Source organism: Sphingomonas gilva, assembly GCF_003515075.1.
Taxonomy (GTDB): Bacteria; Pseudomonadota; Alphaproteobacteria; order Sphingomonadales; family Sphingomonadaceae; genus Sphingomonas; species Sphingomonas gilva.
This window is the reverse complement of the sequence record NZ_QWLV01000002.1, coordinates 332495-390165: the sequence shown is the minus strand read 5'-3', so window position 1 is coordinate 390165 and position 57671 is coordinate 332495. Positions and strand designations below refer to the sequence as shown.

Annotated in this window: 48 protein-coding genes, 1 pseudogene and 1 CRISPR repeat array (2 of these 50 running past the window's edge); of the genes and pseudogenes, 22 read left to right on the top strand and 27 right to left on the bottom strand. The window is 65.1% G+C overall.

All coding sequences use genetic code 11. The features are described 5' to 3' along the window. Positions 1 to 182: the 3' portion of a hypothetical protein gene (locus D1610_RS17240; RefSeq protein ID WP_222926976.1), read on the top strand. Its footprint begins 82 nt before the window's first position; the window shows 182 of its 264 coding nt (coding positions 83-264); its start codon lies beyond the left edge, outside the window; the stop codon is at positions 180 to 182. Here the strand turns inward: D1610_RS17240 and D1610_RS16820 are convergent. The 5 genes from D1610_RS16820 to D1610_RS06475 form a co-directional block, all read right to left on the bottom strand. Next, on the bottom strand, positions 135 to 569 hold the full coding sequence (locus tag D1610_RS16820) for a hypothetical protein (protein WP_147414277.1): 435 nt from the start codon (positions 567 to 569) through the stop codon (positions 135 to 137). The two genes, D1610_RS17240 and D1610_RS16820, sit on opposite strands and share 48 nt — an antisense overlap. Positions 570 to 571: 2 nt before the next feature. Beyond that, positions 572 to 1687, bottom strand: a complete 1116-nt coding sequence (locus D1610_RS06490) for an RHS repeat-associated core domain-containing protein (RefSeq protein ID WP_245942017.1) — start codon at positions 1685 to 1687, stop codon at positions 572 to 574. A gap of 382 nt (positions 1688 to 2069) precedes the next feature. Then, positions 2070 to 3587, bottom strand: a complete 1518-nt coding sequence (locus tag D1610_RS06485) for an RHS repeat domain-containing protein (protein ID WP_118863737.1) — start codon at positions 3585 to 3587, stop codon at positions 2070 to 2072. After that, positions 3584 to 6118 carry an RHS repeat domain-containing protein gene (locus D1610_RS06480; protein WP_118863319.1) on the bottom strand — a complete coding sequence of 845 codons (2535 nt, stop codon included), beginning with the start codon at positions 6116 to 6118 and terminating at the stop codon, positions 3584 to 3586. The genes D1610_RS06485 and D1610_RS06480 overlap by 4 nt, the downstream gene beginning before the upstream one ends. Positions 6119 to 6171: 53 nt before the next feature. Further along, positions 6172 to 6393, bottom strand: coding sequence for a hypothetical protein (locus D1610_RS06475; RefSeq protein WP_118863318.1), 222 nt, complete (start codon positions 6391 to 6393; stop codon positions 6172 to 6174). 277 nt (positions 6394 to 6670) lie between these two features. On the opposite strand from D1610_RS06475, the gene D1610_RS06470 reads away from it, so the two are divergent. Both D1610_RS06470 and D1610_RS06465 read left to right on the top strand, forming a co-directional pair. Beyond that, positions 6671 to 9865 (top strand): autotransporter outer membrane beta-barrel domain-containing protein, encoded by a 3195-nt coding sequence (locus D1610_RS06470; protein ID WP_118863317.1) that lies wholly within the window; start codon positions 6671 to 6673, stop codon positions 9863 to 9865. 208 nt (positions 9866 to 10073) lie between these two features. Beyond that, positions 10074 to 11876, top strand: a complete 1803-nt coding sequence (locus D1610_RS06465) for a coiled-coil domain-containing protein (RefSeq protein WP_118863316.1) — start codon at positions 10074 to 10076, stop codon at positions 11874 to 11876. A gap of 112 nt (positions 11877 to 11988) precedes the next feature. On the opposite strand, the gene D1610_RS06460 is transcribed toward D1610_RS06465, so the two are convergent. Continuing rightward, entirely contained in the window at positions 11989 to 12204 is a 216-nt protein-coding gene (locus D1610_RS06460) for a hypothetical protein (RefSeq protein ID WP_147414276.1), read from the bottom strand. A 177-nt stretch (positions 12205 to 12381) separates the two neighbouring features. Here D1610_RS06460 and D1610_RS06455 point away from each other — a divergent pair, with 177 nt between their 5' ends. Next, a complete protein-coding gene (locus D1610_RS06455) occupies positions 12382 to 12732 on the top strand; it encodes a hypothetical protein (protein WP_118863314.1) in 351 nt (116 codons plus the stop codon). A gap of 76 nt (positions 12733 to 12808) precedes the next feature. On the opposite strand, the gene D1610_RS06450 is transcribed toward D1610_RS06455, so the two are convergent. The 5 genes from D1610_RS06450 to D1610_RS06430 form a co-directional block, all read right to left on the bottom strand. Further along, positions 12809 to 13822: a cell wall hydrolase gene (locus D1610_RS06450; protein WP_118863313.1), complete on the bottom strand. Its 1014-nt coding sequence runs from the start codon at positions 13820 to 13822 to the stop codon at positions 12809 to 12811. 80 nt (positions 13823 to 13902) lie between these two features. Further along, entirely contained in the window at positions 13903 to 14934 is a 1032-nt protein-coding gene (gene queA / locus D1610_RS06445) for a tRNA preQ1(34) S-adenosylmethionine ribosyltransferase-isomerase QueA (protein ID WP_118863312.1), read from the bottom strand. Positions 14935 to 15105: 171 nt separating this feature from the next. After that, on the bottom strand, positions 15106 to 15870 hold the full coding sequence (locus tag D1610_RS06440) for a peptidylprolyl isomerase (protein ID WP_118863311.1): 765 nt from the start codon (positions 15868 to 15870) through the stop codon (positions 15106 to 15108). A gap of 105 nt (positions 15871 to 15975) precedes the next feature. Then, positions 15976 to 16482: a pantetheine-phosphate adenylyltransferase gene (coaD, locus tag D1610_RS06435; protein ID WP_118863310.1), complete on the bottom strand. Its 507-nt coding sequence runs from the start codon at positions 16480 to 16482 to the stop codon at positions 15976 to 15978. Positions 16483 to 16549: 67 nt separating this feature from the next. Beyond that, positions 16550 to 17224: a TIGR02117 family protein gene (locus D1610_RS06430; RefSeq protein ID WP_118863309.1), complete on the bottom strand. Its 675-nt coding sequence runs from the start codon at positions 17222 to 17224 to the stop codon at positions 16550 to 16552. Between the two features lie 35 nt (positions 17225 to 17259). Between D1610_RS06430 and phhA the strand changes: the two genes are divergently transcribed. From phhA to katG, 6 genes are all read left to right on the top strand, one after another. Then, entirely contained in the window at positions 17260 to 18141 is an 882-nt protein-coding gene (phhA, locus tag D1610_RS06425) for a phenylalanine 4-monooxygenase (RefSeq protein ID WP_118863308.1), read from the top strand. Between the two features lie 165 nt (positions 18142 to 18306). Further along, entirely contained in the window at positions 18307 to 18675 is a 369-nt protein-coding gene (rpsM, locus tag D1610_RS06420; protein WP_118863307.1) for a 30S ribosomal protein S13, read from the top strand. A 105-nt stretch (positions 18676 to 18780) separates the two neighbouring features. Next, complete coding sequence (rpsK, locus tag D1610_RS06415; protein WP_007405180.1) at positions 18781 to 19170, top strand: 30S ribosomal protein S11; 390 nt, start codon at positions 18781 to 18783, stop codon at positions 19168 to 19170. 95 nt (positions 19171 to 19265) lie between these two features. Next, on the top strand, positions 19266 to 20333 hold the full coding sequence (locus tag D1610_RS06410) for a DNA-directed RNA polymerase subunit alpha (protein ID WP_118863306.1): 1068 nt from the start codon (positions 19266 to 19268) through the stop codon (positions 20331 to 20333). Between the two features lie 332 nt (positions 20334 to 20665). After that, positions 20666 to 22252, top strand: coding sequence for an MFS transporter (locus D1610_RS06405; RefSeq protein ID WP_245942016.1), 1587 nt, complete (start codon positions 20666 to 20668; stop codon positions 22250 to 22252). Between the two features lie 113 nt (positions 22253 to 22365). Further along, on the top strand, positions 22366 to 24594 hold the full coding sequence (gene katG / locus D1610_RS06400; RefSeq protein WP_118863305.1) for a catalase/peroxidase HPI: 2229 nt from the start codon (positions 22366 to 22368) through the stop codon (positions 24592 to 24594). Positions 24595 to 24808: 214 nt separating this feature from the next. Here the strand turns inward: katG and D1610_RS06395 are convergent, their stop codons facing one another. Further along, complete coding sequence (locus tag D1610_RS06395; protein WP_118863304.1) at positions 24809 to 25069, bottom strand: hypothetical protein; 261 nt, start codon at positions 25067 to 25069, stop codon at positions 24809 to 24811. Positions 25070 to 25288: 219 nt separating this feature from the next. Between D1610_RS06395 and rplQ the strand changes: the two genes are divergently transcribed. From rplQ to D1610_RS06380, 3 genes are all read left to right on the top strand, one after another. Then, positions 25289 to 25711: a 50S ribosomal protein L17 gene (gene rplQ, locus D1610_RS06390; RefSeq protein ID WP_118863303.1), complete on the top strand. Its 423-nt coding sequence runs from the start codon at positions 25289 to 25291 to the stop codon at positions 25709 to 25711. A 338-nt stretch (positions 25712 to 26049) separates the two neighbouring features. Then, positions 26050 to 28161: a prolyl oligopeptidase family serine peptidase gene (locus tag D1610_RS06385; protein WP_245942015.1), complete on the top strand. Its 2112-nt coding sequence runs from the start codon at positions 26050 to 26052 to the stop codon at positions 28159 to 28161. Positions 28162 to 28223: 62 nt separating this feature from the next. After that, positions 28224 to 28814: a hypothetical protein gene (locus tag D1610_RS06380; protein ID WP_147414275.1), complete on the top strand. Its 591-nt coding sequence runs from the start codon at positions 28224 to 28226 to the stop codon at positions 28812 to 28814. 114 nt (positions 28815 to 28928) lie between these two features. Here the strand turns inward: D1610_RS06380 and D1610_RS06375 are convergent, their stop codons facing one another. The 7 genes from D1610_RS06375 to D1610_RS06345 all read right to left on the bottom strand — a co-directional run bounded on the left by D1610_RS06375 (position 28929) and on the right by D1610_RS06345 (position 33680). Then, positions 28929 to 29198, bottom strand: a complete 270-nt coding sequence (locus D1610_RS06375) for a hypothetical protein (RefSeq protein ID WP_118863300.1) — start codon at positions 29196 to 29198, stop codon at positions 28929 to 28931. A 25-nt stretch (positions 29199 to 29223) separates the two neighbouring features. Further along, positions 29224 to 29934 (bottom strand): DUF899 domain-containing protein, encoded by a 711-nt coding sequence (locus D1610_RS06370; RefSeq protein ID WP_118863299.1) that lies wholly within the window; start codon positions 29932 to 29934, stop codon positions 29224 to 29226. Next, entirely contained in the window at positions 29931 to 30404 is a 474-nt protein-coding gene (locus D1610_RS06365) for an SRPBCC family protein (RefSeq protein WP_118863298.1), read from the bottom strand. The genes D1610_RS06370 and D1610_RS06365 overlap by 4 nt, the downstream gene beginning before the upstream one ends. Then, positions 30401 to 30730: an ArsR/SmtB family transcription factor gene (locus tag D1610_RS06360; RefSeq protein WP_118863735.1), complete on the bottom strand. Its 330-nt coding sequence runs from the start codon at positions 30728 to 30730 to the stop codon at positions 30401 to 30403. The genes D1610_RS06365 and D1610_RS06360 overlap by 4 nt, the downstream gene beginning before the upstream one ends. Before the next feature lie 230 nt (positions 30731 to 30960). Continuing rightward, positions 30961 to 31455: an SRPBCC family protein gene (locus D1610_RS06355; protein WP_118863297.1), complete on the bottom strand. Its 495-nt coding sequence runs from the start codon at positions 31453 to 31455 to the stop codon at positions 30961 to 30963. Beyond that, complete coding sequence (locus D1610_RS06350) at positions 31452 to 31793, bottom strand: ArsR/SmtB family transcription factor (RefSeq protein ID WP_118863296.1); 342 nt, start codon at positions 31791 to 31793, stop codon at positions 31452 to 31454. Before D1610_RS06350 ends, D1610_RS06355 begins: the two co-directional genes overlap by 4 nt. 75 nt (positions 31794 to 31868) lie before the next feature. Continuing rightward, the gene (locus D1610_RS06345; RefSeq protein WP_147414274.1) at positions 31869 to 33680 is read right to left on the bottom strand and encodes a hypothetical protein; all 1812 of its coding nucleotides are present in this window, start codon (positions 33678 to 33680) and stop codon (positions 31869 to 31871) included. 299 nt (positions 33681 to 33979) lie between these two features. On the opposite strand from D1610_RS06345, the gene D1610_RS06340 reads away from it, so the two are divergent. The 3 genes from D1610_RS06340 to D1610_RS17590 all read left to right on the top strand — a co-directional run bounded on the left by D1610_RS06340 (position 33980) and on the right by D1610_RS17590 (position 36936). Continuing rightward, positions 33980 to 34816 carry a response regulator gene (locus tag D1610_RS06340; protein ID WP_118863294.1) on the top strand — a complete coding sequence of 279 codons (837 nt, stop codon included), beginning with the start codon at positions 33980 to 33982 and terminating at the stop codon, positions 34814 to 34816. Between the two features lie 48 nt (positions 34817 to 34864). Continuing rightward, positions 34865 to 36424: a glutamine-hydrolyzing GMP synthase gene (gene guaA / locus D1610_RS06335; protein WP_118863293.1), complete on the top strand. Its 1560-nt coding sequence runs from the start codon at positions 34865 to 34867 to the stop codon at positions 36422 to 36424. A gap of 293 nt (positions 36425 to 36717) precedes the next feature. After that, positions 36718 to 36936, top strand: a complete 219-nt coding sequence (locus D1610_RS17590) for an Arm DNA-binding domain-containing protein (protein WP_425453203.1) — start codon at positions 36718 to 36720, stop codon at positions 36934 to 36936. A 147-nt stretch (positions 36937 to 37083) separates the two neighbouring features. Here the strand turns inward: D1610_RS17590 and D1610_RS17355 are convergent, their stop codons facing one another. Continuing rightward, entirely contained in the window at positions 37084 to 37182 is a 99-nt protein-coding gene (locus D1610_RS17355) for a hypothetical protein (RefSeq protein WP_245942053.1), read from the bottom strand. A gap of 285 nt (positions 37183 to 37467) precedes the next feature. Here D1610_RS17355 and D1610_RS06320 point away from each other — a divergent pair, with 285 nt between their 5' ends. The 3 genes from D1610_RS06320 to D1610_RS06310 are packed head-to-tail and all read left to right on the top strand — an operon-like array spanning position 37468 to position 43007. Next, on the top strand, positions 37468 to 38046 hold the full coding sequence (locus tag D1610_RS06320; protein ID WP_245942014.1) for a type IV toxin-antitoxin system AbiEi family antitoxin domain-containing protein: 579 nt from the start codon (positions 37468 to 37470) through the stop codon (positions 38044 to 38046). Next, a complete protein-coding gene (locus D1610_RS06315; RefSeq protein WP_118863291.1) occupies positions 38039 to 38923 on the top strand; it encodes a nucleotidyl transferase AbiEii/AbiGii toxin family protein in 885 nt (294 codons plus the stop codon). The genes D1610_RS06320 and D1610_RS06315 overlap by 8 nt, the downstream gene beginning before the upstream one ends. A 40-nt stretch (positions 38924 to 38963) precedes the next feature. After that, on the top strand, positions 38964 to 43007 hold the full coding sequence (locus D1610_RS06310; RefSeq protein ID WP_118863290.1) for a DEAD/DEAH box helicase: 4044 nt from the start codon (positions 38964 to 38966) through the stop codon (positions 43005 to 43007). Between the two features lie 453 nt (positions 43008 to 43460). Here D1610_RS06310 and D1610_RS06305 read toward each other — a convergent pair whose 3' ends face one another. After that, complete coding sequence (locus D1610_RS06305) at positions 43461 to 44441, bottom strand: type IIL restriction-modification enzyme MmeI (protein ID WP_342768306.1); 981 nt, start codon at positions 44439 to 44441, stop codon at positions 43461 to 43463. Between the two features lie 61 nt (positions 44442 to 44502). Next, on the bottom strand, positions 44503 to 47091 hold the full coding sequence (locus D1610_RS06295) for a class I SAM-dependent DNA methyltransferase (protein WP_182466721.1): 2589 nt from the start codon (positions 47089 to 47091) through the stop codon (positions 44503 to 44505). Positions 47092 to 47498: 407 nt separating this feature from the next. Here D1610_RS06295 and cas9 point away from each other — a divergent pair, with 407 nt between their 5' ends. From cas9 to cas2, 3 genes are read left to right on the top strand one after another with little or no spacing between them, the layout of a single operon-like run. Continuing rightward, the gene (gene cas9, locus D1610_RS06290) at positions 47499 to 50666 is read left to right on the top strand and encodes a type II CRISPR RNA-guided endonuclease Cas9 (RefSeq protein WP_118863288.1); all 3168 of its coding nucleotides are present in this window, start codon (positions 47499 to 47501) and stop codon (positions 50664 to 50666) included. A 19-nt stretch (positions 50667 to 50685) separates the two neighbouring features. Beyond that, positions 50686 to 51627: a type II CRISPR-associated endonuclease Cas1 gene (gene cas1 / locus D1610_RS06285; protein ID WP_118863287.1), complete on the top strand. Its 942-nt coding sequence runs from the start codon at positions 50686 to 50688 to the stop codon at positions 51625 to 51627. Further along, positions 51624 to 51965 (top strand): CRISPR-associated endonuclease Cas2, encoded by a 342-nt coding sequence (cas2, locus tag D1610_RS06280; protein ID WP_245942012.1) that lies wholly within the window; start codon positions 51624 to 51626, stop codon positions 51963 to 51965. Before cas1 ends, cas2 begins: the two co-directional genes overlap by 4 nt. A gap of 72 nt (positions 51966 to 52037) precedes the next feature. Beyond that, positions 52038 to 54446: direct repeats of the CRISPR family, unit length 36 nt; unit sequence GGTTTAGCCGCTCAGAGATCGGGGGCCAACCGCAAC. Positions 54447 to 54595: 149 nt separating this feature from the next. On the opposite strand, the pseudogene D1610_RS17350 reads toward cas2, so the two are convergent. From D1610_RS17350 to D1610_RS06255, 5 genes and pseudogenes are all read right to left on the bottom strand, one after another. After that, positions 54596 to 54709, bottom strand: a pseudogene (locus D1610_RS17350) (hypothetical protein); the annotation flags it as partial. Positions 54710 to 54769: 60 nt separating this feature from the next. Beyond that, entirely contained in the window at positions 54770 to 55213 is a 444-nt protein-coding gene (locus tag D1610_RS06270; RefSeq protein WP_118863286.1) for a hypothetical protein, read from the bottom strand. Between the two features lie 72 nt (positions 55214 to 55285). Beyond that, the gene (locus D1610_RS06265) at positions 55286 to 55636 is read right to left on the bottom strand and encodes an arsenate reductase (protein WP_118863285.1); all 351 of its coding nucleotides are present in this window, start codon (positions 55634 to 55636) and stop codon (positions 55286 to 55288) included. Further along, positions 55605 to 57014 carry a Coenzyme F420 hydrogenase/dehydrogenase, beta subunit C-terminal domain gene (locus D1610_RS06260; protein ID WP_222926943.1) on the bottom strand — a complete coding sequence of 470 codons (1410 nt, stop codon included), beginning with the start codon at positions 57012 to 57014 and terminating at the stop codon, positions 55605 to 55607. Before D1610_RS06260 ends, D1610_RS06265 begins: the two co-directional genes overlap by 32 nt. Then, on the bottom strand, positions 57007 to 57671 hold the 3' portion of the coding sequence (locus D1610_RS06255; RefSeq protein ID WP_245942011.1) for a polysaccharide pyruvyl transferase family protein. Its footprint extends 448 nt past the window's final position; only the last 665 of its 1113 coding nucleotides appear in the window; its start codon lies off the right edge, out of view — the gene reads right to left on this strand; the stop codon is at positions 57007 to 57009. Before D1610_RS06255 ends, D1610_RS06260 begins: the two co-directional genes overlap by 8 nt.

Here is a 57671-nt window from a genome sequence, read left to right as displayed (position 1 = left end):
TCCAGCCCGATCTTGCAAGCGCCGGGCTGGAAAACCAGCCCGGCGGCGCCCGCGCATCAATTAGGTATTGTGTCGCCGGAATTGCCGGAATTGAGTTCCCGGAATTCCAGCTCGTATTCTCAAGATTCGAAAACTCACAGGCACAAAGTTTTGCCCTCTCCGGCCACTTCAGACATGTCTAAAATATATAATCCGAACGAGATTCGATATATAGTACTAACTAAATTCCTTTTGCATTCATCAATATTGATACTAAATATATCTCTGTTTCCGGCATTATCAGCCCCAAAATCAAAAAGTAAATTTGATTTAAAATGTTTTACATCTGCAAAGGAATACCCATCTATTAAAAGCTGACTATCAGTGCCTAAATCTATTTCTTGAAGAAAGTTAGTATAGTCTAATAATATTCCTGAGATAGTTTGATGCCCATAAATTATCACTTCATTGCCAAAACGAAGGAAGCTTGAATACCGCTTTTGCCGCCTATAAATGTCAATGAATTTTTGAGAAAGCGTCTCAAGATCATGAGCGAATAGATCGTCGCCAAGTCCTTCAATGGAAAACATGATTAGCATCCCGGGTATGCGGTTTGGAAGGTTCGGATTGGAAGTCCGGTTTCGGGGTCTCGTCCAATCGGTGCTGTGAATATTACCGTGATGAAGGCGGTTGAAGCCATACCATTATGAGCATCATATCCAACACGCCTGCCAGTATCGAAAGTAACCCTTACTGCTCCACGGCTAGTCGGAGCAGCGCCATGAAAGCGGGCATTCGCGATAGCGATCTCCAGATCACCAAGGCCAAAATCTAACGCCCAGTGGCTTTGCGGGCGAGATGCGCCTTCGCGAAATAATGACTGGTGCTGAGCATATTTTGCCTTCACCGTGTCAAGAACGACCGTAGCTTTGTAAGCTTGCGCACCACCGAGCGGCGTAGTTCTTCCCAAGCATCGATCCGCAAGCGCATTCTGCGGCGTTCGTGTTCCTGGTGTAAGTTGATTTTGAGGTGAGGCTAAAACAAAACTTCCGCCGGGAGCAAGCGCTCCGCTTGATATTGGCGAGCCACCGCCTCCGAACAAACCGCCGAAGTTGAAGATTGGCCTAGGGCTTTTGCGCTTGCCGGTAACTAGGCAATCGCCATTTGGCGCGTACACCTCGCAGATGTTGCCCACCGGATCGGGTTCGGACTGCAGCCCCAGCGGATCGGTAAAGTTGATCGGATCGCCGGATACATAGGCGTAGAGGTTCATCCCCGCGCCGTAGCCGATGGGATCGGTCTGCATGAACCGGCCCAGCTTCGGATCGTAGATGCGAGCCTTGTAATGGTATTTGCCGAGCTCGGGTAGCCACGCCTGGCCGGTATACTGGAACCGGCCGGTGTTGGTGGCGGCGGGGATGCCATACTCGTCGTAGGCGTTGATCGCGGTCACCGCGCCGGTTCCGTCGCTGCGGGCGATGATCGAGCCGCGCTCGTCGGCGTGGAGCCAGGTGCGGCTGGCGGTGCCGCTGCCGGCATATTCGACCAGCGGCTCGTCCGTGCCGGGGCCGTGGACGTAGCGCTTCTGGAGTGTGCCGGCCACAACCTGCGGATCGATTGCGCACACGCCGCGCCAGGCTATCTCGCCAGCAACGCAAAGGTTCGTACTCTTGTCTGAAACATCCAGTCCGTCGTAAAACGGCGTCACGGGTCCATCCTCCTCCTCGAAGCGGCTAAACAGCCAACTTCGTATCAGCAGGAGGATGAACCTACCTCAATTACGCTATGTCCGCGGAATTTCCGGGCTCTTGGAATTCGTTGTGCCGGCATTCCTCGTTCTGGACATTATCTAGATTTTCGTATCCCCGGATTTATCGGAAATTGACTTCAAGCTCATCCTTGAACTACTGGGCAATGTTTTCAACTTTCCCATGCTGTATATCGCTAAGCAAGCAGTTAATATATGAAATGTATTATAGATAAAAGGAACTGAAGATTTTCCAGATAGGACACTGTAAATCGAAAAGCCGAGGGATAAAAAGGATATGGCATAAGCAAAAATGACAAAAATAACGTAGCTTCTCATAAAATCACCTCGTGCACTGACTGAAAAAACACTCTGTGACAGCTTCCCCTGTCGCACCCAACGCCCAGCCGGCTAACGCAATAGGGCCACTTGCGGCTGCAACTGATCCTGTTATCAAATAGGTCATTGCCGCAGCAAATCTATCGTAGTTATTGTCACGAATACGCTGAATTTCGGGACTCCGGGAAATCTGCTCATATTCATCCCACAAAGGCCTGCAGGCTGCGGATGCCGCAGCACCGGGACATCTCTGTATCTCTTTCTTCAATTGATTAAATCTTGTAATAAGTCGCTTCGTCCGATCTTCGGTTTCCGTAATGTCCACTGGCCGGTGAGCATTATTTTGCGGTAAGGTTTGCGTGGTGCCGGCGCTACCACACCATACGGGCGCTAAGGTGGCTTTCGGTGTCTTCCTGCAAACCTCCTGTACTGCGCTTGGAGCGACACCATTCTGTCGATGTCCGATAACCACGATGCCCGGTTCAACGGGCGGCGGATTGCTTGGAAGTGCTTGCAGCCCGAGCGGATCGGTGAAGTTGACCGGATCGCCTTTGACATAGGCGTAGAGGTTCATCCCCGCCGCGTAGCCGATCGGGTCGGTCTGCATGAACCGGCCGAGGGTGGGGGCGTACATGCGGGCCTTGTAGTGGTATTTGCCGAGCTCGGGTAGCCAGGCCTGGCCGGTATACTGGTGGCGGCCGGTGTTGGTGGCGGCGGGGATGCCATACTCGTCGTAGGCGTTGATCGCGGTGATTGCGCCGCTCGCATCGCTGCGGGCGATGATCGAGCCGCGCTCGTCGGCGTGGAGCCAGGTGCGGCTGGCGGTGCCGCTGCCGGCATATTCGACCAGCGGCTCGTCCGTGCCGGGGCCGTGGACGTAGCGCTTGGTCAGTGCGCCGGACGCGTCGTACTCGCCGATCATCGCCAGTCCGTCGTACTGGAACCGCACCGCCGCCGTCCCCAACATCTGGTAGAGCCGGAGCAGCGGGTCGTAGGTGAGGGTGGTTCCCGGCCCCGAGGTCAGCATGTTTTCGCTCGAGTAGCCGTAGCTCGCCGCGCCCATGCCGCTGATGTTGCCGCGCGCGTCGTGGGTGAGGCTGGTGCTCCCCGCCGCCGTCAGCTGGTTCAAGCCGTTGACGGTGTAACCCCGCGTGACGTTGCCGTGCCCGGTCCAGGCATAGAGGTCGTTGCCGCGCGTGCTGGTGACGATCTGCGAGGCCGGATTGTAGCTGAACGCGAGCGTCAGGTCATGTACCGTGCCCGACAGGTCCTGGGTTAGGCTGGAGAGCCGCGACGCATCGTCATGGGCGTAGCTCGTCACCGTCCCGTTGCCGCGGGTGAGGCTCACACGGCCGCCCCGGTCGTCATAGGCGTAGGTGGCGAGCACGCCGATCCCGCTCGCCGCGCCGTTCTCGCGGATGTGTGTCACCTCTCCGGTCACCAGATGATCATAGGTGACATGGAACGCATCGGGCCAGGTCAGCCGCGTCCGCCGGCCGGCGAGGTCGTACTGGTAGCTCATCGTCCCCAGCGGGCCCGCCTGGGTGAGGGGGCGGCCGAGCGCGTCATAGGTGAAGGCGAGGGCGTTGCCGGTCGGCTTGCGCCGGTCAGCCGGCCGAGCAGGTCATAGGTATAAGCGACATCCGGCTCGCCCCCAGGCAGGTCCTTCGCGGTGAGGCGGTCGAGCGCGTCGTAGGTGTAGCCGATCGCCTGCGTCGGATCGCCGTCATAGCCGCGCAGCCGCCGCGTCGTGACGTTGCCGCTCGCGTCATGGAGCAGTTGCTCGTAATCGGTCGCGCTGCTGTCGTTCGATCCCTGGGCCGGCAACGGCATGCGCGTCTTCGCCAGCCGGTCGTGGCCGTCATATTCATAGGTGGTGCGGTTGGCCTCCGCGTCGGTGAGCGTAAGCAACATCCCGTTGTCGCTGTAGGCGGCGGTCATATCATCGGATTGGTCGGCGGTGCCGAACGCGCTCTGTACCTTCGACACCCGGCCCAGCTCATCATAGCTCGTCTTGACGATGCGATCCGGCCCGGCGCTGCCCGCCGCCCCGAGCGTGCAGGCCGACGACGGCAGCGACACCCACGCCGCGCCGTTCATCCTGAGCGCGGTGCAGTCGAGACGCCCCAGGGCGTCGTAGCCATACTGGCGGACCCGCCAGGTCGCCCCGCTCGCGGTGAGCGCGTCCTTCACCAGGCGGGCATCGGCGTCATAGGTCGCGTTCGCCTGCTCGAGCGACACGAATGTCGCCCAGTCGATGTCGGTCGTGCCGGCGACCGTCCCGGTCTCGACCAACGTCGCCTGGCCATCGCCATTGTAGGTCGTCCGGACGGCGCGACGCTTCAGAAAGCCACCGCCGTCAGGATCGGGCGAGATCGCCCCGACCTGCTCGCGATCGGGCGACCAGCGCAGTGTCGTGGTGTCGGCGGTTCCCGCAAGCGGCCCGTCGGTCGTCAGCAGATTGCCGATCGGATCGTAGGTCAGCGCCGTGGTCGCGGTCAGGCTGCCGTCGCCCGCACCCGAGCTGACGCTGGCGGGCAAGGCGTTCGTGTTGTAGCCGATCATCGTCTTCACCTCGTCGGCGGTGCCGGCGCAGCTCTCGCCGATCCGGCACTGCGACACGCTCGTCGGCATCGAAATACCCGCGACCGCCGTGTAGCCGTACCGGATCTGCGGCCGGGTGGCGCCCGTGGTCGGCGCGGGCAAGGTCACCGCCAGCAGTTGGCCTGTCGCCGGATCATAGGTGTAATCGGTCTGCGCGGCCTTCGCATCCTTGGTCCAGTTGGGGCTGTTGCAGGTGAGGACATTGGCGCAGGTGGCATCGAACCCCGCCGTCGTCACGATGTCGGCCTCACCCGTGCCGGGCTTGGCCTTGAACGTGGCGGTGGTCACGTTGCCGCGAGCATCGTAGGCGTACTGGATCTTGTTGCCTTCCGGCGCGGTCGCTTCGGTCAGCCGCCCGAGGCCGTCATAGGTGTAGCTGGTCGTCTCGCCCAACGGATCGGTGATCGCGATGGGGCGGTATTTCGTCATGTCCGAGACTATGGTCGTCTGGTTCGACAAGGCGTCGGTCACCACCATCGTGGCGGTGCTGCCCGAAAGGGTGCGGTCGTAGCTTGTCGTCACGCCGTCTCGCGTCACCGAGCTGACGCCGTGCGCTCCGTAGCTGATTGTCGTCGTATCGCTGGTCGCGCCCGGCCGCTTGATGCCGACGAGCCCTCCCGACCCGCTGGTCATGCGCCACACTTTCCCGCCAGGCGTCGTCACGATGCGGACCGTTGAGGACGGATAGGCGTAGGTAACGGTCGGCCATGGCGCGGTGCCGGCATTCGCATTGATGAACCTTGCAGAGGCGCGTTGGAACCAGTTGGGCGGCGGGTTGGTCCGATACGGCACGCTGTTGCCGACGAAGCTGAACTCGATCGCGTAGCCGGCATTGTTCGCGACTTTCGACAGCCGCCGCGCGAAGGTGCAGTTGCCGCCTTTTATTGGCTCGCAATTGCGGTTCATCGTCCATGTGTAGTCGATAGTCAGCCCGTCGCCGCGCGAGATCGAGGATGCCAGCACCTGGCAGTCGGTTTGCGTGTAGGTGCTGCACATGTTCGAGGGGCCGGCGCTCAAAAACAAGTTGGCGAACTTGATCTCCGTTCCGTCAGGATAGCGGTAAACGTAAGTTCCGCCGGGCGAGAACGACAATGTCGCGCCGGTGGCATAGGAAGAGGTCAGGCTGGTTCCCGTTCCAGCGAACTTGTCAAAGGTCTCGCCCAGTCGGACCACTATCGTGTAGGTCGAGCCGGATTTGTTCTGGGTAATGTAGAAGGACGGCCAATTGCTTTGGCCGTCCTCATACGAGATCAGCTGCATTTCCCCTGGTCCCGCGCCGATCGATCCTTCGAGCAGGCTGAACTTGAATGAGCCGTCGGTCAGGTCGACACCATTGCCGTCGACATTAAGATAGGGTGCGGGACCTGTCTGCCCGAAAGCGGGCGCGGAAAGGGCGGAGGTGGCGAGCAGCGCGCAGACGAGCGCTGCCCGCATCGGGGATGCGGTCATGATGGGTCTCCGGATGTCGGTTGATTTCAGGGCGTGGGGCTCGGCGCCGGCGCTCAGGGCGTTTCGGGCGGGTTGGTCGATCCAGTAACCGTCTTGGTTACACGGTTATCGGCGTCGTCGAACGCGTAGCTCGTGGTTACGCCGTCGTTGACCGTGCCGCTGCGTTCGACCTCGATCAGCCGCCCTCTGGCGTCATAGCTATAGGTGACGGCTTCGGTCGCGGCCGCAGGAGCGGCGGCGATCAGCGCCGGCAAGATGAGGGGAAATCTGCGCATTCGGGCGTCTCCTTTTGCCAGCCGACTCGCAGAGGCGAATCGGAACAAAAGAGGAACTGCTCTTCGATTTCCTACATTGCAAACGTTATATTTTACCCAATTGGATAATTTGTCCGGGAAGATCGATCACGCGCCGTTCGTTCGCGCTCCGCACGTGCGCGGATAGGATGGAAAAAAGTCGCCGTGCATGCCAAGGCGTCGCGCGAGCGGTTCCGTCATGGCCGCATGGGGGGAGGAAGCGCGCGCGCCCTCCCGCGTATGAAGAGGGTCTCGATCGATGCGTCGTCTGCTTGCCACCACCTGTCTGAGCTCGTCCCTGCTGTTCGCCGCGCCCGCGATGGCGCAAACCCAGATCACCGATGCGCGGACGACGCCGGTCACCACCGCCGGCCAGAATCTGACGATCACCAGCACCGGTTCGGTCAAGCCGACGACGGGCACCGCCGTCACCATCGACAGCGACAACACGGTCAGCAACGCCGGCACCGTCCAGATCACGGGCGCGAACAACTCGACCGGCATCCTCGCCCAGGCGGGGCGCACCGGATCGATCACCAACACCGGCACGATCACCCTCGACGAGAATTACACGCCGACCGACACCGACAGCGACGGCGATATCGACGGCACCTTCGCGCAAGGATCGGGCCGCTTCGGCATCCGCACCGCCGGCGCGTTCACCGGGGACGTCTCGAGCACCGGCACGATCACCATCGAGGGCAACAACTCTGCGGGCATCGCGCTCGACGGGCCGCTGACCGGCAAGCTGACCACCGGCGGCACTATCATCGCGACGGGCGACAATTCGTTCGGCGTGCGGGCGGGGGACATCTCGGGCAATGTTCGCCTGGCGGGCGCGGTCGGCGCGAAGGGTGCGAACAGCGTCGGCGCGGCGATGGACGGCGACATCGGCGGACAGCTGGTGATCCAGGGCAATATCGGCGCGACGGGCTATCGCAGCACCACGCCGCCGTCTGACACCAGCAAGCTCGATGCTGACGACCTGCTGCAGGGCGGGCCCGCCCTGCGCATCACCGGCAATGTCGCGGGCGGGATCGTCTTCGCCGTGCCGCCGGCCGATTCGAACGCCGACGACACCGACGAGGATGATGACGGCCTGCCCGACGCGACCGAGGGATCGGCGCTGGTCAACTCCTTCGGCGCGGCGCCGGCGGTGCAGATCGGCGGCGCGGAAGACATCACCATCGGCGCGGTGGCGGGCAACGCCAACGGCCATGGGCTGGTGATGGCCGGCACGGTCACCGGCGACGGCGTGTACAAGGATGTCGCGGGCAACGGCCTCGTCATCGGCGGCCAGGGCGGCGACGTGACCATCGCCGGCGGCATGACGCTGAACGGCAATGTCGGCGCGGCGTCGAACGCCGCCAACGCGACCGCGGTCCGCCTGGGCGCGGGCGCCAACGTGGCGGAGATCCGGGTCGGCGGCAACGTCGTCGCGCAGGGCGGCGCAGAGGCGGCGGACGTCTCCACCGGCATCGCGATCGATGCGGGCGCCAACGTCCAGACCATCCGCAACACCGGCAGCATCCGTGCGCGCGGATCGGGCGAGGCGACCGGCATCGCCATCATCGATCGCGCGGGCACCGTCACCCTGGTCGAAAATGCCGGGATCATCGAAGCGACCGGCGCAGCCGCGGGGAAGGGCGTGGCCATCGACCTTTCGGCGTCGACCGGCGGCGTCACCATCCGCCAGCCGGTCGCCGCGGAAGGCAAGTCGGCCGGCGCGATCGTCGGCGACATCAAGCTGGGCGGCGGCGCCGATCTGGTCGAGATCGCCGATGGCAGCATGCGGGGCAATGCGACCTTCGGCGCCGGGGCCAACCGCCTGGCGATGACCGGCGACGCCGTCTGGGCGGGCAATGCGGCCTTCGGCGCGAGTGCCGACACGATGACGCTAGGCGGAACGTCCGTGTTCGCCGGCAACGCCGATTTCGGCGGCGGGGCGGACAGCCTGACCCTGTCGGGCACCGCGCGTTTCGCCGGATCGATCACCGGCGGCGGCGGGCTGGCGGTGAATGTCGGCAGCGGGACGCTGGACGTTTCCAATGGCGGCGCGGTCGCGCTGGGCTCGCTTTCGGTCGGCAGCGGCGGCACGATCGGCGTCAGCATCGACGCCGAAGCGGGGACGAACACGCTGTACGACGTCGCCGGCGCGGCGACCTTCGCGCAGGATTCGCGGCTGATCGTCCACTTCGCCAATGTCAGCGGGGCGGAGGGCACCTACACCATCATCCGCGCGGGCGATGTGGTCGGCGGGAGCAATCTCGGCCTGGCGGAAACCGTGCTGCCGTTCATCTTCGACGCCGATCTGACCACCGACGACACCGCCAATACCGTCGCGCTGACGGTCGACCGCAAGGATGCGGGCGAGCTCGGCCTCAACCGATCGCAGGCGAGCGCCTGGGACGCGGTGTTCGCCGCGCTCGATTCGGACGAGCAGATCGCCGATATCTATCTGGCGGTGGCCGACAGCCAGTCGCTGCAGGCGGTGCTCTCGCAGATGCTGCCCGACCATGCCGGCGGCGCGTTCGAGACGGTCACCGCCGGATCGCGCGCGGTGACGCGCATCCTGGCCGATCCGCGCATGCCGATCGCCGATGCCGGCGGAGGCTTGAGCTTCTGGGTTCAGCAGGTGGCCTGGGGCTCTTCCAAGAGCCTGGGCGACACCGCCTCCTACGACGTCAACGGCTGGGGCGCGTCGGGCGGCGCCGAACTCGACCTGGGCGGCGTCGGCAAGCTGGGCGCGTCGATCGCCTATCTGGCGGGCAACGACGATCATGGCGACAACGACAACACGGTGAAGACCGGCCAATATGAAGGCGCGGTGCACTGGCGCGGGTCGTTCGGCGGCGCCAACGCCTGGGTTCGCGGCTCCTATGCCCGGATCGATTTCGACGAGCAGCGCAACTTCGTCGCCAGCCTGGGCGGCGACGCAGTGACGCGTCAGGCCAACGGCGCGTGGAACGGCACGCTGATGTCGGCGGGCGGCGGCCTCTCCTATGAGCTGCGCGCGGGCAAGCGGCTGTCGCTGCGCCCGGCGGTGGCGTTCGATTATTACCGGCTGAAGGAAGACGGCTACACCGAAACCGGCGGCGGCGACGCGTTCAACCTGACCGTTGACGAGCGCACCAGCGACGAGGCGGCGGTGTCTGCCGCCCTGACGGTGGGCTATGATTTCGGCGGAACCGAACCGGGCGGCGGCTTCTTCCGGCTGGAGGCCGAAGGCGGCCGGCGCGAGATCGTCGGGGGCGAGCTGGGCGCGACCACAGCGCGCTTCGCCGACGGCGATCCGTTCATCCTGGTGCCCGAGGAGCGGACCAGCGGTTTCACCGGGCGGCTGCGCCTGCTCGGCGGCGATTCGACCTATATCCTGGGCGGCGAGGTGAGCGCCGAGGAACAACAGGACCATGTCGCGCTCGCCGCGCGCGTGTCCTTCCAGTTCGGGTTCTGATCCCTCCCCATAAGATCAGGAACCCGACCGTCCGGCTCGTGAGCCCCTCGGCCGGACGACAAAGACCCGCGATGGCCCCGGTCGGGCCGTCGCGGGTCGCTTTGTCGAGGGGATCTACTCAATACCTGCGATGAACGGCGCGGCCACGGCGGGTTCAGTAGCGCCGTGCAAGGTTCCGGGCTGATAGAAACAGCCAGGAGTGGGCCTTATGTCGCCCGTCACCCGTTTCCGACTGCCGCTCGCCAGCGCCGCGGCGGTCGCGCTGGCGCTGGCCGCCGGCGCGTGCAAGCCGGTCCCCGCCGGACCCTATGACGCCGAGACCACTGCTGTCGGGAAGGACGGCCAACCCTCTTTCGCGCAGCTGCCCGCGCTGCCCGACACGCTGCCGCTCCTCTCCGACGCGCAGGCCGGTGGGGCACCGACGCCCGTCCGCTATGCGCCGACCGCGGACGAACTGCCGCGCGCCGAGCCGATCGCCTACGGCGCGCCCGCCCAAGGCTATTATGACGATAGCGGCGCCTCCTACGGCTTCATCGAGCAGGCGCTGTCGATGGCCACCGCCTTCGGCGATGCGCCGCCCGATTATGGTTATTATTACGACGACAGCGATCCTTGGGCCTGGCAGGCCTATGACGATTCGCTCTATTTCGCCGAGCCGATCGACGGCGGATACCGCAGCTATTACTACTCGGCCGGGTCGGCCGCGCCCTATCTGGTGCGCGATCCGTGGTACAGCTACGGCTATGACGACGGCCGGCTGGTGGCGGTCTACGACAATTACGGGCGGCTGGTGCCGGTCAGCGGCTGGGCGCCGCGACGCGACCATGCCTCGCGCTATTATGCCCGCGCCGAGCGGCTCTATCGCGCGTCGCGCCGGGCCGAGCGGCGGGCGGTGCTCGCCTCGCGCTGGGCGGAGCGGCGCGACGACCTCTTCGAGCAGCGCCGCCGCTGGGAGCGCCAGCGCGCGCGCGAGGAGCGATGGCAGCGTTATCACCGCCGCGTCGCCGATCGCCAGCGCGATTACTGGCGTGACGAGCGCCAGCTGCGCCGGGCGGAGGCGCGTCGCTTCGACGTGTGGCGCGACCGCGGCTTCGAAGGCCGCCGTCCGCGGCTGGAGCAGATCGCCGCGCGCAACGATATCCGCGAGAACCGCCTGATCCGTCAGCGCGCGCGGGTGGAACGCCAGCGCGCCGAGCAACGCCGCGAGGCGCAGCGCCAGCGGGCGGAGCGGCGCGCGGACAGGCAACGGCAGATCGCGCAGCGTGATCGCCGCGAACGCCAGATCGAACGGCAGCAGCAGCGCGCCGAGCGCGATCGGCGGGTGGATCGCCAGCAGCATATCGCCCGGCGCGAGCAGCGTCAGGCGCAGCGCCAGCAGCGGCTCGCCCAGCGTGACCGCCAGGCCGAACGCCAGCAACGCCAGGCGCAGCGCGCGCAGCAGCGCCAACAGGCGGAGCGTCGGCAGCGGTCCGAGCAGCGCCAGCAGCAGCGCGTCGAACGCCAGCGCAATCAGGCGCAGCGTCAGGCGCAGGCCGATCGTCAGCGCCAGCGTGCCGAACGGCAGCAGGCGCGCCAGGCGCAGACCCGCGAGCGGGCCGAGCGGCGCGAGCGGCAGCAGGCGGCGACGCGCCAGCGCGAGCAGCGCGCCGAGCGTCAGCGGCAATCGGCGCAGCGTCAGCAGCGTCAAGCCGAGCGTCGCCAACGGGTTCAGGCCGAGCGGAGCCGGGCCGAAACCCGTCAGCGCGCCGAACGCCGGCAGGCGCAGCGCGAGCGCGCGCAGAACCGGGCGCGGCAAGAGGCCAGCCGCCAGCGTCAGCAGGCCGAAAGCCGCCGTACCGCCGAGCGCGAGCAACGTCGGCAAGCGCAGCGCCAGCGCGCCGCCGAACGCCTACAGAGGACCGCGCGTGAGCAGCGTCAGGTACAGCGCCAGCAGCAGCAGGCGCAGCGCCAGACGCGCGCTGTCCAACGCACCGCACGGGTGGAAGCGCGTCGCGAGCGGCGAGAACGCTAGGGCCGCCCGTCTTCGGGCATCCCTGTTGCGCGGATTCCTTGTTGCGCGGATTCCGCCTTGGCACATCCCTCACAGTACGCGTGCCAGATATCCATTGCATGGCCTTTGGCCGTCAACGCGCCGCCCGCTCCAGGATGTTCAGCATCTCCGCGAGCGTCATTTCCGCGATGATCTCTTCCTCGTCGGTGTCGGCGGTGTGGACAAGCGTCTCGCCGGCATCGGTTATGTCTTCAACCGACAGCACGCCTCTATGCAGCAGGGCGACGTAAAGGCCCTCGATCAACTGGTTGGCCAGGAGATTTTTGTCAGACAAGAGGATGTACTCCATGCTCGACATATTCCTAGTATATTGATAGGAATAAGCAAGCATATGCTATGCTGAACGGCGCATCCCGTTCTGCGACCATCTGCGACACTTTGGCGCATCCGGCGGCACGAAGCTGCGACAGGCCCGGCGCATATCTCCATTCGACCCAGAGAGGGGTCGGGTTTGAGGAGTACGCACATGAACAAGCTCGCAATCGTTCTCGCCGGCATCGCGACCGCGGTCGCGGCCGTTCCCGCCGCCGCCGCTCCGGCGCCCGCGCCCTGGCAGCAGGGCTGGCAGTCGATCAACCAGCGCCAGGCCAATATCGACCGGCGTATCGACCAAGGCGTTCGCCGCGGCACGCTCAACCGCAACGAGGCGCAGCGGCTGCGCATCCAGTTCCGCGATCTCAACCGGCTGGAGCAGCAGTATCGTCGCTCGGGCCGCGGCCTGACGCTCGCTGAGCGCCGCGATCTCGACCGCCGCTTCGATCGGCTGGCGCAGCGCGTCTACAACCAGAAGCATGACCGCCAGACCGCCTGGCGCTAACAGCCTCGCTCACCTGAGTGACGCATGATCCGGAGAACGGCCCCATCGCGAAAGCGGCGGGGCCGTTTTTCATGTGTCAGCGAAGCGGCTTGCCCGAATCCTTCCACTTATCGAGGATCTGCGACTCCGCGTCCGCGGTGACGATCGGATCGCCGCTCTGGGCGTGCTCGGGTTGGATGCGCGTGGCGTCGGGTGGCCGGATCGGCGGCGGAACCGCCGTCGCCGCCTGGGCTAGGGCGGGCGTGGGCAACGTCGCAGGTTGCGGGGCGCGCGTCGTCCAGGCGGGCACGGCGGGCTCAACCCCCGCATAGCCGGCGCGGAACGCCTGGGGCGTGCCCCAATAGCCCTTCCACCGGTGGAAGAAGTGCGCGCCGACCGCGGCGGTCATCACCAGGCTCTTGCCCCAGACCGGCCACACCCGGAAAGTGTGGTAGTGCGTCGCGTTGCCGACCGGCGCATAGACGCGTCCTGCCAACGCCTCGTGCGCGATGCGGAGCGCGCGGGCATAGCCGGTGACGGATGGCGCCCGCGCCATTGCGCCGTCACAGGTGAAGCTGAACTGGCAGCCGGTCGCGCGCTCATGTCCCTGGAAGACGACGCCGCAAACGCTGTTCGGGAAGGCCGGATGGCGCACGCGGTTGAGCACCACCTGCGCCACCGCGCGCTGCCCGTCCTCGCTCTCGCTGGCGGCCTCGTAGTAGATTGCCGTGGCGAGGCACTGCGCAGCGCGCATCGAATCGACGCCACTGCGGCCGCGGAACGCCATCGACGGGGCGGGGAGGACGCCGAGATCGGCGGGCGTGGTGAAATCGGCTGGCGCGGTCGCGGCGAGGCTCGCCGGAATATCGTAATAGCCCGTCGCCGCCGCCGCGCGCGGCAGATCGGGCGTCTCGGCATAGGCCAGCGCCGCGCCCGGGAAGCGATCGTCGCCCTCCAGCCCGGTCGCGGGCAGGGTGATCGCGCGGGCATCGCCGGTGCCATAGGCGAAAGCGGTCAGCGCCGCCTTGGCCGACATGCCGATCCCGCTCAGCGCGACCAACGCGAACGCGCCGGCCAGCAGCGGAGAATCACGAAGGGCGCGCGCGAGCATATGGGGCGCATACGCCTGTTTGACGGACGAATCCCCAGCAGATTTGGCGCTGTGCCGGGGTGGGACGGATGGCGCGGGCGTTAACCTTCGGGCAGCAACAGCGAGGCGTCGCCATAGCTGTAGAAGCGGTATCCTTCGCGGATGGCATGGGCATAGGCCGCCCGCATCCGCTCCAGCCCCATCAGCGCCGACACCAGCATGAACAGCGTCGATTTCGGCAGGTGGAAATTGGTCAGCAGCCCGTCGATGCCCCTGAAGCGGTAGCCGGGGGTAATGAAGATCGCCGTGTCGCCTTCGAACGGGCGGATGACGCCGTCCTGGCCGCACGCGCTCTCGATCAGGCGCAGGCTGGTGGTGCCGACGGCGACGATGCGGCCGCCGCCCGCACGGACGGCATTGAGCCGGTCGGCTGTCACGGCGTCGATACGGCCCCATTCGGCGTGCATCTTGTGATCGTCGGTGTCTTGCGCCTTGACCGGCAGGAAGGTGCCTGCGCCGACATGGAGGGTGAGGGTGGTGTGGGCGATGCCTGCCGCCTCCAGCGCCGCCATCAGCGTCGGCGTGAAGTGCAGCGCGGCGGTGGGGGCGGCGACCGCGCCGGGCTGGTCCGCGAACATCGTCTGATAGTCCGACCGGTCGCGCTCGTCGGTCGCGCGCTTGCCGGCGATGTACGGCGGCAGCGGCATCGTGCCGGCGCGTTCGAGCAGCAGCTCGACGGGCTCGTCACCATGGAAATCGAGCGCGAAGCTGCCGTCCTCGGCGCGGTCGAAGGCGGTGGCGGCGACGCCGTGTCCGAAATCGATCGCATCGCCCTCTTGCAACCGCTTGGCGTTGCGGATGAAGGCGCGCCAGCGGCGAGGCCCTTCGCGCTTGTGCAGCGTCGCGCCGATCTTCGCGGCGCCGCGCATGCCCTCCAGCTGCGCCGGGATCACGCGGGTATCGTTGAACACCAATATGTCGCCCGCGCGGAGCAGGGCGGGAAGGTCGGTAACGGCGCGGTCTTCGGTGCGATCCGCGTCGAGCAGCAACAGGCGGGCGGAATCGCGCGGCGATGCCGGGCGCAGCGCGATCCGATCGGGCGGCAAGTCGAAATCGAAGAGGGCGACGTCCAAGGGCGCAACCTACTCCCCTCCCTTTCAAGGGAGAGGCTGGGGTGGGTGCGCGCGTCTGCGCGCCTGTAAAATTCTTCACTTGGAGGACCGGAGCGCCGAACGGGGCATTGAGCCCCGTCCGCCGCTTCACCCACCCCTAGCCCCTCCCTTGAAAGGGAGGGGGATAGAGGCTCACTCCTTCGCCGGCGTCGCCCCAGGCGAGGCGGCGGGAGCCGGATCGATGATGCTCGGCGCGGGCGCCGCGACCGGTGCGGGCGCGTTGGCGTAGGGCGGAGGGTTGTCCGCCGCGAGATATGCATGGACGATGCGCGTCGGGTTGGCCGGCGGCTCGCCGCGCTCGATCGCGTCGACATATTGCATGCCGTCGGTCACGCGCCCGAAAACGGTGTATTTCTTGTCGAGCTTCAAGGTCGGCATCAGCACGATGTAGAACTGGCTGTTGGCCGAGTCTTCCGATTCCGCGCGCGCCATCGCCACGGTGCCGCGCAGGTGGGGCAGGCGGTTGAACTCGGCCTTGAGGTCCGGAAGCTGCGATCCGCCCTGGCCGGTGCCCTGGGGATCGCCGCCCTGCGCCATGAAGCCTTCGATCACACGGTGGAAGGTCAGCCCGTCATAGAATTTCTGCCGGGTGAGCTCCTGGATGCGCGCGACATGGCCCGGCGCGAAGTCCGGACGAAGCTGGATCGCGACGCGGCCGCCGCTCGACAGGTCGAGCAGCCAGGTGTTGGCCTTGTCCGCGGCGATGGCTGGCGGCGTCACCGTCGCCGCCAGCACGGTCGAGGTGTCGACGCTGGGCGAATCGACCGGCGTTTCAGCCGCGACCGGGCCTTGGGTGGGCGCCTCTTCGGCCGGCGGCGCGCCGGGCTGGGTCTGCGCGAAGGAGGGAGCCGCGCACATCAGTGCAGCGATGACGGCGATACGGGCGAACGGACGCATGAACGGATCGATCCTCGGGTGGAGGGGGGATTGCGGGCGGTCTAGAGCATCAAGTGGCTGACGCGCAACTGAATGGCCCTTCGAAGCGGCGTATCGAAGGACGGATCAACTCCCTTTCCGCCCCAGCTTGTCCACCCGCGCGGCGACTTCGACCGCCACCGCCGGGGTGACGAAGCGGTCGATCGGCCCGCCATAGAGCGCGATTTCCTTGACCAGCCGGCTGGCGATCGGCTGCAGCGAGACGTCCGCCATCAGGAACACCGTCTCGACACGCGGATTGATCTGCTGGTTCATGCCGGCCATCTGATATTCGTATTCGAAGTCGGCGACCGCGCGCAGACCCCGGACGATCACCTTCGCGCCCTGCGCCTCGGCGAAGTCCATCAGCAGCGAATCGAAGCTGACGACATCGATCTCGCCGCCGATCGAGGCGACCTCGCGCTTGACCATCGCCATGCGCTCTTCGGTGGAGAACATGGGGGATTTGGAGGGGTTGGTGGTGACGCCGATGACCAGTCGGTCGACGAGCTTCGCGCCGCGCCGGATGATGTCCATATGGCCGAGCGTGATCGGATCGAAGGTGCCGGGATAGACGCCGGTGCGGCTGGTCATGGTCGATTGAACCCCTCTTCTTAGCCTCCGCGCTTGAGCATATTCGCGCGTCGATGTCGAAGAACAATCAGCCTTCCCCGAACCAGGACATCACGCTCCAGGGGAAGGGCGTCCAGACGCCCACCCGCACGCCCGCGTGGCGCAGCGCGTCGCCGACCCAGGCGTTGCAGGTCTTGAACGCGTCATAATGGCCGCGGCCTTCGTAGAAGGCGTCGGCCGGGCCATAGCCCCGCACCGGTCGCGACCGGCCCGCCGGATCGAGCCGGAAGCTTGCACGGATAAAGCCGGCGAGACGGCGATATTCCGCTTCGGACAGCACCAGCGCGCGGATATGCTCGCCCGGGACCGGCGGGGTGAGGTGATCGACATGGACCAGGGTCTCATCGCTGCCGAGCGCCGACCGCGCGGCGGTGGACAGGCTGAGATCGGCCCATGTCGGCGTGTTCAGATAGAATTGCCGCTCACCCCAGCCGAAGGCGAGATGCGTGCCGGCATAGCGCGGATCGGTCAGGTGTTCGGCCCTGACCAGGTCGCGCCAGTCGATCCCGGCGGCGGATACCGGCACGACGATGCCGGTATGGATGCCGTTGGTCTCGACGAACACCACGACGCCGCGCTTCGCCTGCACCCAATCGCCGTTCGACGGGATCATCCCGCCGATCTGCCCGGCCATCAGATAGGCGAGCGGAATCGCGAGCAGCACGCCCAGCGCGATCCCCAACCTGCGCAGATACCGTATCATTTCATACCTTGCCCCGGCCATGCTACACGGCATCCATGGCAAATGACACGCATGTCCTGGCGCACCCGCCGGAAGGAGCGGGCGCCGACTGGACGATACCGCAGGACTGGGAGCGCTACACCGACGAGGACCACGGGACGTGGGACATCCTTTATGCGCGCCAGACCGAGATGCTGCCGGGACGCGCTTCCAGGGCGTTCCTCAAGGGGCTGGAGACGCTTGAGCTTTCACGCGGGGGCATTCCCAATTTCGACGAGCTCAACGAACGGCTGACGGCGGCGACGGGCTGGAAGGTAGTCGCGGTGCCGGGGCTGGTGCCCGACGACGTGTTCTTCGATCATATGGCCAACAGGCGCTTCGTCGCCGGCAATTTCATCCGGCGTCGCGACCAGCTCGACTATCTCCAGGAACCCGACATCTTCCACGACGTGTTCGGCCATGTGCCGATGCTCGCCGATCCGGTGTTCGCCGATTACATGGCGGCCTATGGCCGCGGCGGGCTGCGCGCGCTGGAGCTGGGCGCGCTCAAGAACCTCGCGCGGCTCTACTGGTATACGGTCGAGTTCGGGCTGGTCGAGGAGCAGGGGGCCCTGCGCATCTACGGATCGGGCATCGTCTCCTCGAAGGGGGAGAGCATCTTCGCGCTGGACGATCCCAGCCCCAACCGGATCGGCTTCGATCTCGAGCGCGTGATGCGCACCGAGTATCGGATCGACGATTATCAGCAGAATTATTTCGTCGTGCCGAGCTTCGACGAGCTGCTGCGGGTGACGGTGGAGACCGACTTCGCCCCGCTCTATGCGCGGATCGGGGGGCAGGGCGACATCCCGATCGGCGCGATCCTTCCGGACGACCGCGTGATCACGCATGGCACGCAGGATTACGCCAAGGCGCGCGGCGAGGCGATCCTCGCCTGATCGGCTTGACTCAGCGCCCGCGCGATCGTATCTCACCGCCATTCCGAAACACCGGTCCCCCGGCGGCGTCCTCGTGCGCTCGTCGGGATCGTTGCGTTTTCGGAGCCAACGCGATGAGATAGGCCGCTGCCAGGCGCGCCTGTGGAGCTAGGAGAATCTAGAGTTATGGCACGTATTGCGGGTGTCAACATCCCGACCAACAAGCGCGTGGTGATCGCGCTGACCTACATCCACGGAATCGGCCGCACCAAGGCGGTGGAGATCACCGAGAAGCTTGGCATCCAGCCGGCGACCCGCGTGCAGGACCTGACCGATCAGGAGGTGCTGCAGATCCGCGAGACGATCGACGCCGACCACACGGTGGAGGGTGATCTTCGCCGTCAGACCTCGGTCAACATCAAGCGGCTGATGGATCTCGCCTGCTATCGCGGGCTGCGCCATCGCAAGGGTCTGCCGGTCCGCGGCCAGCGCACGCACACCAACGCGCGCACCCGCAAGGGCAAGGCCAAGCCGATCGCCGGCAAGAAGAAGTAAAATCGGTCCGGGGGACCGATTTTGACTTCTTCTCCGCCGGAGGCAGGCATGAGGCTGACTGCCCCGTCCTTGCCGTAACGAAAATATCAGGTCAGGAATGAACCAATGGCACGCGAACCCCAGCGCATTCGCCGTCGCGAGCGCAAGAACATCACCGCCGGCGTGGCGCATGTGAACGCCAGCTTCAACAACACCATGATCACCATCACCGACGCGCAGGGCAATGCGATCAGCTGGTCTTCGGCCGGCATGATGGGCTTCAAGGGCAGCCGCAAGTCGACGCCCTATGCCGCCCAGGTCGCCGCCGAGGATGCCGGCAAGAAGGCGGCCGAGCATGGCGTGCGCACGCTCGAGGTCGAGGTCAAGGGTCCGGGTTCGGGCCGCGAATCGGCGCTGCGCGCGCTGCAGGCGGTCGGTTTCCAGATCACCTCGATCCGCGACGTGACCTCGATCCCGCACAACGGCGTTCGCCCGTCCAAGCGCCGCCGCGTCTGATTTTTCGAATCCGCGCGGCAACCTATCGGATCGCCGCGCGCTCCCTCACTGGCCGGAGCAGGGCCCCGCTCCCGCCCACAACATAGGGGAAGCCCGTGTCTGTCAATGTCAAGAACTGGCAGGAACTGAAGAAGCCCACCGGTCTCGAGAAGAAGTCCGGTGGCGATGGCAAGCGCAAGGCGACCTTCGTCGCCGAACCGCTGGAGCGTGGCTTCGGCCTGACGCTGGGCAACGCGCTGCGGCGTGTGCTCCTGTCGTCGCTCCAGGGCGCCGCCGTGACCTCGATCAAGATCGAGAATGTGCTGCACGAGTTTTCGTCGCTGGCGGGCGTTCGCGAGGATGTGACCGACATCGTGCTCAACGTGAAGCAGCTCGCCATCCGCATGCAGGGCGAGGGGCCGAAGCGCCTCCAGCTCAGCGCCACCGGCCCGGCCGAGGTGAAGGCCGGCGACATCGCGGTCTCGGGCGATATCGAGGTGATGAACCCCGAGCTGGTGATCTGCCACCTGGACGACGGCGCGACGCTCAACATGGAGCTGACCGCCGATATCGGGAAGGGATACGTGCCCTCCACCGCCAACCGCCCGGCCGACGCGCCGATCGGCCTGATCCCGGTCGACGCGCTCTACAGCCCGGTGCGCCAGGTCAGCTACAAGGTCGAGAACACCCGCGTCGGGCAGGAGCTCGACTATGACAAGCTGACGCTGACGGTGGAGACCGACGGCACGGTGACGCCGGAGGACGCGATCGCCTATGCCGGCCGCATCCTGCAGGACCAGCTGTCGCTGTTCGTCCATTTCGACGATGCGAGCTTCCAGGCGGCCCCGCGCACCGCGGGCGTCGCGGCCCCCGCCCAGCAGGCGGAAGCCGCGGGCGACACCCAGCAGATCAACCGCTACCTCCTGAAGAAGGTCGACGAGCTGGAGCTGTCGGTACGGTCGTCCAACTGCCTGAAGAACGACAACATCATCTATATCGGCGATCTGGTGCAGAAGACCGAGGCGGAGATGCTGCGCACCCCGAACTTCGGCCGCAAGTCCTTGAACGAGATCAAGGAAGTGCTGTCTTCGATGGGGCTTCGGCTGGGCATGGAAATCCCCGGCTGGCCGCCTGAAAATATCGAGGAAATGGCCAAGAAGCTTGAGCAGGAGATTATGGGGTGATCGCAGGCGAATAGCGCAAGCTATTCGCCGCCTCGGCGATCACCACGGCCGGCGGGGCCGAGAGGCGCCGGCCGACGACGCGGCTTTGCCGCGTCGCCCCCTCCACCGTCCTTCGGACGGTCCCCCTCCCCCGCTGCGCGAGGGAGGATCTGCGAGCCACAATGTGGACCGACTCGCAATTTGCCCTCCGTTCAGTGGAAATCGAAAAAGGGGCGGGCCGCGCATGCGGGCCGCCCCTTCTCCTATTCAAGGGCCTTCACACCCTTTGCAATCGCGTTGCTCTGCTCAGCCTCATGTGTGAATGAGGCGGCTTCGCTTCGGGGGCAGCTCATTTGAACGCAACGACCATCGCATTCGCCGACCGCCGGCTATGGGCATTCGTGATCGGGGTGATCGCGGTGACGATCGGGGTGGTGCTGCACCTGCCGATGTTCTGGATGGGCCGATCGATGGGCTTCCGCATGGCCGGGATGCCGATGGATCCGGGCATGATCGCGGGCATGTGGATGATCATCGGCGGGGTGGGCGTCGCCGCCTACGGCCTCTTGCCCAAGAACCTGTCGAAGCAGATGGCGGCGTCCGGCGAGCTGGTGGTCGCGGCGCCCGAGGACGCGCCGCTTTCCTGGGCGCATTGGCGGCTGATGCTGGTGCTGGTGGTCGCGCTCGTCATCGACATCATGAAGCCGGCGAGCCTGGGCTTCACCATACCCGGCATGGTGGGTGAGTACGGCGTGCCGCGCGAGACGGTGTCGCTGGTGCCGTTCTTCGCGCTGGTGGGCACCGTGGTCGGATCGTTCGTCTGGGGCGTGGTCGCCGACATCTATGGGCGCAAGGCTTCGATCCTCTTGTCCGCGGTGATGTTCGTCGGCACCTCGATCTGCGGGGCGATGCCCTCGCTCGCCTGGAACATCGGCATGTGCTTCATGATGGGCGCGGCGGCGGGCGGGATGCTGCCCGTCACCTATGCGCTGCTCGCCGAGATGATGCCGAGCCGGCATCGGGGGTGGAGCCTGGTGCTGGTCGGCGGGCTGGGCGCGGTCGGCGGCTATGCCGCGGCGAGCCTGATCGCCGCCTGGCTGGAGCCGATCTTCAGCTGGCGCATCCTGTGGCTGGCCAACCTGCCGAGCGGGCTGCTGCTGGTGGTGCTGGGCGGGCTGATCCCCGAATCGGCCAAGTTCCTGATGGCGCGCGGGCGGACCGAGGAAGCGCGCCGGGTGATGGCGGTGTTCGGATCGAAGGTGAAGAAGGTCGCGGCGGGCGAGGTCGCCGCGGCGGCGCGCGGCAAGGCGCCGCCGCTTTCGGGCCGCGCCTTCACCGGCAAGCTGGTCGCGCTGAGCTTGGTTGCGGTGTGTTGGGGGTTGGTCAATTTCGGGTTGCTGCTGTGGTTACCGGTCGAGCTGGTCGCGCGCGGGTACAGCATGGAGGTGTCGAGCGGGCTGCTCGCCGCGTCGGCGCTGATCGCGCTGCCGACGGTGTTCCTCGTCGCGTGGATCTACAGCGCGTGGAGCACCAAATATTCGCTGATCGCATCGATCGCGGTGACGCTCGCGGGGCTGGCCGGCGTGCTGTGGCTGGCGAGCACGATCGGCGGCAGCCCGGTGTTGCCCGTCGCGCTGCTGATCATCGGCAGCAACGGCATCATCGCGATGCTGCTGCCCTATGCCGCCGAGAGCTTCCCCCTGCGCATCCGCGGGCGCGCGACCGGGTGGATCGCGGCGTGCAGCAAGCTGGGCGGGGTGTTCGCGCAGGCGCTGAGCATCCTCGCGATCATCCCGACGCTGGGCGCCACCGCCTGGATGATCGCGGCGCCGACGGTGCTGTCGCTGCTGCTGGTATGGCGCTACGGCAAGGAGACGCGCGGGCGCGACCTGCGCGACCTCGATCCCGACGGGCACGTGTTCGACAAATCGGGCTATTGACGGCTTCGTCTGATCGATTTTCCAGCACTCACTGACGAAGACAAGTCGTTTCCGTCGGCGTGTCTCTGGCCTAACCTGCGGGAACATATTCCCGAGGAAGAGGACCTGAGACGATGGACGCAAGGACAGGCGACCCGCTGAACTGCCCGATGAAGGAGCCGGCCGCGCTCCGGTCGCTGTTGGGGCGGACCAACCGCGACTGGTGGCCCAACCAGCTGTCGCTGGAGATCCTCCACCAGCACGGGCTGTCGGGCAATCCGATGGGCGACGATTTCGATTATGCCAAGGCGTTCAAGTCGCTCGACTATGAAGCGGTCAAGCGCGACCTCCACGCGCTGATGACCGACAGCCAGCCCTGGTGGCCGGCCGATTACGGGCATTACGGGCCGTTCTTCATCCGCATGGCGTGGCATTCGGCGGGCACCTATCGCACCGCCGACGGGCGCGGCGGCGGTTCCTCGGGCAACCAGCGCTTCGCCCCGCTCAACAGCTGGCCGGACAACGCCAATCTCGACAAGGCGCGCCGCCTGCTGTGGCCGGTCAAGGCGAAGTACGGCCGCAAGCTGAGCTGGGCGGACCTGATGATCCTGGCCGGCAACGTCGCGATCGAATCGATGGGCGGACCGGTGTTCGGCTTCGGCGGCGGGCGCGAGGACATCTTCGAGCCAGAGCGCGACGTCTATTGGGGCACCGAGGAGCAATGGGTCGGCCATCCCGAGAACCAGACCCGCATCCAGCCCGAGCGCGAGATGGTGCTCGAAAGCCCGCTCGCGGCGATCCAGATGGGGCTGATCTACGTCAACCCGGAAGGGCCGGGCGGCAATCCCGACCCGCTCCAGTCGGCCCGCGACATCCGCGAGACCTTTGCGCGGATGGCGATGAACGACGAGGAGACCGTCGCGCTGACCGCGGGCGGGCACACCTTCGGCAAGTGCCACGGCGCGGGCGACGCGTCCAAGGTAGGGGCCGAGCCCGAGGGTGCGGACATCGCGCAGCAGGGCCTTGGCTGGCAGAGCGGGCATGAGAGCGGGGTGGGCGATCACACCATCACCAGCGGTCTGGAAGGGGCATGGACGCCGACGCCGACCAAATGGGACATGAGCTTTTTCCACATGCTGCTCGATTATGAGTACGAGCTGGTGCGCAGCCCCGCGGGCGCGCAGCAGTGGCAGCCGGTCGACCAGAAGCCCGAGGACATGGCGCCCGGAGCGCACAGCCCCGACAAGCGGCTGCCGACGATGATGACCACCGCCGACATGGCGTTCAAAATGGACCCGGAATATCGCAAGATATCCGAGCGCTTCCGCGACAATCCCGATCAGTTCGCCGACGCCTTCGCGCGCGCCTGGTTCAAGCTGACCCATCGCGACATGGGCCCGAAGGTGCGCTATCTGGGCCCCGACGTGCCGGCGGAGGACCTGATCTGGCAGGACCCGGTCCCGGCGGTCGACCACCCGCTGGTGGACGCGGGCGACGTCGCCGACCTGAAGAAGCGCATCCTCGATTCAGGGCTGAGCGTCGGCGAGCTGGTGCGGACGGCCTGGGCCTCCGCCTCCACCTTCCGCGGATCGGACAAGCGCGGCGGCGCCAACGGCGCGCGCATCCGCCTGGCGCCGCAGAAGGACTGGGAGGTCAACCAGCCCGACGAGCTCGCCCGCGTGCTGAAGGCCTATGAGGGCATCAAGGCCGATTTCGACGGCGCGGCGTCGGGCGGCAAGAAGGTGAGCATCGCCGACCTGATCGTGCTGGGCGGCGCGGTGGGCGTGGCCAAGGCGGCCAGGGACGCCGGGCACGACATCGACGTGCCGTTCACGCCCGGACGGACGGACGCCACCGCGGAACAGACCGACGCCGACAGCTTCGACGTGCTCGAGCCCAAGGTCGACGGCTTCCGCAACTATCTGCAGGTCGCGTTCAACGTGCCGACCGAGGAGCTGCTGGTCGACCGTTCGCAGCTGCTGGGCCTGAGCGCCCCCGAGATGACCGTGCTGGTGGGCGGCCTGCGCGTGCTGGGCGCCAACCATGGCGGGTCGAAGCATGGCGCGCTGACCGACCGGCCGGGGACGCTGACCAACGACTTCTTCGTCAACCTGCTCGACATGGGCACGGCGTGGAAGGAGGTGGACGACCGCGGCGACGAGGTGTTCGTCGGCACCTGCCGCAAGACCGACGAGGAGAAGTGGACGGCGACGCGCACCGATCTCGCCTTCGGCTCCAACTCGCAGCTCCGCGCGCTGTCGGAGGTCTATGCGGCGGAGGACGCGGGCAGGAAGTTCGCGGACGATTTCGTCGCGGCGTGGACCAAGGTGATGAACGCCGACCGGTTCGACCTGGTGCGGTGACGGCTGGGGAGGCGGTGATTCGGGGGGGACCCCCTCTCAACTTCGTGCCCCTCTCAACTTCGCCTAGCGAGCAAGCTCGCAAGTCTTCGTATCTCTCCCCTAAAGGGGAGAGAGTTTTGCGCCCCCTCTCTCCCCTTTAGGGGAGAGATACGGAGCCTTGGGGCAACGCCCCTAGGCGCAGTTGAGAGGGGGCCTTGCCGCAGCCGCGGACGGATCAATCGCGCTTTCGCGTCGCGTCGGTCACGTCCTGATCGTGGCCGCTCTTGTCGCTGAAGAAGGCGGCGGCGAACAGGCCGCAGCCGAGCATCACCGAGAGGAACACGCCGAGGATCGTCGCCGCGACCATGTGCACGGTAAGCGGGCCGATGAGCGACAGCGCCCATAGCGCGCCGATCACCGTCAGCACGGCGATGACGGCGACCAGCATCATCACCCGGCGGAATTCGCGCGCGGCGGTCTTTCTGTCCTGGGGCATGGCTTGCCCTTAGCAGTTCCGCGCGGCGCGGCAAAGCAAGCGTTGCTTCCCGCCGCCAACGCCCGGCTTGACTCGGGCGGCGGTTTGCGCTTGTAGCGGCGGCGAACGGCGGGGGCCTTTGGCTTGCCGCCTTTTCTGTTGGGCTTTGGGCGGTGGCCCGTTCGCACCGCCTGGCGGGACGTACCTGAAACGGCGTCCCGACGAACGAAGGAAGAAGACATGCGTCATCGTGTAGGCGGCCGCAAGCTGCAGCGCACCTCCAGCCACCGCGCGGCGCTGTTCCGCAACATGGCGGCGGCCCTCATCAAGCATGAGCAGATCACCACCACCACCGCCAAGGCGAAGGAGCTTCGCCCCTATGTCGAGAAGCTGGTGACGCTCGCGAAGAAGGGCGGCCTTTCCAACCGCCGCCTGGCGCACGCCCGCCTGCTCGACGATGCGCAGCTGGTCAAGTTGTTCGACGTGCTGGCCGATCGCTATTCGGGCCGCAACGGCGGCTATACCCGCATCATCAAGGCCGGCATCCGCGCCTCCGACGCGTCGCCGATGGCGATCATCGAGTTCGTCGACCGCGATGTTTCGGCGAAGGGCCAGGATTCGGGCCCGGTCGAGCAGTATGACGAGGTCGACGAGGCCGCCTGAGGGCGGGCCGCGCAACGGACCTTTGCGCTGAAGTATCGAAAGGGGCCTCGCGGCGACGCGGGGCCTTTTTTCGTTGGGGGAGGGCCGACGAGCTGCTTCGATAGGGGCCCTGCTTCGATACGAGCCCTCGATACGCGCTGGCGCGCTACTCGGTCTCTACTCAGCATGAGCGGGGTGGGGGGGATGGAGAGGCATTCGAGATGGCCGGTACGTCCCGCAATGGCACTTGTCGTGGCGCGCGCGGCTGATAGGCTTTGCGCTTCTTTCCCGTTATGGCCGGAGTGATCCACTTGCGCCCCATCGCCGTCCTTTTGTCCGTTCCGCTGTTCGCTCTCTCCATGCCCGCATTGGGCCAGACGTCCGAAAGTGCCGCCGCCATGCCGACCACGCCGAGCTATCCCAAGTCCGAGCGCGGGACGGTGAGCGAGGAGCTGTTCGGCAGGACCGTCGCCGACCCCTATCGCTGGCTCGAGAACGACGTGCGCGAGGACCCCAAGGTCGCGGCGTGGGTGGCGGCGCAAAACAAGGTGACCGACGCCTATCTGAACGGCCTGCCGGGGCGCGACATCTTCAAGGCGCGGCTGACCGCGCTGTTCGATTACGAGCGCTTCGGCGTGCCGGTGCGCGAGGGCGGGCGTTACTTCTACCAGAAGAATGACGGGCTGCAGAACCAGTCGCCGCTCTACGTGCGCGACAGCGTGGAGGGCGCGGAGCGGCTGCTGATCGATCCGAACGGCTGGTCCGAGGACGGCGCGACCGCGCTTGGCGAATGGACGCCGTCCAAGGACGGATCGAAGCTGCTCTACGCCATCCAGGACGGCGGCAGCGACTGGCGGACATTGAAGATACTCGACGTCGCCAGCGGCCAGGTGCTGGCCGACGAGGTGAAGTGGGTGAAGTTCTCCGGCCTCGCCTGGGCGAAGAACGGCAGCGGCTTCTTCTATTCGCGCTTCCCCGAGCCGAAGGAGGGCGAGACCTTCCAGCAGCTGAACATCAACCAGGCGGTCTATTTCCATGCGCTGGGCACGCCGCAGGAGAAGGACCGGCTGGTCTATGCGACCACCGACCGGCCCAAGCTCAACCATGTCGCCGAGGTGACCGACGACGGCAAATGGCTGGTGATCTATTCGTCCGAGGGGACCGACGACCGCTATGAGGTGACGGCGATCGACCTGACCGACCCGAAGATGGGACGCAAGATCGTCGCACGCGGACTGGAGCATAGCTGGAACCTGGCGGGATCGCAGGGCGACACCCTGTTCTTCGTCACCGATCTGGACGCGCCGCGGCGGCGGATCGTCTCGATCGACATCGCCAGCCCGGGGCGGGTGATGCGCGAGATCGTCGGGCAGGATCAGGCGGTGCTCGACGGCGCGAGCATCGTCGGCGACACGCTGCTGGCGAGCTACATGGTCGACGTGAAGTCCGCGGTGCGGCGCTACAGCCTCGCCGGCAAGCGGCTGGGCGAGGTGGCGCTGCCGGGGATCGGATCGGCGAGCGGCTTCGGCGGCGAGGCGGGCGAGCCCGAGACCTTCTTCGCCTTCACAAGCTTCGACCGGCCGACGACGATCTACCGCTACGATTCGGCGACCGGCGAGGCGGATGTGTGGGCCGCGCCCAAGGTGGCGTTCGACCCGGAGGCTTACGCCGTCGAGCAGATCTTCTATGCGTCGAAGGACGGGACGAAGGTGCCGATGTTCATCGTGCGCCGGAAGGACCTGCCCAAGGGGCCGGCGCCGACCCTGCTCTACGGCTATGGCGGGTTCAACATCTCGCTGACCCCGGCCTTCTCCGCCTCGCGCATCGCCTGGATGGAGCAGGGCGGCGTGCTTGCGGTCGCCAATATCCGCGGCGGCGGCGAATATGGCAAGGACTGGCACAATGCCGGGCGGCTGGCGAGCAAGCAGAACGGCTTCGACGATTTCATCGCCGCGGCGGAGTATCTGATCGCCGAAGGGATCACGGCGAAGGACAAGCTCGCCATCCAGGGCGGATCGAACGGCGGATTGCTGGTCGGCGCGGTGGTCAACCAGCGGCCCGACCTGTTCGCGGTCGGGCTGCCCGCGGTGGGCGTGATGGACATGCTGCGCTTCGACCGCTGGACGGCGGGGCGCTACTGGGTCGACGATTACGGCCATCCGGGGAAGGCGGAGGATTTCGCCACGCTCCTCGCCTATTCGCCCTATCACAACATCAAGGGCGGCAAGGACTATCCGGCGATCCTGGTGACCACCGCCGACACCGACGACCGCGTCGTCCCCGGCCATTCGTTCAAATACACCGCCGCGCTGCAGGCGGCGAAGGCGGGCCCCAGACCGCACCTGATCCGCATCGAGACGCGCGCGGGCCACGGCGCGGGCAAGCCGACCGACAAGATCATCGAGGAAACCGCCGATGTGTGGGCGTTCGCGGCGAAGAACACGGGGCTTGACGTGAAGGCGGTGAAGTAGGGCGGTTCATCGCGCCGACAGCGGGGCGGGCGTAGCATCCCGCCAACCGATGGAGTGAAGCGATGCGTGGATTGCGGGCAGCGACGGCGGCGGTGGCGCTCACCGCGATGACGATGACTTCGGCGCCTGCGTTCGCCGACGGGCCCGGCCGCTGGCGGCATCACCGGCATCATGACGGCGGCCTGGACGTCGGCGCGCTGATCGGCGGGCTGGCGGTGGTCGGCGCGGGTGCGGCGCTGATCGGCGCGGTCAACCGGTCCGAGCAGCGGCGCTATGACGACCGCTATGCGCCACCGCCTCCACCGCCGCCGCCCGAGGACGATTATGGCTGGCGCGATGGCGACGGCTATGCCGACGACCGCTACGATGACGACGGCGGGTGGAATCCGGCGGCGGTGGAGAGCGAGGACCGCGCGGTCGATGTCTGCGCGATTTCGGCCGAGCGCCAGGGCCGCGAATATGCCGACAGCGCGCGGGTGGTGGACATCGTCGATGTCGATCGCGACGCGCGCGGCTGGGTGATCGACGGGACGGTCGAGCTGACCAACGGCTATCGCGACGCCGCGCGCGAGGAGGCGCGCTTCCGCTGCGCGGTGACCTTCGCGGGGCTGAGCGACGTGCGGATCGACGGGTTCGACACCGCCGGGCGGTAGGGGGGCGGCGAATGGGCTGGCCCCCTCTCAACCGCGACTGGCCAGCGAGCTGGCAAGTCTTCGTATCTCTCCCCTGAAGGGGAGAGAGGTCTTTGGCGGAATCCTCTCCCTCCTTCAGGGGGGCGATAATCCGCATGGGGCTTGGCGCGTTCGCGCGCGGCGCGTCGACAGCCGCCTTAGCCACGGCGCGGCGTGGAAGACGCTCATCAGGGCATACATCAGCGCCATTCTGCCGAACGGCGACGCACCGTGCGCGGCCGAGCAGAGCATGTCCGCCGGACCGCCGCCAAGGGTCGCCGTCAGCAGCGCCATGAGCGCGAAGGTGGGCGAGGCGGCCAGGACAAGCCAGCCGGCGGCTCGCCCGGCGACAGGATCTTCGCTCATGCTTTCGCTCCTGATTGCATATCTCCTACTCGCGATCGGGCTCCGTTTCTCCGGTGTCGTGCCAGACCCACCAGTCGTAGGGCGGGGTCTGGGGATAGCCGCCGGGTGAATCCTCCCACGATTCCTGGCGGCCGAGCGCGGTGATATCGAGATAGTTCCAGGTGTTCCCCATCTGCTCGTCGCCGCGGCCGCCGGTGGTGGAATAGGTGCGGAACACCTGGTCGCCGTCGCGGATGAACGCGTTGGTGGCGTGCCATTCGTCCACGCCGAAATCGGCGTCGAAATCGTCGGTCAGGGTGTACCAGGGGATGTGATCCCAGCCCATCCGCGCCTTCAGCCGCTCGATGTCCGCCAGCGGGGCGCGCGAGACGAAGGCGAGACTGGTGTCGCGGGCGTTCAGATGCGCGGGATGGGCGACCTGATCGGCCACCATCGAGCAGCCGATACAGGCCTGCTCTGGCCAGCGGCCCACGCCGGGTTGGAAAAAGGCGTGATAGACGATCAGTTGCCGCCGGCCCTGGAACAGGTCGAGCAGGCTCAGATCGCCGTCGGGGCCGATGAACGCATAGGCCTTTTCGACGGCCAGCCACGGCATCCGCCGGCGTTCGGCGGCAAGCGCGTCGCGCGCGCGGGAATGGGCCTTCTCCTTCACGAGCAACCGCTCGCGCGCGGCCTCCCATTGCTCCGCCGACACCACCGGCGGATGCGTTTCGGGCAATTGCCGATGCATGGTCATTGCTCCTTTTGCTCCCCGGCGATCGAGCCGATGCGCGGGACGACCTCAGACCAGCCGCCGCTCATGTTACGGTAGGCGCTGTCGTTCCGCGGCAGGACGAAGCCGGAATGGACGAGGCGCAGCCGCGTGCCGCCCTCGGCCCGCTCCAGCGTGAAGGTGACGACCGTGTCGAGCCGCGAGCCGTAGCCGGCATTGGCCTCGTGCCCGCCCTTCCATGCGTAGACGAAGCGCTGGTTGGGGACGACCTCGAGAACCTCGCAGTGGATCGTGCCGTCCCATTCGCCGGCGGGCGTGGTTCGATAGGTGAAGCGGTTGCCCACCACCGGCTCGAAGCCCGCCGGCGTCATGCCCAGCCAGCGCGCCATCAATTCGCCCGTGGTGAGCGTTTTCCAGATGACTTCCGGGGCGTGCGGGAACACCTCGTCGACCGCGATCTCGCGTGATCGGCCTTGCAGGGCGGCATCGTTCATGGGTCGATCTCCTTCAACAGGGTGCGCAGATTGCCGAACCGCTCGCGCCAAAAGGCGTCGTAATGGCTCAGCCAGTCGAACAGCGGGGCAAGGCCGCCAGGCGCCGCGCGGTAATAGACGTTGCGCCCCTCGGGACGCTCGGCGACGAGGCCGGCCTGCTTCAGCGATTTGAGGTGCTGCGAGACCGCGCCCTGCGTCACCCCGCTGGCGCGGGTGAGGTCGCGCACGTTGATCTCTTCGGCGCTGGCGATGCGCTCGAACACGGCGCGCCGGGTCGGATCGGCGAGCGCGCGCATGACGGCATCGATGCTGGCGGCCTGGATCATGACCATTGTATTAGCGTGAGCTAATTCATTAGTCAATGCTAATTGATCTGATTTTATAGGCGACGGCGAATCGCCGTCCCCTCTCAACTGCGACTAGGGCGCTGTGCGCCCAAGTCTTCGTATCTCTCCCCTGAAGGGGAGAGAGGTTTTTTGCCGGGATCCTCTCTCCCCTTCAGGGGAGAGATGCGAAGCCTTGCCGGCTAGGCGCAGTTGAGAGGGGGCCTTTTCGCTCAGCCCTTGAGGGTCGCCGCGACCTCGCCGAGCTGGTCGGCGCAGGTGCCCCAGCCTTCGTGGAAACCCATGTCCGCATGGGCCTTTGCGCCTTCGGGCGTCGTGTGCATGGCGAGGACGCGGTAATGCGTCCTGCCGTCGCCGGCGTCGCTGAAGGTCAGCACCGCGGTGAAGATCAGGCCGCCGCATTCCTCGCCGTCGGGCGCGTTGGGCCGCCAGCCGCCGGCGAGCGCGGTGGTCCAGACGATCTTCTCGCCCTCGACGATCTCGAGGAAACAGCCCTCGCCCTTGTCGCCGGTGTCGAAATCGTCCGGGCCGATCATGCGTGCGCGGAATTTGCCGCCGGGGCGCAGGTCCATCTCGACCTCGGTCGTCTCATAGGGCTTGGGCGCCCACCACTTCCTCAGATGCTCGGGCGTGGTCCACGCCCGCCACACCAGATCGCGCGGGGCGTTGAGCGTGCGTTCGAGGGTGAGATCGGTGTCCTTGCTCATTCGGGGCTCTCCTTCTTCATGATTTCGAGATAGGATTCGAGACGGTCGGTGCGGCCCTCCCACAGCGCGCGCTGCTCGGCGATCCAGCCTTCGGCGGCGGCGAGCGCGTTCGGGCGGAGGCGGCAGGTGCGGACGCGGCCGGATTTCTCGGTGGTGACGAGACCGCTCGACTCCAGCGCCTTCAGATGCTGCAACACCGCGGGCAAGCTGATCGTAAGCGGCCGCGCCAGTTCGCTGACCGACGCAGGACCACGGCTGAGCCGCGCCAGCATCCCGCGGCGCGTGGGATCGGCAAGCGCCTGGAAGGTGGTGTCGAGATGGGGAAAATGGTTAGGCATGAGCTTAAGTATTGTGGCGACAGGCATGCCGCAAGCGATAGTTTATTGCCTGCTTAACTTTATGCGCCCAGCCGTTCAGATCGCGATGCGAACGCCCAGCCCGAAGCGCCAGAACCAGCTATCGCCGGTGGCGATGGCGGTGGTCAGACCGTCGAAAAACACCTGATCGCCCGAGTTTGGATTGAACACCGCGCCGACCTCCGACAGATAGCGCGCCGATCCGCCGGCGAGCAGCGAGACGCCGGGCGCGAGGTTAAACTCGATCGCCGCGCCGGCTTCACCGAGGAAGCCGAAGCCATCGTCCGTATCCTCGATCGCGATGGTGAAGTCCTGGTCCGCCGCCGGACAGAAATTGCACAGATTGCGTTCGGTCGAATCGAGCTCCGCATTGCGGTGATATCCGCCGGCCGAGCCGGTGAGATGGCCCGTGACGTCGCCGCCGAAAGGCACAGCGAGGCGGCCGCGCAGACCCAGCGCGTAGTAGCTTTCGTCGAGCTCCTGCAGCCGGTCCTGGCTGAATTCAAAGACGAATTCGCCGCCGCCCGAATAGGCGGCCGATCCCCGATAGGTGGCCGAGCGGGCCATGAAGGCGCCAAAAATGTCGAGCACGGCACGCGCGTCGTCCATCGGATCGCGCCACTCGGCCTCGGCGGGCGTGGTCGGCAGGCTGAATATCTGGCTGGTGGTGAGCGGGATGCTGAAATCGAATATGAAGAGCGACGTATCGACGCCCATCGTGCCCGAGAGGCCGAACGGCGTGCCGATCCCGGAACTTCCGCTTTCTGACAGGGCGCCGTAGGGGACACCCGAATCGACGCCCTGATTGCCGGGAATGTCGAACGCGCCTTCCGCCTCGCCCTCGCTATAAGAGGCGCCGAGGCGAACGCTGGTTCCGCCGACGAGGATGTCGAGCGCGGCGCCGACGCCGAAGGTGCGCACGGTTTCATCGCTGGTCGTGGCGAATTCGTCGGGCGCCTCGCCGAGCGCGCCATCGCGGCGGAAGCCGATGCCGGCCGCCGGGGTGCCCGTCTCGCCGACAAACAGGCCGATCGAGGCGCCGGAATACCAGCGCGCTTCGATCTCCGCATCATTCAGTTCCGCTTCGATCTCGGCCCTGGGGCGAAAGCCTGCTGGCCGAGCGCCGAACTCCCGCTCGTAGAGATCCGCCATTGTGGCGTCCTGCAATTCCTCGCGCAGATTTTGAAGGCGCACGCTTTGGGCGACCGCCGCGCAGGCCTCGGCGGCGGCGCGGGTGGTATCGAACGTGGGGCGAGGATACCATTCTTCGGGCTCGTCGTCGGCGCGCGCCTCAGCGGCGAGGACGGCGGCGGCGAAGGGCGGTGGCACGGCGCGCAGCGCGGTGCGGCAGCCATCGGCGTCGCGGGCGACGCCGGCATCGCCGATCTCGTCGAGGATGTCTTCGACCGGACGGGTGGTGATGCGGGCCGCTCCCGGCTCGGCCATCCGGCGGAGCTGAAGATAACGCGCGCGCGCGGCGGTTTCGATCAGCATCGCCTCGAGCGGATCGGGCAAGGGTGGCGGGGGCGACGGCGGCGACGGCGTCGCGCTGCCGACGGTCCCCTGCGCCTGGCCCTCGCAATCGACCAGAATGGCGCGCCACCCCCGGAGCATCGCCTGCATATAGGCATCGCCATCGGCAGCCTCTTCCGCATTGACCGTGGCGAATTCGGCCGCCGCGGCGGCAGCCTGGGCGACATCGCGCATTTCACGGGCGAGCGCCTCGTATTCGGCGAGCGCCGCACGCATCGCCGCTGGATCGCAAGGGTTCTGGCGCGTCCGCATCGTGTGGCGGCCGATCATGACATCGCCGTTCGCCTTGTGCAGGCCCTGCCGCACCTGATGTTCGCGCTTTGAGAAATCAGCCATGAATTCCGACTGTATCGGTTGCTGCGCCCATGCGGGCGCGGGCGCCAAGGCGAGGAGCAGGATCGCCGCCCCCGACATGACCGTGAATCGAGATTGCCTTGTCATTGCCGCCTCCCCAGTGTGGCGATGACGGCATCGATGCCATCCGCAACACACCCATCGCGCCTCATCCGCTGGCGGACCGGTAGGCAATGCGGGCGGACCAGGTCTTTCCCGAATCCTGAAAAGTTATGAAATCGTGCCTCGCGGCGCGTCTCGACTCCGCTCGATACCGGCGGTAAAATGGCAAGGGGGAACGCATGGACGGCTGCGTGACGCGCTTTGGGCAGGTCGAGTTCGACGCCGCGCGCGGCAGGCTGTCGGTTGCGAGCCGGCGCGTCGAACTCGATCGCGCCTGCCTGGCCATCTTTTCCGTCCTGCTGAGCGAAGCGGGCAAGGATATCGACAAGGACCGCCTGCTCGAAGCGGGCTGGCCCGGCCGAATGGTCCACGAGAACTCGCTGGCCAAGGCGATAGTTCGGCTGCGGCAGGCGCTCGGCGAGGATGCCAGGGCGCTGGAGACGGTCCACGGCTATGGTTACCGGCTGGCGGTGGACCCCGAGCATGTCGGCGCATCGGAGCCGGAGCGCGTGCCGGGTCCCCGCCGGCCCCGCCGCGCCGCTCTCGCCCTTGCAGCCGTCGGGCTGATCGGGCTTGTGGTCCTGGGCGCGCACAGCGCCCAGGAGCGGCGCCTGATCAAGGGCGAGCCGGCCGATGCGATCGGACGCGTGCTGTGGGTGGACGACCATCCGCAGAACAACGCCGAGGAAAGGCGATTTCTGGAAAGCCGCAAGATCGCCGTTTATCAGGTCACGAGCAGCAAGGACGCACTGGCGCTGCTGGCGATGTACGAATACGACGCGGTGATTTCCGACATGAATCGCAACGACAATCCGCTGGCAGGTCTCGAACTGGTCAAGGAAATGCGCGGGCGCAATGACGACACGCCATTTTTCGTTTACACCGTCGTACCGTCCGCAGCGCAATACACACTCGTCTCCGAAGCCGGCGGCCAAAGTGCAACGGTTACGTCTGACGAGCTTTATGCAGCGATAATGCCGATTTTTGGCAAGGGCGGGGCGCAAGGGGCGCAGTGAGCCCGGTCACGGCTGGACAGGGCCGCGCCCGCTTTCTATCGGCCACCCATGACAGCCCAGCCCAGTGACACCATCCTGATCGTCGATTTCGGCAGCCAGGTGACCCAGCTGATCGCGCGCCGCGTGCGGGAGGCGGGGGTCTATTCGGAGATCGCGCCGTTCAGCGCCGCCGACGAGGCGTTCGACCGGCTGCGGCCCAAGGGCATCATCCTGTCCGGAAGCCCGGCCTCGGTGCCCGAGGAGGGCAGTCCGCGCGCGCCCGGCCGCTTCTTCGCGGCGGGCGTCCCGGTGCTCGGCATCTGCTACGGCCAGCAGGTGATGATGGAGCAGCTGGGCGGCAAGGTCTCGGTCGGCGATTCGGGCGAGTTCGGGCGGGCCTTCATCACCATCGATGAGCGCTGCCGGCTGTTCGACGGGCTGTGGGCGGAGGGCGAAACGCACCAGGTGTGGATGAGCCATGGCGACAAGGTGACCGAGATCGCGCCCGGCTTCCGCATCGTCGCGACCAGCCCGGGCGCGCCGCTGGCCGTGATCGCCGACGACGAGCGGCGTTTCTACGGCATGCAGTTCCACCCCGAGGTGGTCCACACGCCCGACGGGGCGCGGCTGATCGCCAATTTCGCGCGCCACGTCTGCGGCCTCGCCGGCGACTGGACGATGGCCGAGTTCCGCGCCGCCAAGATCGCGGAGATCCGCGAGCAGGTGGGGAAGGGCCGGGTGATCTGCGGGCTTTCCGGCGGGGTCGATTCGGCGGTGGCGGCGGTCCTGATCCACGAGGCGATCGGCGAGCAGCTGACCTGCGTATTCGTCGATCACGGGCTGATGCGCGCCGGCGAGGCGGACCAGGTCGTCTCCCTCTTCCGCAACCACTACAACATCCCGCTGGCGCATGTGGCGTGCGAGACCCTGTTCCTCGAGGGGCTGAAGGGGGTCACCGATCCTGAGGCCAAGCGCAAGTTCATCGGCAAGACCTTCATCGACGTGTTCGAGGCCGAGGCGAAGAAGATCGGCGGGGCGGAGTTCCTGGCGCAGGGCACGCTCTACCCGGACGTGATCGAGAGCGTGAGCTTCACCGGCGGGCCTTCCGTCACGATCAAGAGCCACCACAATGTCGGCGGGCTCCCTGAGCGGATGAACATGAAGCTGGTCGAGCCGCTGCGCGAGCTGTTCAAGGACGAGGTGCGCGACCTGGGACGCGAGCTGGGGCTGTCCGAAGCGTTCGTCGGGCGGCATCCCTTCCCCGGCCCGGGCCTCGCCATCCGCATCCCCGGCGAGGTGACCAAGGAGCGCTGCGACATATTGCGCAAGGCCGACGCGATCTATCTCGACGAGATCAGGAACGCCGGGCTGTACGACGCGATCTGGCAGGCTTTCGCGGTGTTGCTGCCGGTCAAGACCGTGGGGGTGATGGGCGACGGCCGGACCTATGATTCGGTATGCGGGCTGCGGGCGGTGACGAGCACCGACGGGATGACGGCGGACGTCTACCCGTTCGACGCCGGTTTCCTGACGCGCGTGGCGACGCGGATCGTCAACGAGGTGAAGGGTATCAACCGGGTGGTGTATGATTACACCTCGAAGCCGCCGGGGACGATCGAGTGGGAATGATTCTGGCCTATCCGAGCGTATCCAAAACTACGCTAGGATACGATGTAAGTCTTTGATAAAAATAAATATTCCTTCCGGTATCTGTCGATACCTATCGGTAGGCAGAGATCGCGGTCGTCGGCCCCGCTGACGGTCCTTGCCCATATTGATCACAGTGAAATTTGAAAGTACCGTCAGGGGAGATGAGGCTCCTGACGGTACTTTTTTCACGCTAAGCTACTGACAATAAGCAGTTCTTTCCGACGAGAGCCCCCCAAAACCGCGTGACGGTACTTTTTTGGAGGTGGCATACCATGTTGACGGACGCAGCGATCAAGGCACTGAAACCCAAAGAGAAAATGTACAAGGTGACGGACCGAGACGGCATGTATGTGCGCGTCGCGCCATCGGGAGCTCTATCGTTCAGGCTGGACTATCGGCTTAATGGACGACGGGAGACAGTCTATCTCGGCAAATATGGGAAGAGATCGACTTCGAAAACGCCGTTTGGACAATTCCCAAGGAGCGCATGAAGCGGTCGAAGGCGCACAACGTCTATCTGTGCCGCCAAACACTCGACATCATGATTGCGCTCAAGACTTGCGCTGGCAACTCCCGCTATCTGCTGCCTTCGCGCTACGACGCCGATGCTCCGATGTCTCGAGCGACGTTCAACCGTGTCACCTATTCGGTTGTGGAACAGGCCAAACAAGATGGGCCCACACGACGCACCTGGGTGAAAGAGCGAACCGACGGGGAAACTCGCCACGCTGCTCCATTTCATAAATGGTACTGTCCGCCAGCCAAACCAGGAGGACTTCATCGAGATTCTTGCGCGCGGCGGCGAGGTGACCCGCGTATTGCTGAGCCCGCTTGTGCTGGATCTCTCCGCTATGGGGCTACGTCAGGCACCCGAACCGGCCGCCCCGGATTGTCGCGGTGCCCCACAGTTTCCCCTTCCCCTTGAGCAAACGGGGTGATACAAATCCTCGGATAATAGATGCCACACTCCGAGCCTACGTATCGTGCCCGAAACCGCGTCCCAGCGCCACATTGCTCACTCCGTGCTCAAGGCGCGCGGTATTGCGCGTCTTGCCGAGCTGCGGGCGGCGGGAGTGACCGCGGCAACGATGAGCCGCATGGAGCGGGATGGCGAGGTGCTCCGACTTGCGCGTGGGCTTTATCAACTCCCTGATGCGCCGCTCGACGCGCATCACAGTCTGGCCGAGGCAGCGAAACGGGTGCCTAAGGGTGTGGTCTGCCTCGTCTCGGCCCTCGCGTTCCATCAACTTACCGATCAGCTCCCAAGGCAGGTATGGATCGCCATCGGCCAAAAGGATTGGGCTCCCAAGGGTGATGGGGCGCCAGTTCGGCTCGTGCGCTTCACGGATCGCCTCCTTAAGGAAGGCGTCGAATCCCACACTGTCGAAGGGGTGCCCGTGAAGGTATTTGGGGTCGCCAAGACGGTCGCCGACTGCTTCCGGTATCGCAACAAGATCGGCCTGTCGGTGGCGATTGAGGGCCTCCAGGAGGCGCTGCGTCAACGCAAGACAACCGCTGGCGAAATCGTCAGGCAAGCCGAGCGAGGAGCGATCGCGACGGTCATTCGACCCTATCTCGAGGCGCTGACCGCCAATGGCTAAGGAGCTCAAGAATATCGGCGCTTCTGTGCGCGCCCGCCTCCTGCAGGTGGCCAAGGCAAGCGGCCAGAGCTTTGATCTTGTCCTAACGCGCTTTGCGCTCGAACGACTCCTCTTCAGGCTCAGCCAGTCACCGCATGCGGACCGCTTCGTTCTGAAAGGCGCGATGCTGATGATGAGTTGGTTTGAGGATCCACATCGCGGCACGCGTGACCTCGATCTGTTGGGGTTTGGCGACCCTGAACCTGAGGCGATGCTCGCGACATTTCGGGACATTCTGACGCTCAACGATGATGATGGTGTGGAATTTGACGTCGGCGCTCTTCGCGTCGATCGCATTCGCGAAGAGCTCGAATATGGCGGGCTGAGGCTGCGAACAACCGCCTCGATCAGCGGCGCCAGGATCAATCTGACGATCGACATCGGCTTCGGTGATGCGATGGAACCCGGCGCGGAGATGCTCGACTATCCCACCATGTTGGCGTTTCCCGCACCGCGTCTGCGTGCGTACGCGCGCGAAACTGTTATTGCTGAGAAGTTTCAGGCGATGGTCGAGCTTGGACGCGCGAACAGTCGCATGAAGGATTTCTACGACATCTGGATCCTCAGCAAGTCATTCGATTTCGCCGGCGACAGGCTCGCCCGCGCGATCGCTGCAACGTTTGCCCGGCGCGAGACAGCGGTTCCTGTCGATTTGCCTGATGCACTAACGCCGGCGTTCGCCAACGATGAACAAAAACAGCGACAGTGGAACGCCTTTGTCAGGGATGTTTCCGCTAATCCGGGAAGCTTGGAAGATGTCGTGACCAGCTTGGCTGATTTTCTGATGCCGCACGCTATACAAGCGCGCTCTTCAAATAATAATGGTTCAAAGTTGTAATTCAGATATTTCCTTTGGAGATGACTGAAGAGGGGGGCTCGTGGATATATTCGATCTCGATCAAGCATTGATAGAGCGATACGAATCGTTCGCGCGCTCCTTTTCGGAGATCCACGCGCCGGAAATCCGCGCTCAGGTCGATGCTGCATATAATGAGCAGCGTTTTTGGCCAGAGCCCCTCATTACCATCAATCCGCATTTCGAGGCCGGTCATTCTATTGACCAGCTTGTCGCTCAAGGTGTGTTGGATCCGGCCCTCAGCAAGATATTCGCCGGCGGTCCTGACCGGGCGCCGATCAAGCTTCACCGCCACCAGGAGCGTGCTGTCGCGAAAGCGCGCAATGGTGAGAGTTTCATCGTCACAACCGGTACAGGGTCCGGAAAATCGCTCTGCTTCTTCTTGCCGATCGTCGATGCAGTCGTGCGCGCGCGGCGCGCAGGCGAGGCGCAGCGGACGCGCGCGATCATCATTTATCCCATGAACGCGTTGGCCAACAGCCAACTTGAGGAGCTCGAAAAGTTCATCGGCGGCTCAGGGGTCGAAGAGGAGTTACGCCCGACCTTCGGCCGCTATACAGGCCAAGAGAGCGATGCGGATCGACAAGCCATCGCCAAGGCCAAGCCCGACATTTTGCTCACGAACTTCATGATGCTCGAATTGCTCATGACGCGTCAGGACGAGCTCGATCGCGCCGTCATCGCCAATGCGTGCGGCTTGGATTTCCTGGTGCTTGACGAATTGCACACCTATCGCGGCCGGCAGGGCGCAGACGTTGCGATGCTGGTGCGGCGCGTCAAGGACCGCCTCGTCAAAGAGGGCAAGCTGCTCTGCATCGGCACCTCGGCGACGATGTCGAGCGCGCAAGATGAGATCGAGCGAGCAAGTGCCGTTGCTCGTGTCGGCAAGCTCATTTTCGGGGAAGAACTGAGCCCGGCCTCGATCATCGACGAAAATCTTGCCCGGGCGACGGATCCTCGCATCAACAGCACAAGCCTCGGAGCAACACTCGTCGATGCGGTCCGGTCGCCAATCCCCACCGGGCTCAGGGACAAGGAGCTGTCCAGCAATCCGCTTGCCTGCTGGATCGAGACTGAAATTGGACTCGCTGAAGGCGAAAAGCTGCGTCGTCGCCCACCCATGACGTTGAGCGACGCGACCTCCAAACTGGCAGCTCAGACGAACATTCCCTCTGGGGAATGCAGGAACGCTCTTGCAGGAATGCTGTCTTTGATGGGGCGTCGCGAAGATCTTCGCGGCGGCATCAGCGATCGTGCATTTCTGGCGTTTAAGCTTCATCGCTTTATTTCCGGCGCGGGGCATGCCTACGCAACGATCGAACCTGCCACCAGCCGGCGTGTCGTGTTGGAAGGGCAGGTCTTCCACCCCTCCGATCCGAATGCGCGCCTATATCCGGTCTTCTTTTGCCGAGAATGTGGCCAAGAACACCATAGCGTGCGCATTGAGAATGCGCTCGATGGTCTCCGGGTTCTTGCGCGGGCCATCGACGAGCCGGCGAGTGAAGACCCAGAACCAGACGGCTCGCGAACCGGCTTCCTAATTCCCGCGGTCAATGCCGACTTTCAGTTCGGCGGCGCTGTTGCTGACTATCCGGACGATTGGCAGGAAACCACGCCGGCAGGCCAGGAACGCCTTAAAGGAGGGCACCGCGGCAAGCATGAGGGGCAACTCCTTTTTGTGAAGCCTGATGGGTCGCTGGGCGATGATGGGGTGCCAACCTGGTTCTTCAGCGGCAAATATCGTTTCTGCCCCCATTGCCGCCATCAGCCGCCTCAACAGGCACGCGACATCAACAAGCTCGCGGGCCTGTCGGCTGAAGGCCGCAGTTCGGCGACGACGCTCATCGTCTCGACCATCCTGGCTTGGATGGAGGCCGACGGAACGCTTGAGGAAAGCACGCGCAAGCTGCTGGGCTTCACAGACAATCGGCAAGATGCGGCTCTGCAGGCGGGGCATTTCAATGATTTCATTTTCGTCAGCTTGCTCCGTGGCGGTATCTTACTTGCCGTGCGGGACGCAGGCGAGAAGGGGCTCGCCGACGTTCGGTTCGGGGAGGCTGTTCGCAGGGCGCTTGGCTTCGATCTGGAGGAGTCTGAGCGGCTCTCCGATTGGATGGCCGACCCCCGCGTAAAGGGCTTCCACAACCGGCAGGCCGCCGAGGAAGTGTTGACGTCGATCCTGGCACATCGCGTATGGGCGGACCTTCGGAAGGGCTGGCGTTTCACAAACCCCAATCTCGAAGAAGCAGGCCTCGTGGAGGTGCGGTTTCCCGGACTGGGTGAGCTGGCGGCCGACGACGAAGAGTTCGCTGGAAATCCACGGCTGGCGGCCAGCACGCCCCAACTACGGGCCAGGCTCTTCACGCTGCTTTTCGACTATATGCGTCGCGGCCTTGCGATTGCCACCGAAGCGTTGGATCGGCAGCGGATTGTGCAGGTCGCCGAGACATCCAGAAATCACCTGCGCGATCCCTGGCTGATCGATCAAAACGAAGAACAGGAACTGCGGCAGGCAGGATTCCTGATGATTGATCCGCCGAGCAAGACGGAGATCAGCGCTGCGGAAGATGTACTGATTGTACGAGCGGGCTGGCGGACGGCTTTGGGTAAGGCCCTGCGCAGCAAGGATCTGTGGGGGGAGCCGCTTCCAGTCAAAGAGTATGACGATGTTATCGCCACGCTCCTGTGTGCGGCCGAAAACCACCAGGTCGTCCGGCGGGTGGTTACCGGCGGAGAAGCTCCTGCGTGGCGCCTGTCGTCGACCGCCTTGCGCCTCTTTCCAGCGACCAAGAGGGCCGATGGGAAACGCGAAAATCCATTTTTTCGGGCGCTCTACGAGGATGTCGCCGAGATGCTTGGGCAGGAAGGTAACTTGCCCTTCGCCTTCGAGGCTCGGGAGCACACCGCCCAAGTCGATCAAAAAGTTCGTGCTTGGCGCGAAGATCGGTTTCGGTTCGGGAAGTCAGATATCGAAAGGATTGCCCAGAATCGGGACGAAATGCGCCAGGAAGGCGAACCCGCCAGTTTCCTTCCGGCGCTCTTCTGTTCTCCGACGATGGAACTCGGCGTTGATATCAGCGCGCTGAACGCTGTCTTTCTTCGGAATGCACCGCCAACACCGGCAAATTACGTGCAGCGAGCCGGCCGTGCTGGCCGCAGCGGTCAAGCAGCGCTGGTCGTCACCTATTGTGCTGCGCAGTCCCCCCACGACCAATATTACTTCAACAACCGGCAGGGGCTTGTCGCGGGCGTGGTGAAGCCGCCAGCCCTCGATCTTGCCAATCGCGATCTGTTGCGGAGCCACCTCCATGCCGAATGGCTGGCGGCTGCCGTGGTGCCGCTGAAGCCGTCCATCCCTGAAAACTTGAACATGGCAACACCGGAGATGCCGATCTCCGATCCGATCCAAGCGGCGTTCGAAAAGCTTGCCGCAAGCGGAGCGGCAAAGCCTACGATGCGCCGCCTTCTTGATCAGACAGTCAGCGCGGTCGAGTTGGCCGACGCGCCGTGGCTGGCCGATATCGACGCCTTCGTCGATGAAACCAACCGGGAAGCCGCGCAGAATTTCGCAGGCAGCTTCAGTAGGTGGCGGGAGCTCTACCGAAGCGCACGCCGCGAGCAGGATGAGGCGCATCAAATCCAGCAGAAGACGTCCTTCAAACCGGGTGAACGCAAAGAGGCTGCGCGCCGGCATTTCCGGGCGACTGAAGAACTTGACATGCTCGAGCGTGGACAGGCTTCGAACGGTTCCGATTTTTACACTTATCGATATCTGGCGAGTCCTGCGCTGCTGAGGGCCTCGCACATGATCCCATGGTCCGATTGCACGACCGACGCACAGCGCCTCGACGTGCATAATGGACTTCTACTGTCCGCTCTGTGGGACGCCGCATTCGATGCGGGGCTGGTGACATTCGACGACGATGGCGCGATTTTAACCTCTCCTCAGTTGGAGGTCGCTGCGTATCAAGCGCTAGGTGTAGGAAAGACGCTACGGTTGGCACTACGGGACGAGCATCGGCCCTATCTAGCCTATCACCGTAACCACGTTTGGATGCAGAGATAGGCAAGGGAAGCGGAGCGCTCGCGATACTCCGGCCGCGGCTTAATGGCGCTGCTTGATGAAGCGTGATATGGCTCGAATGACGGTACTTCTTGAGGCGCGCCGAACGGCTCTGTGGAGCGACACGTCGGTAGTCATCGGGCGGTTGATGTCGATAGATGGCGAAATCGCGAAATATTTTTTCCGATGATTTTCTCTTTAAAATCAACATCGTAAGATTTTGACGGCCCATGGGTCGGCTTTCGGTGTCGGAGAGAAGAAAAAACCCAGCTAGATCAATGGCCTAGCTGGGTTTAGAACAATCGAGTGGGAGTGAAGCGGAAGAAGTGAACGCGCGGGGCGCGTTCACCCGCTTCACTCAGCGCGACGGCGCGCCGGAGCGGACGGCGGCGATCCTGGCATAGAATTGCATTGAGAATACAACGTCGTATCATCTATCGGATGCCGTCTAGATCATCACGCCGCATATCGGCCATCAGTTAGGCGCCGGGCCATGCCCAGACCGGCAAGTGCGTCGAGGATGGGGCGGATGGTCGCGGGGCGCTTGCCTTTGAAATTGCGGGCGATGTCCTGTGGTCCAAGCGGCCGACTCGCCCCCGTCAGGACGGCCTGCACCACGCCGATCTGCTCCGGCAGACTGGTCGGCCAGGGAATGACATTCCCGGTGGGTGTCGCCGGCACGTGCCCCAAGTCGAGCGTCTCCGTCACTGGCGCGCGGTAGCCCGGATCCTGGAATTCGGGCCGGAGATAGCGGATCAGGCCCCGCGCTTCTTCGGCAGCGCGTTCCTTGTTGAGCGCTACCAATCGGGAGAGGATCGTCTCGTCATCCAAAATACCGGCACGATGTTCGTCGCCCCAGCCATAGGCGTCTGCCGCGGCGGTATCGATCGCCTCGTGATGCTGGCGGATCAGGGTCACCAATCCCCGATCATGGATGTCGCGCTCAGCATCGGTGAGCGGACGGCCTTCCCGCAGTCCCTCCAGCACGTTGTAGAGCTTGGTAAGCGTCAGATCGGGATGCGTGGCGAGTACACGCTTGCGCAGTGTATCGAGTGCTTCGGCTTCGATGCGGATACGCTGCTTAAGCGCGTCGGGTACGTCGGTGGGGAAGGGGTCAAAGCAGCGCGAATTGTTGTATCTGGGACGATCTTCCAGCGTACCCCCCATGGCAAGTGCCCATCGCAGATGAACACGGCTACTTAGCATCCCATGGATATACGCGTCTGAAATAAGAATGTTAATGAGCGAGTCGTCCGGTAATATTGAAGAGGGAAGGAACTGGAATATTCTATGCTTTGATGTAACAACGGTCGCTATATAGCGCGCAATACCCGGTATGGCTTTCCGAAGATCGGACCTGGGTTCACCGAATATCCACCAATTTTTGCGATATGCGGCTCGGTTATTGAAATCGCGATGGGGCTTTACGGTCGCCAAAGGTGTTGATATACGCTAGGATGGTGTTCGCGCACCTGATCTTCACTCAGCCCGTAGAGGTCTATCGCGAAGACACCGCGCGGGCGCCCGGCGAGGTCGCGGCCATTGCGATAGGGAAAGATGACGTCCGGCTCGGTCGAAAGGCCGCGCCGGACTGGCGCTGCTGGCTGCTGGCTGCTGGCTGCTGGCTGCTGGCTGCTGGCTGCTGGCTGCTGGCTGCTGGCTGCTGGCTGCTGGCTGCTGGCTGCTGGCTGCTGGCTGCTGGCTGCTGGCTATTATATGTAGAGATTTCGCTGAAATAGTCAAGCATTTTCAATGTATTGGACGAAATTTTTCTCGCTTCTTCGGGCGTCACGATGAAGCCGTTGCCGTGCAGCTTGACGCCCGGCGAGCAGAGCCTGTCATTCGCCTTGAGTGCAACCGTAGCCGTCAAATCCGCCCCTACACGCAGATCGCTACCGATGACGCCCATGCGGCTGGCGAACTCGATCCGGCCGGGTGCATCGCTCTCGTCCGTGACATTGAGCACCAGCCCCTCGGCCTTGCCGGGGGCGGCGACTGTCATAGCGATTCGCACCGCCGCGCCGTCCTTCTCGTCCACCCAGGGGTGATTGGGGATGGCGAAGCGCAGCGACAGGGCGTCCTTGGCGTCGAGGTGTTTTGCCATCACGCGCCGGCTGAACAATTGGGTGATCGAATTGGTGGTGACGAAGCCGAACCGGCGCGTCCCTCCCTTGCGGACTGCAAGCGCCGCCTTGTCCCACCAGTGCATCACATAATCGGCGCTCTCGGGGACGTCGGTGGTACGGAACAAGGCTTCGAAATAGCCGTTGCCGAGGCGGTCCCGAAGGTATTTCGCGCCGATGAACGGCGGATTGCCGATGATGAAGTCCGCCTTCGGCCATTGGGCTGCCCGCGGATGGAGGTAGCGATACGTCTCCATCTGTGCGTCCTCGTCCGGCACCAAGCGTCCTGTCACGGAATGCGGCTTCATCGTCTCGCCATCCCAGCGCGTCACGGGGAGGCCGTCCTCGTCGCGTTCGAGTTCCCGGCTGTCCCATTCGATCAGCGCATCGCGGTTCTCGATGGTGCGGATATCGCGCAGGATCGGCTCGGGCGGGGAGCGATCCCTGCCGTTCACGCGAAAATGCCATTGCAGATAGCCGATCCACAGCACCAGCTGCGCGATCGCAGCCGCGCGCGGGTTGACCTCGATCCCGAGGAAGTTTTCGGGCGTGATGGTGTGGCCGGTCAGCTCCGCGACATATTGCAGGTCGCCGAGCTCCATGAGAAGGTCGAGCACTTCGCCTTCCAACTCCTTCATCCGCGCCATGGCGACATAGAGGAAGTTGCCGGTGCCGCAGGCTGGATCGAGCACGCGCGTAGCGGCGAGGCGCCCGTGGAACGCTTCGACCGTGCGCCGGGCCTGCTCCGGCTTGTCCTGGTCGATCAGCTCGGCGACGGCAACCCGAACGCCTGCCCAATCTGCGCGCATTGGCTCGATGATCGTGGGGCCGACCAGCCGCTCCACATAGGCACGCGGGGTGTAATGCGCGCCGAGCTTCGCGCGCTCCTTCGGATTGAGGGCGCGTTCGAGCAGTGTGCCGAAGATCGCCGGCTCGACTTCGGTCCAGTCCTTGTTCGAGGCTTCGATCAAGACCTTCAATTCGTCCAGTTCGAGCGGTAGCGCCGCGGTGTCCTTGAACAGATAGCCGTTGAAATGCTTGACCGGGATGCCGAGGCCGGGCGCGAACGCGCCGCTGTCCATTGCACGCCAAAGAGCGGAGAGTTGATGATGCAGATGCTCGGGATGGTCGAGCTGGCCTCGCAGCAGGCTCTTGAAGCTGTCCCGCGGCAACAGCACACCTGTATCCTCGGCGAACATGGTGAACAGCACCCGCATCAGGAAGCCGCTGACGGCCTCGGCAGAATGGCCGCGTGACTCGAGTCGGCGAGATACGGTCGCGAGCAGATCGGCGACCTCGCGCGTGACCCGCGCGGCCTGGGCCGATGGATCGAGGCTCATCGGCTTGGTCCAGATCGCCGCCAGCCGCTTGCGCACTTCTGGGTCTCGTAGGTCGTCGAGCATGATGCGGTAGCGTGCCCGGTCCGGAAACTGGGCATAGGCTTTCCCGGTGCCGGTGAAATCCGCATAGACCTCGATGCAATAGCCGATGTCCGCGATGAGCAGTAAAGGCGGCCAGCCATGGTCGGAGGGCAGGGCCCTGGCATAGCGTTCGGCCTGACCCTTGGCCTGCACCATCGCCTTCGCCCAGCCGGGCGTTCCGCGCCGCGCGGTGCCGCGCTTCAGGCGCGTGGATGCGGTCTGGCCGAACAGGTCGAGGTCGTCCTCCCCATGTTCGGCCGCGGCACGGTCGGCGTCGCTGCCCTGCTTGGCCTCAAGGATGAAGGCGCCCCGCTTGTAGAGATCGATGCGGCCGAAGCTGAAGGTTCCGTCGCCATTGTCCTGGAACACGCGGCGTTCAAAGACATAGTCGTTGTGGGCGTCGTCAGCGCGGCTGCCATTGGGCGGCGGGATGCCGATGAGGTGGCACAGGCCATTGATGAAGCTTTGCGTGTTGGCGAGCTCGGAACCGCCGGTGTCGCGCCAACGCGCAATGAATGCCTCGATCTCGGACTCGTCCCCCATGCGGTGAACCTACAGATCCTGGCGACAAGGAGAAGGCGGGGCCGTAGCCCCGCCCTTATTTGGTGCAGTCAAGCTGCTTGTTAACAGCTGGCCCGCGATCTCTGAGCGGCTAAACTCGACCATTTTGATCATGATGTCAATTGTAATGGCGCCCCCTTCCTCGCAAGCTGCAATAGGGGGCGCCGATCAGAGAGGGCCAATTGCAACACGTGGCTGCGCACACGCCAACTCGCTCAAATTAGGATGCATTGAGCAGGTGACAAGTAGTAGGCGTGGCGTAGCCACGTGGGGACTGGACTCTATCAGCCCGTGAGCATATGAGGCCTGTGCCGCTGTTCAGCAGCTGGTTGCGGGGAAAACGAGGCGGGAAGGGAATTCGTCCTTCCCGCCATTGAGTGGGGTGGGACATGCGCAGGCTGGGACTGGACATTGGGGCCAACAGCATCGGCTGGTGCCTGGTGGAATTTGACGAAGAACATCCGATCGGGATTCGTATCCTCGACATCGGCGTCCGTATCTTCAGCGACGGGCGCGATCCCAAGACTGGTGCAAGTCTTGCGGTCGACCGACGGACAGCGCGGGCGATGCGGCGGCGGCGTGATCGTTATCTTCGGCGGCGCTCGGTATTTCTCGACAGCTTGATCCGATACGGACTGATGCCTGCCGATACGGATGAGGCCAGGCTGGTCGCGGCGCGCGATCCCTATTCGATCCGTGCCCGCGCGCTGATCGAGCGGCTGGAGCCGCATGAAATCGGCCGCGCGCTCTTCCACCTCAACCAGCGCCGCGGCTTCCTGTCCAACCGCAAGGCGGAGCGGCGCAGCAAGGACAATGAGGACGGCAAGATCGCCAGCGGGGCCAAGGCGCTAGACCAGGCGATGGCAGAAGCGGGGACCGACACACTCGGTCAGTTTCTCGCGGGCCGTGCGGAGAAGCGCGTTCGCCTGAACGGCGAGAACCAGGGCTATGATTTCTACCCCCAGCGCCGGCATGTCGCGTGGGAGTTCCAGCGCATCTGGGAGGAGCAGGCGAAGCATCATCCCGCCCTGCTGACCGAGGAGGCGCGCGCGGCGCTTCACCGCGTGCTGTTCTTCCAGCGCCCGCTCAAGGAACCGGTGGTCGGCGTGTGCACCTTCGTGCATTCCGAGCGACGGCTGCCCAAGGCGCATCCCCTCTTCCAGGAGCGGCGGCTCTATGAAGAGGTCAACCAGCTCGAGATAACCACGCCGGGCGAAGCGCCGCGCAAGCTGACGCTCGATCAGCGGAATCATCTGATCCTGCTGCTGCGGAACAAGAAGGAAGTCGCCTTCACCACGCTGATTGGCGGCAAGGGGCTCAAGCTCCAGCAGGGCGAGAGCTTCAACAAGGCGAGTGAGACGCGCACCGTGCTGCGCGGCAACGAAGTCTATGCTGCGCTCGCCCACAAGGATCGCTTCGGAGATGCCTGGGCGCACAAGTCGCTCGAGCAGCAATGGACGATCATCGAGCGGCTGCTCGACGAGGAAGATCCGGGCAAGCTCCATACCTTCCTGACGGGCGAATGCGGCCTCGACGAAGCAGCGGCGTTTGCGGTTGCCAAGGCGCCGCTGCCGGAGGGGCACGGCCGGCTGGGCGAGACCGCCACACGGTTGATCCTGGAGGAGCTGAAGAAGGAAGTCGTCACCTATGACGAGGCCGTCCGGCGCGGCGGCTGGCATCACAGCGACGACCGCACGGGCGAAATCCTCGATCGCCTGCCCTATTATGGCGAGCTGTTGGCGCGCGACATTCCACCCGGCTCGCAGGACCCGTCGGACCCGCCGGAGAAGCGCTGGGGCAAGATCACCAACCCCACCGTGCATATCGGGCTGCGCCAGTTGGAGAAGCTCGTCAATGCGATCATCGCCGTTCACGGCCGGCCCGACCAGATCGTCGTCGAGCTCGCGCGCGAGCTGAACCTCGGCGAGGACGACAAGAAGAAGCATGAGGCGCGCATTCGTCGCGACACCGCCGCCGCCATCGCCCGGGGGGAGAAGCTGGAGCAGGAGGGCGTCCCCAATACCGGCGCCAACCGCGCCCTGCTCAAGCTGTGGGAGGAGCTCAATCCGGCCAATCCGCTCGATCGCCGCTGCCCCTATTGTGCCGATCCCATCGGGATGCGTGCGCTGTTTTCCGGCGAGGCGGACGTCGACCACATCATCCCCTATTCCCGCTCGCTTGACGACAGCGCCGGGAACAAGGTCGTCGCGCATCGCCGCTGCAACCGGGCGAAGGGTAATCGCACCCCTCACGAGCGTTGGGGTCATGACGTGGATCGCTGGGACAGGCTCGCCGGGCAAGTCGCGCGGCTGCATAAGTCGAAGCAATGGCGCTTCGGGCCCGATGCCATGGAGCGCGTCGAGAAGGACGGCGGATTCCTCGCGCGGCAGTTGACCGACACGCAATACCTTTCGCGGCTGGCCGGCAAATATCTGCGCAGCCTCTATCCTGCCAAGGAGGACGGCAGCGTCTATGTGATCCCCGGCCGGATGACTGCGATGCTGCGGCGGCTGTGGGGGCTGAACAGCCTGCTTCCGGACCATAATTATGTCGAGAACGAGCACAGCAACGCGCCCAAGAACCGGCTGGACCACCGCCATCATGCGATCGACGCAGCGGTGACCGCGGTCACCACGCGCAGCCTGCTCCAGCGGATCGCGCAGACCGCCGGCCGGGCCGCGGATAAGGACCTTGACCGGCTGTTCGAGGGTCTGGATCAGCCATGGGAGGGTTTCCGGGAGGACCTGGGCGAGGCGCTCGCCCGCGTCACCGTCAGCCACAAGGCCGATCACGGGCGCAAGGGCCGCCCCTCGCGCCATCGCGACGTGACGGCCGGGCGCCTGCACAACGACACCGCCTATGGCCTCACGGGCGACGTGGCGGCGGACGGCAAGACACCGATCGTGGTCCACCGCGTGCCGCTCGCCAGCCTCAAGCCGGGCGACCTGACCAATCCGGACCGGATTCCGGACCCAGCACTGCGCGACGCATTGTACGAATGGACGCGCGATCTCACCGGGAAGCCGTTCGAGGCGGCGCTGCAGCGTTTCCGCGACACGCACCCCGTCTTCCGCGGCATCCGCCATGTTCGCGTGCGCGAACCGCTAAACGTTATTTCGATCCGCGATGCCTCGGGCCGCGCGTACAAGGCCTATAAGGGCGACGCGAACGCGCGGTTCGAATTGTGGAGGCTCCCTGACGGCGGCCTCAAGACGCGCGTCGTCACGATGTTCGAAGCGCATCAGCAGAAACAGGACGATCGCCCGCATCCCGCCGCCAAACGGTTGTTGACCCTGCGCCAGAACGATCTTCTCGCTGTCGAGCGCAATGGAGGACCACGCGAGATCCTGCGTGTGGCCGGCTTCAACGTGCAGGGCCGCCTTACGCTCGCGGCCGCCAACGAAGCCGGCAATCTCAAGGAGCGGGACGGCCTGTCGAACGACCGTGATCCCTTCAAATATGTCTACCTCTCGGGACGCAGCATCGTGAAAGCCAAAGCTCGCCAGGTGCGTGTCGATCCTCTCGGCCGTCTCTTCGACCCTGGTCCCCGAAATTAGCGAAGGGGCGGGGGGAATCATGGACCGCATCGTCGATATCGCCACTGACGGCCGTCATCTCTCGCTCTATCGCGGCTTCCTCGTCGTGGAGGAACAGCGCGAGGAGGTCGGCCGGATCGCGCTCGACGATATCCATGCGGTGATCATTCATGCTCACGGCACCACTTGGAGCGCCAATCTGGTTGCGGCGCTGGCCGAGCGCGGCGCGCCGGTCGTTTTCTGCGGATCGAACCATTCGCCGGTCGCGGTCACGCTGCCGATCGAGGGGCATCATGCCCAGAACGCCCGTTTCCGCGCGCAGTGGGATGCGTCGAAGCCGCTCTGCAAGCAGTTGTGGCGCCGGGTCGTAGCGGCCAAGATCGCGATGCAGGGATCGCTGCTGGCCGCGCGCGGCGTTGCGGGCGCGGACGCGTTTCCCTTGATCGCGCGGCGCGTCAAGTCGGGCGATTCGGACAATCTGGAGGCGCAGGCCGCACGCCGCTATTGGCCGTTGCTGATGGGCGCCGAATTCCGGCGGGACCGCAACAGCCCGGGCGCGAACGCATTGCTCAACTATGGCTATGCGGTGATCCGGGCGACCGTTGCCCGGGCGGTGATCGCCGCGGGCCTCCATCCGACGATCGGCATCAACCACGCCAATCGCGGCAACGCCTTCGTATTGGCGGACGATCTCGTTGAGCCGTTCCGCCCCCTCGTCGATGCGCTCGTGGTCGCCATGGTCGCGCATGGAATCGATACCCTCGATCCGAAGCGCAAGCGGCAATTCGCCAGGCTGATCGCGTTCGATCTGCGAATCGGCGGCGAAGCCTCGCCCATGTCGATCGTAGCCGCGCGGCTCGCGCAATCGCTCGCGCGTGCGTTCGAAACCGGACGCCCGTCGCTCGCGATATTCGATCCTCCGACCCCCATCGAATGGGCGGCGCTCGCCCGAATCGACGAAGGCGCCGAGGCGATCGATTGACCGGCGCCTCCTATCTGAGCGGATATCGGCTGATGTGGATCTTCGTCATGTTCGACCTGCCTGTCGGCACCAAGAAACAGATGCGAGACGCCGCCAAGTTCCGCGAGTTCCTGCTCGATGAAGGCTTCGAAATGAGCCAGTTTTCGGTCTATGCTCGATTCTGCAACGGCAAGGAAAGCTTTGATTCGCACCTTTCGCGAATCGAACGCAACCTGCCGGAGAAAGGCGATGTGCACATCCTCACCTTCACCGACCGGCAATATGAGAACATCGTCCGCTTCTCGAGCCAGCGGCGCAAACGCCCGCGCAAGAATCCGGACCAGCTCGCCATGTTCTGACTCGCATGCCCGAAACAAGGCTCCCGGATGTGCAAGTTTTTATCGCGTAGTCAGTAGGTTACTTGCACATCCGGTTTAGCCGCTCAGAGATCGGGGGCCAACCGCAACAGCGCCAACGAGCTGTTCCCCAGCGATCGCGGTTTAGCCGCTCAGAGATCGGGGGCCAACCGCAACGGCGCGGCTCGCGACATAGGTCACCTGGCGGGTTTAGCCGCTCAGAGATCGGGGGCCAACCGCAACGAGCTGGATGATGGGGAGCGGCTTCGCCGGGTTTAGCCGCTCAGAGATCGGGGGCCAACCGCAACGTGATGTCGCCGTGGGTTTCGGCGAGGTCCGGTTTAGCCGCTCAGAGATCGGGGGCCAACCGCAACGTCGCTGGCCGAGCAGGCCATCGGATGACGGGTTTAGCCGCTCAGAGATCGGGGGCCAACCGCAACTTTTTGTAGCGCGTCATCCCCTTCCGCGGGGGTTTAGCCGCTCAGAGATCGGGGGCCAACCGCAACCTTGATCTCGGTGAAGTCGCCGCGCAGCGGGGTTTAGCCGCTCAGAGATCGGGGGCCAACCGCAACGGAGAGCACATTCGGATTGCGTCCCGGCCAGGTTTAGCCGCTCAGAGATCGGGGGCCAACCGCAACGGATCCTGCATGTAGATCGTCACGCCCGCAGGTTTAGCCGCTCAGAGATCGGGGGCCAACCGCAACGGGTGGGGGGTCGCAGGGGGGAGGACCGCGGGTTTAGCCGCTCAGAGATCGGGGGCCAACCGCAACTGCACCAGCGGCGTCTTGCCGTCGTCGAACGGTTTAGCCGCTCAGAGATCGGGGGCCAACCGCAACCTAAACGTGTGGCGCGTTGCTCGGGGGTTTGGTTTAGCCGCTCAGAGATCGGGGGCCAACCGCAACGAAAAGATCGTCGCATATGAATTGAAGCTTGGTTTAGCCGCTCAGAGATCGGGGGCCAACCGCAACGCCGACGCCCCACAGGACGTTGCCGCGATCGGTTTAGCCGCTCAGAGATCGGGGGCCAACCGCAACAAGAATTTCCCAGGCAAGAAGAACGCTCGCGGTTTAGCCGCTCAGAGATCGGGGGCCAACCGCAACCTGACCGAACCACCCGGACAGCCTGGACCGGGTTTAGCCGCTCAGAGATCGGGGGCCAACCGCAACTGCTCTAGACATGAAGCTAGCAAGCGAGCCGGTTTAGCCGCTCAGAGATCGGGGGCCAACCGCAACCCGCTTGTCGAGCCAATAGTCGCCGTCGATGGTTTAGCCGCTCAGAGATCGGGGGCCAACCGCAACGATCTCGGTGACCAGGGCCCTGGCAGGTAAGGTTTAGCCGCTCAGAGATCGGGGGCCAACCGCAACGATCTCGGTGACCAGGGCCCTGGCAGGTAAGGTTTAGCCGCTCAGAGATCGGGGGCCAACCGCAACGCCGTAATCATGGTCGTCGATCTGGAAATAGGTTTAGCCGCTCAGAGATCGGGGGCCAACCGCAACGTACCAGAGCAGGTTGAGCCCTTTCACGGTGGTTTAGCCGCTCAGAGATCGGGGGCCAACCGCAACTGCGGCCTGCAACGCCTCCTGCACATCTTCGGTTTAGCCGCTCAGAGATCGGGGGCCAACCGCAACTGCTCGAACTGTGCGCGCGATATCGCTAGGGGTTTAGCCGCTCAGAGATCGGGGGCCAACCGCAACGCCTATGATGCATGGTCGCGGGCACCGAAGGTTTAGCCGCTCAGAGATCGGGGGCCAACCGCAACATAACCGCCTCCTGCCAGCGCGATCCGTAGGGTTTAGCCGCTCAGAGATCGGGGGCCAACCGCAACACCAGCCGCCGCGACACGAACGCCTCGAAAGGTTTAGCCGCTCAGAGATCGGGGGCCAACCGCAACCGTTGTCCTTGCCGATCACCTTTACGAGAAGGTTTAGCCGCTCAGAGATCGGGGGCCAACCGCAACTTATCGGTTTATTGGGATTTTACACCGTGTGGTTTAGCCGCTCAGAGATCGGGGGCCAACCGCAACGAAGTTGGCATAGGAATACGGATAGTCCTGGGTTTAGCCGCTCAGAGATCGGGGGCCAACCGCAACAGCAGCGCCGCCGGCGCCGACGCCGTGACGGGTTTAGCCGCTCAGAGATCGGGGGCCAACCGCAACTTGTCGCGATTGGTGGAAAGCGCTGAATTTGGTTTAGCCGCTCAGAGATCGGGGGCCAACCGCAACTGCATGGGACTGGATGCCCGGGTATCTCGCGGTTTAGCCGCTCAGAGATCGGGGGCCAACCGCAACACTGTCCGGGCAGTACTGCACCCGAAGGTTGGTTTAGCCGCTCAGAGATCGGGGGCCAACCGCAACACATGAACGTTGGTCGAGCGCCGGCGGCGGGGTTTAGCCGCTCAGAGATCGGGGGCCAACCGCAACTGACCGGGCCGAGGCGTGAGGCTGATCCTGGTTTAGCCGCTCAGAGATCGGGGGCCAACCGCAACGCACGGCTCACCGTGCCGCTGTCGATGAAGGATCGCTGGTCGTCATCGACAACACATAGGCTTCCAGCAGGAGCCGCAGCTGGAACGCCTTCGGCTCGCGCGAAATTCCATACCTGTATCAGCTGCCAATCGGCGCGAAGCTCATCCGCTACTGCCAGCTCATTGTGCGTGATGTGAAACGGCGTGCGCTCCCAACCATTGGTCGTCTTCACCTCGGTCACATGCCAGCAACTGCGCCGGCCCTGCCGGAACACGTTCGGCATGAGGAATTGGGAAGAGGTTCTTGAGCCTTGCGGACCTCCGCTTCGCCAAAATGCGCCATCCTACCGCAGCCATCCCCGCCGGTTGGCATGCCCCGCGAACCACACCGAAAACATGGCGACACACGCGATGAACAGCGGGAACGGCACCGTCGCGCTGGCGCCCTTCGCCGCGATAATGTCGGTCGCGGCGAACAGCCAGCCGAGCTGCACCCCCACCGCGATCAATGAGGCGAGGAACAGCGCCTGCGCCAGCCGCGAGCGCGCCAACAGCGCGATCCCGCCCAGGAGCGCCGTCCCGACGGCGAGTCCATAGACCCAGCTGTACCAGTCGGGCAGCGCGGCGAAGAGCGCGCGGTCGTAATCGGTCGCGCCCGGCATCGCATCAGGGCCCAGGGTCAGTTGCATATAGCAGAAATAGCAGCCGATCGCGCCCCACAGCGTCAGCAAGGCAGCGACGACCCAGAACCATGCCGGAACCGTTCCACGCACCGTCGTGTCGTCCATCTCGATTCCCCTCCACGTCCTCGATGGAAGGGATGCTGCGCCTTTCCTGGGGACGGTGCAACGGCGTTGAACCTAGAGGCCGGCATCCGCCCATTGATCGGGCTTGAACCCGACGAGCAGCTGGCCGTCATGCTCGACCACCGGCCGCTTGATCATCGAAGGCTGCGCCAGCATCAGCGCCACCGCCTTGCCGGCGTCCAGACCCGCCTTGTCCGCGTCGGGCAGCTTGCGAAAGGTCGTCCCCGCCCGGTTGAGCAGCGCCTCCCATCCGACAACGTCGATCCACCGGCGCAGCCGCGCCGCGTCGACCCCCGCCTTCTTGTAATCGTGGAACGCGTGTCCCCGCCCGCGCCCGTCGAGCCAGGCGCGCGCCTTCTTCACCGTGTCGCAGTTAGGAATGCCGTAGAGCGTGGTTTGCGTCATCCGATCCCTTTCTCCGCCACACCGCGCCGACGCGCCGAAACGCCCCGCCAAGCGGGCCGCGCAGATAGGCGAGCGCTTCATAGAGGCGGAGCGCCGCCTTTGCCCACCGCAAATAGAGCGCGGGCCATCCGGCGGCGCGCGCCAGCACGAGGACGCGGTGGCTGTCGATGGCGATCCGCCGACGGCACCGGTAGATCAGCCTGCGCCGGAGCGGCAGTGATCCCCCTCCCGGCGCGACGCGCTTGCGCAACGGCAGTCGCGGCGGCGCGATCCGCAGCCTGTAGGCCAGGCCTTCGCGACGGTGGCGCAGGCCCGCGGCCTGCGTGTTGGCGATGAACGCCGCGTCGACGGGGTCGAGCGCCAGCCGCCCCTCTGCGATCGCGGCGCTGACGAGACGCCGGAGCTCGGGGTTGCGTACCACGACCACGTTGGTGCCGCGCCCGTCGGAGGAATAGGGTTCCACCCAGGCGTCGCCGAAGGCGATGTCGGCGGTTTCGGCGACGACGTCGTCGCAATAGTCGCAGGCCGAATTCTGGAAGAAGCCGGCGCCCCAGTCGCCATCGGCCAGGTGCCACCAATCCTGCCGGCGTTCGCTGCCGTCGGCGAGGGTCAGCTGCGCGGTGTACCAGTTGGCCGGCCGGTCGGGGTCCTTGCGGCGGTATTCGACCGCGCGCACCGTCCCGATCGGCGCGCCCAGCTGCCAGGCGAAGCTGTCCACCAGCCGCGCGCTTTTCATATGGCCGCAGAACAAGCCGAGCGTGAAGGCGATGCGTTCGCCGAGCACCGCATCCTCGGCGCTGAGCAGATTGACCGCCTTGATGAAGCACGGCGCCCCCACCACCGCATAGCGGCCCGGCGTCAGCCGCATCTCCTCGATCACGCGCGACATCTCGACCGGATAATAGCGGGACTTGGCGCCACGCCGTATCTCGGCTTCGCTGCGCGACAGGCGATAGTCGAAGAAGCGGCCGTCGCGATCAGGGTCGGCCGGCGCGACATGCGCCACGCCGTCGACCAGACCCTGGCGGAGCAGCTCGGTCGCGACCCAGCTGACCATCCCTCCGGAACTGCCCATGGCGCGGAACGCGTCTTCCGCGACATGCCCCACATAGGCCGTCTCGAAGCTGCCGATCCGGCCGTCGCGCTCCGGCGCGTCGGGGAAGCGCCCCGTGGCGATCTCGTCCTCGTCGCGCGCCGCGGGCGAAAAGGGGCAGACGCGGGCGAAGCCGCGTCTGCGTTCGCCGGCCCACGCGCCCACCGGCTTGAGCTGTCCGAAGCGATCCCAGCCGAGCGCTTCGTCTCCTTTGGCGCACGCGCCGCAGCCGATGCACAGGCCGGCCGCGGCGACGTCGCGCGGCGCGAGCGGCCGCTCAGCCAAGCGCCGAGGCCAGATACGCGCTCGATCGCGCGCGCATCGCATCGATTCGGGCGCCGATGGCGGGATCCAGCGTCGTGCCGAGCAATTCGGCATAGGCTGCGGGCGGCGTCCCCTCGGTGACCAGATGGCGTTCCGCGGCGAGCAGGTGAACGAGGTCGCGGACCTTGTTGAGGCGATATGCCGATGGCGCCGAGACGAAAGGCCGCCGGTGATGGAGTGCGAAGACGCAGCCATGGAAGAAGTTGGTGGCGACCGCGTCGGCTCCGGCGATCAGGCTGGAGAACGCGTCCGGTCCCGCGTCGATCCGCTGCTCGTCGGCCCAGTCGTTGCGATAGCCGATGCTCAGCACACGGTGGCCCGCGGCCACGGCCCAGCCGCGCACCGCGGCTGCGAACCAGTCGGGGAAGCCATGGCCGTAGAGCGCGAGATAGGGCGCCCGTTCGCCGGCGGGGGCGGCGGGCGGGGGAGGAAATTGGAGACAGGGGTCGAGGACGAGCTCGGGCTCGCGATTGAGGCCCTGGCGAACCAGCCTGCGGCTGTTCTCGTCGCGGACGGACAAGGCGTCGAACCTGTCGAGCTTCGCCGCCCAGTTCGCGTCGAGCCCATGTTCGGCATCGTGATTGCCGAAGCTCGCGCCATAGGATGCGAGCCGGCGTG

Bases quoted from the DNA above. Each gene is read 5' to 3' on its own strand.
- D1610_RS16820 (WP_147414277.1), bottom strand. From the start codon at position 569: ATGTTTTCCATTGAAGGACTTGGCGACGATCTATTCGCTCATGATCTT.
- D1610_RS17590 (WP_425453203.1), top strand. From the start codon at position 36,718: ATGTTGACGGACGCAGCGATCAAGGCACTGAAACCCAAAGAGAAAATG.
- D1610_RS06440 (WP_118863311.1), bottom strand. From the start codon at position 15,870: ATGCGTCCGTTCGCCCGTATCGCCGTCATCGCTGCACTGATGTGCGCG.
- rplQ (WP_118863303.1), top strand. From the start codon at position 25,289: ATGCGTCATCGTGTAGGCGGCCGCAAGCTGCAGCGCACCTCCAGCCAC.
- D1610_RS06475 (WP_118863318.1), bottom strand. From the start codon at position 6,393: ATGCGCAGATTTCCCCTCATCTTGCCGGCGCTGATCGCCGCCGCTCCT.
- D1610_RS06360 (WP_118863735.1), bottom strand. From the start codon at position 30,730: ATGATCCAGGCCGCCAGCATCGATGCCGTCATGCGCGCGCTCGCCGAT.
- D1610_RS06395 (WP_118863304.1), bottom strand. From the start codon at position 25,069: ATGCCCCAGGACAGAAAGACCGCCGCGCGCGAATTCCGCCGGGTGATG.
- D1610_RS06485 (WP_118863737.1), bottom strand. From the start codon at position 3,587: ATGAGCTACCAGTACGACCTCGCCGGCCGGCGGACGCGGCTGACCTGG.
- rpsM (WP_118863307.1), top strand. From the start codon at position 18,307: ATGGCACGTATTGCGGGTGTCAACATCCCGACCAACAAGCGCGTGGTG.
- D1610_RS17355 (WP_245942053.1), bottom strand. From the start codon at position 37,182: ATGGAGCAGCGTGGCGAGTTTCCCCGTCGGTTCGCTCTTTCACCCAGG.
- D1610_RS06370 (WP_118863299.1), bottom strand. From the start codon at position 29,934: ATGACCATGCATCGGCAATTGCCCGAAACGCATCCGCCGGTGGTGTCG.
- phhA (WP_118863308.1), top strand. From the start codon at position 17,260: ATGGCAAATGACACGCATGTCCTGGCGCACCCGCCGGAAGGAGCGGGC.
- katG (WP_118863305.1), top strand. From the start codon at position 22,366: ATGGACGCAAGGACAGGCGACCCGCTGAACTGCCCGATGAAGGAGCCG.
- cas1 (WP_118863287.1), top strand. From the start codon at position 50,686: ATGGACCGCATCGTCGATATCGCCACTGACGGCCGTCATCTCTCGCTC.
- rpsK (WP_007405180.1), top strand. From the start codon at position 18,781: ATGGCACGCGAACCCCAGCGCATTCGCCGTCGCGAGCGCAAGAACATC.
- D1610_RS06375 (WP_118863300.1), bottom strand. From the start codon at position 29,198: ATGAGCGAAGATCCTGTCGCCGGGCGAGCCGCCGGCTGGCTTGTCCTG.
- D1610_RS06455 (WP_118863314.1), top strand. From the start codon at position 12,382: ATGAACAAGCTCGCAATCGTTCTCGCCGGCATCGCGACCGCGGTCGCG.
- guaA (WP_118863293.1), top strand. From the start codon at position 34,865: ATGACAGCCCAGCCCAGTGACACCATCCTGATCGTCGATTTCGGCAGC.
- D1610_RS06450 (WP_118863313.1), bottom strand. From the start codon at position 13,822: ATGCTCGCGCGCGCCCTTCGTGATTCTCCGCTGCTGGCCGGCGCGTTC.
- D1610_RS06355 (WP_118863297.1), bottom strand. From the start codon at position 31,455: ATGAGCAAGGACACCGATCTCACCCTCGAACGCACGCTCAACGCCCCG.
- D1610_RS06480 (WP_118863319.1), bottom strand. From the start codon at position 6,118: ATGACCGCATCCCCGATGCGGGCAGCGCTCGTCTGCGCGCTGCTCGCC.
- D1610_RS06270 (WP_118863286.1), bottom strand. From the start codon at position 55,213: ATGGACGACACGACGGTGCGTGGAACGGTTCCGGCATGGTTCTGGGTC.
- D1610_RS06380 (WP_147414275.1), top strand. From the start codon at position 28,224: ATGCGTGGATTGCGGGCAGCGACGGCGGCGGTGGCGCTCACCGCGATG.
- D1610_RS06365 (WP_118863298.1), bottom strand. From the start codon at position 30,404: ATGAACGATGCCGCCCTGCAAGGCCGATCACGCGAGATCGCGGTCGAC.
- D1610_RS06465 (WP_118863316.1), top strand. From the start codon at position 10,074: ATGTCGCCCGTCACCCGTTTCCGACTGCCGCTCGCCAGCGCCGCGGCG.
- D1610_RS06385 (WP_245942015.1), top strand. From the start codon at position 26,050: ATGCCCGCATTGGGCCAGACGTCCGAAAGTGCCGCCGCCATGCCGACC.
- D1610_RS06350 (WP_118863296.1), bottom strand. From the start codon at position 31,793: ATGCCTAACCATTTTCCCCATCTCGACACCACCTTCCAGGCGCTTGCC.
- D1610_RS06460 (WP_147414276.1), bottom strand. From the start codon at position 12,204: ATGGAGTACATCCTCTTGTCTGACAAAAATCTCCTGGCCAACCAGTTG.
- cas9 (WP_118863288.1), top strand. From the start codon at position 47,499: ATGCGCAGGCTGGGACTGGACATTGGGGCCAACAGCATCGGCTGGTGC.
- D1610_RS06265 (WP_118863285.1), bottom strand. From the start codon at position 55,636: ATGACGCAAACCACGCTCTACGGCATTCCTAACTGCGACACGGTGAAG.
- coaD (WP_118863310.1), bottom strand. From the start codon at position 16,482: ATGACCAGCCGCACCGGCGTCTATCCCGGCACCTTCGATCCGATCACG.
- D1610_RS06345 (WP_147414274.1), bottom strand. From the start codon at position 33,680: ATGGCTGATTTCTCAAAGCGCGAACATCAGGTGCGGCAGGGCCTGCAC.
- D1610_RS06295 (WP_182466721.1), bottom strand. From the start codon at position 47,091: ATGGGGGACGAGTCCGAGATCGAGGCATTCATTGCGCGTTGGCGCGAC.
- D1610_RS06430 (WP_118863309.1), bottom strand. From the start codon at position 17,224: ATGATACGGTATCTGCGCAGGTTGGGGATCGCGCTGGGCGTGCTGCTC.
- D1610_RS06315 (WP_118863291.1), top strand. From the start codon at position 38,039: ATGGCTAAGGAGCTCAAGAATATCGGCGCTTCTGTGCGCGCCCGCCTC.
- D1610_RS06470 (WP_118863317.1), top strand. From the start codon at position 6,671: ATGCGTCGTCTGCTTGCCACCACCTGTCTGAGCTCGTCCCTGCTGTTC.
- D1610_RS06340 (WP_118863294.1), top strand. From the start codon at position 33,980: ATGGACGGCTGCGTGACGCGCTTTGGGCAGGTCGAGTTCGACGCCGCG.